The following is a 55,799-nucleotide window of genomic DNA, read 5'->3' on the forward strand; positions in this document are numbered from 1 at the left end:
CTCGTCGTCGGTAGGCGTATCCGGCTGGCCCTCCATGACGTCCATGGAATGGTACTGCGGCAGCCGCTGCAGCCGGGCAGGGGTGCGCGGAGGCGGGGTGCGCAGGGCCTTGGCATGCTTCTTGATGCGCGGGGTGATGCAGCCGACCAGCGAGATGAACAGCAAGATGTAGATGGCGGAGAACCAGGCCGAGGAGTACACCTCGAACATCTGGAAGCGGTCAAGCCACGGGCCGGCCACCGGGTGCTGGTCCAGGTACTGTGCGACGAGTTCGGGGTTGACCGAACGCTGGGGGAAAATCGATCCCGGCACGGCGGCGACCGCCAGCATCAGCAACAGGAACAGCGCCGTCGGCATCGACGTCAGCTGCGTCCAAATCCACCGCAGGGATCCGACAAGGCCAAGGGCCGGGGCGTCGCCCCGGTTCTTCGCCTTCTGCTTGTTCTTCGCCATTAGATTGGCAACCTCACTTCATTGGCAAACCAGTTTTGCAGTTCAGTTACCCAGGTGCCCCACAGGCCGGTAACCATGACAAGACCCAATAGAATCAGGAGTCCACCGCCCAGCCGCATGATCAGCAGCTGGTGGCGGCGGAAGAAGTTCAACGCCTGCATGCCGCGCTGCAGACCCAGCGCGATCAGGATGAACGGCAGCCCCAGGCCCAGGCAGTAGAACGCGGTCAGCAGCGTTCCGCGCCCGACGTTCGCATCCACGCCGGTGGACATGATCAGCACGGCGCTCAAGGTCGGGCCGATGCACGGAGCCCAGCCCAACCCGAAGGTCAGGCCCAGCACCGGTGCGCCCCACAGGCCTGCCGGCGGCTTCCGATGGATCTTGCGGTCGCGTTGCATGAAGGAGAATCCGCCCATGAACACGACGCCCATGAACATCACCACCAGACCCAGGACCTGGGTGACCCAGCCGCCGTTGAAGCGAAGCCATGCGGTCGCTTGGCTGAACAGCACTCCCACGGCAATGAACACCACCGAGAAGCCCAAGACGAACAGCAGCACGCCTGCCAGCACACGTCCGCGGCGGTGGTCCTTTAGATCGGCGCCGGTCAGTCCGGTGACATAGCCCAGGTACCCGGGCACCAGCGGAAGCACGCAGGGCGAAAGGAAGGAGACCAGTCCGGCCAGCAGCGCTACCGGCGCAGCCAGCAGCAGCGAACCGTCCAGAACGATGTCCGCGAATGGATTAGAGGTCAATGCTCAGCTCACAACTCTTCGGTCAGAGCGGTGCCGATCAGCGATTTCAGGGTGCTCGGCTCGACGGCCCCGATGACGCGGGCACGGACCCGGCCCTTGCGGTCCAGGATCAGCGTGGACGGGACGGCCTGCAATGGGACGTATTTGGTCATGGCCAGCTGGATGTCGCCGCTGGTGTCCTGGACTGATTCGTACGGGATCTCGAAGGTGCGTTCAAAAGCCTTGGCAGCTTCCGCTTCGTCTCGGACGTTGACGCCGAGGAAATTGACCTTGCCCTTGAATTCCTCGGCCAGTTCCTTCAGGTGAGGTGCTTCGATACGGCATGGTGCGCACGCGGCGTACCAGAAGTTCAAGACCACCGGCTGGCCCTGCCAGTCAGCGGTAGCCACCGCAGTTCCCTGATAGGTCTTGGCTTCGATTTTCACTGGATCCGTGCGCAGGTCAGGGGTGTATTCCTGCACTGCCCCGTCGCCTGCGATGTAGTTCTTGCCGTCGCCGCTGTTGGCCTGAGCGGTGAGATTATCCTCCTTGGCCGAACACGCCGCCAACGGCACCACAGCCGCCGCCACTATCAACGTACGCAACATGGTGCGCCGAGACAGCGGACGAGAATTCTGCACGGGATCAATCATTTTGCTTCAGGCTCCAGGGATGTTTGCCGCGCCCGCAAGAAGCTCGGGGCTCGGTTCGGTGTAACGCACGGAGAGGATGTCATCTCCATCGAATTCAAAGCTGGTAATTGAGGTCAGCGTGCACTCGCGCTTGCGCGGATCGTGCCACAGCGGCTTGCCTTCGGCGGCGCGCCGGGTGACCCAGATGGGAAGCTGGTGGCTGACAATCACGATTTCGACACCGTCGCCGTGCTCTTCGAGCGCGGCCTTGCGGTGGAAGTCCATGGCCTCGCGCATGCGGGCGACCTGCTCGACGTAGGGTTCGCCCCAGGACGGCTTGAGGGGGTTGACCAGCAGCGGCCAGTAGCGAGGGCTCTTCAGATGTTGCGCGACCTTGGACAGTCCCTGCAGTTGGTTGTCTGCCTCGATGACCCGGTCATCGGTGAGAATCGGCAGCTCCAGCGCCTGCGCCGTGGGGGCTGCGGTCTGCTGGGCCCGGACTAGTGGCGAGGCGACGATCCGGACGATGTTTCCACCGGAGGCCTGGTGCTTGGCGAAGTAGTCGCCGGCCCCATCGGCCATCTTGAATCCCAGCTCTGACAGGCCGAAACCGGGGATTCGTCCATAAAGAACGCGATCCGGGTTGAAAACTTCCCCGTGGCGCAGCAAATGAACAGTCGAGATTGGCATGTTTCCAGTGTCTCAAAGAATCAACCTAAAAGATGAATAATGTGCTCACCGTCAACGATTCACAGGGCTTGCATGGGAATCGCAAATGGAAAACCATCCTTTCGGATGGGGTGTATCACAAAGCTCGGCGACTAGTCTTGAGAGTACGAGAATGCACACGGAATCAGGCATGTGGAACCTTCGTGATTTCCTGCCGGTTCAACCTTTGAGGACACAGATGAGCAACTACGATCCGAACCAGCCGGGCCAGCCCTACGACCCCAATTCCGGGTCCAACGCTTCGAACCCGAATCCCTATGGACAAAACCCCTACGGCCAGAACCAGCCAGGCGGGAATCCCTATGGCCAGAACCCGTACGGGCAGCCGCAATCCCCTGAGCCGTCGTTCGACCCCTACGGCCAGCAACAGGGAGGCTACACGCCGGTCCAGCCTCCGGCGCAGCGTCCCAAGACCCTGCAGTGGGCCTTCTTGCTGATCCTGCTCTCGGGAATCGTCAATGCCATTGCCACCTGGTTCATGTTCAATTCGAACATGTTCGCCAACATGATCACCTCGCAGTGGTCGCTGTTGCAGGAGCAGATGCAGAACGACCTGCAGGCGAATCCGCAGTTGGCCGATGACCCGTTCCTCGAGCAGATGCTCAGCAGCCCCGAAGCATTCATGGCCGAGTTCAACTCCGTGATGTCCGGCTTCATGATCACCTCCGCTGTCGTCAGCATTGCCCTGTACTTCCTGGTGGGCTTCTTCGTGGGCCGCGGCGTGAGCGCCATGCGCATCATCGCCACCGTGCTGGCAGTGCTTTCGCTGCTGGGACTGTCGATGTCCATTGCCACGGTGTCCATGTTCGGTGATGCCCAGGCAGGCTTGCTGAACGCGCTGATCGTGCTGGCAGTCGGTCTCGGCGTAGCCGGCGTGGTCTTCTCCTGGTTGCGTCCATCCTCGGAATACATCGTTGCCCGACGCATGTCGCGTCGGGCCGGCTACCGCTAAAAGCGGCAGCGCAGACAACGCAGAGGCGGCCTGAACCCGGAAGGGTTCAGGCCGCCTCTGCGTTTGCCCAAAAAATTGTTATGGCTGAACGGCCAGATACGCCAAGATCTGAAGCTCGGTGGACAGGTCCACCCGGCGCAGGTTCATGCCGCGCGGAACAACCAGTGGTTTGGGCGCAAAGGACAGCACGGAATTCACGCCCAGCTCCCCCAGCTCATAGATTAGGTCCTGGGCGGCATCGCCGGGGACCGCCAGCACCGCGATATTGATCTCTTCGCGGCGTACCACCTCGGCCAGGTCGTTGCGCGACTCGACATGCAGGTTCCCGACGTCCGTGCCTACCAGGTCGGGCGAGACGTCGAGGATAGCCCTGACCTTGAAGCCGCGGGTGGTGAAGCCTGCATAGCCGCTGAGCGCTCGGCCCAGGTTGCCGGCGCCGAGGATCAGCACGCGCCAGTCCCGGTTCAGGCCCAGCGTGTTGTTGATGTGCTCCGAGAGCTCACGTACGACATAGCCCACGCCGCGGGTGCCGTAGGAACCCAACCACGACAAGTCCTTGCGCAGGATCGCTGGATTAACGCCGGATTCCTTGGCCAGCACCCCGGAGCTGGTGCGTTCCATTCCCCGTGATTCAAGGGCATTCAGCGCCCGTAGGTACTGGGTCAGGCGTGCAACCGTGGCTTCAGGAAGCACCTTTGCCTCAAGCTCGGACATGCCGCGTCCCCCCATCGGTTTGATTCCCCAAGGCACGCTGGTAGCGCGCGGTCGTGTTCATTAGCTGCTGAGCAGACGTTCAAGCCGGACCGGGTCGATGGTCCAGAAATCCCTGACCTGCCCGTCGATCATCAGCACCGGGACTTCTTCATGATGTCGCTCGAGCAGCTTCGGGTCGCCGTCGATGTCCAGCTCGGTGAACTGCATCTCCAGTCGGTTGGTGACCTCGCTGACGGTCGCCCGTGCGGCCTCGCAAAGGTGGCATCCTTGGCGTACCAGCAACTGAATTTCATGCATTGTCTTCACTCCTTCATATTCTCATGAGCCCCGACGGGTCTTAAACTTCGCAATGAAATAAACTGGAGCAAATGCCTTCCATCGATTCAGCCTCCGCGCCCGAGCCCGAGCAGCGTCCCGAAATCGTCGCCGCATTTTTCGACGTCGACAACACCCTGGTTCGCGGCGCCTCGCTCTATCTCTTGGCCCGCAAATTGCATGAACACCGGTTCTTCCGCATGCGCGAGATCCTGTGGTTCGCGCTCAAGCAGCTGCGCTTCGCGGCCCGCGGCGAGCACCTGGGTGATATCCACCAGATCCGCGACCGCGCCCTGCTCATGGCGAAGGGCATCAAGGTTTCCGAAATCGAGGAGATCGGCAACGAGATCTTCGACGAGTACATCGAGCCCAAGCTGTGGCGCGGAACCGTGGCCATCGCCCACCAGCATCTGACGGTGGGCCGCGAAGTCTGGCTCGTCACGGCCACTCCCCTTGAAGTGGCCAACGTCATCTCCGACCGGTTGAAGCTGTCCGGCGCGCTGGGCACCGTGGTGGAGAGCGTGGACGGGGTCTATACCGGAGCGCTGGCAAGCCCCATTCTCCACGCCGCGGAGAAGGCGCAGGCAGTCCGCGCCCTGGCCAAGGAACGCGGGATCAAGCTGTCCAAGTCCTGGGCCTACTCGGACTCCTACAACGACGTCCCGCTGCTCGAAGCGGTGGGGCATCCGGTCTGCATCAATCCAGATGCCCGGCTGCGCGCCTATGCCAAGCGCCGCGGCTGGCAGGTCTACGACTTCCGCACAGGACAGCGCGCCGCCAAGTTCAGCCTGAAAGCCGCTGGCGTCATCGGATTCATCTGGGCCGCCAAGCGGTCTCTCAAGGACCGCAGCGGCCGCTAGCAGGGCCCCTGCGGCTTTCTGCGGGTAAAGCAATCGCCACCGTCCAGGACAGAATCCTGATGCGGTGGCGATGAATGCCAAGCGGCAAGCTGCTCGAAGTAAATTTACTTCTTATTGCGGCGCTGGTGGCGGGTCTTACGAAGCAATTTGCGGTGCTTCTTCTTCGACATACGCTTGCGGCGCTTCTTGATAACAGAGCCCATATTGGTTCCTCACAAACTAATTAAAATGCGCCAACCTCGATGCTCCCCCTGCGCCGAAGCACACGGCAAGGTTGACCGGACGTTAAACGTTCCTTAATAGATTACCCGCTTTTCGGCCATGCTCTGACCACCGCTTGGCTTATCGACCGAGGGAACCCGTGCCGCGTTGCGGATCGATTGCCGCAGACTGCAGATAGGTTTCTACGGCGTTTTCCGGAACGCGATAGGAGCGACCAAACTGAACCGCAGGCAGATCGCCCGCATGGATCAGACGATAAACCGTCATTTTGGAAACGCGCATCATGTCGGCCACCTCGGCCACCGTCATGAAACGGGCTCCTGCAAAATTCTGTTTATCCTGCATGCGGGATATTCTCCTGACGCTGATCTCTTTGTTCGTCGCGTGACTAGCACACGTGAACTTACACGACTTTGGATCAACACCGGCGATCGGATTCACGTTTGCTTTGTACCAGTCTAGTCGCACTTTCATAACTTTCGCATCACGAAACACACACGTGTCACGGACAATCCGACTTTTTACCGGGCAACGACAGCAGCCCAGAGTATCTGAAGTGTTTTCCACTTCACATACTCTGGGCTACAGGTACTCCGGCTGCTACTAGGCGCTAGATAAGGCCCTGGGCCAGCATTGCGTCAGCGACCTTGACGAAGCCCGCAATGTTGGCGCCGGCCACGTAGTTGCCCGGCATGCCGTACTCGTCCGCAGTGGCTGCGCAACGGTCGTGGATGCCAACCATGATTTCGCTCAGGCGGCGTTCGGTGTGGTTGAAGGACCACGAGTCGCGGCTGGCGTTCTGCTGCATTTCCAACGCAGAGGTGGCCACGCCGCCGGCGTTGGCGGCCTTGCCGGGGCCGAAGAGCACCCCAGCGTCCTGGAAGACCGAGGTCGCTTCCGCGGTGGTCGGCATGTTGGCGCCTTCGGCGACGGCGATGGTGCCTGCGGCAACCATCTTCTTGGCCGAGGCCGCGCCCAATTCGTTCTGGGTGGCGCATGGCAGGGCCACGGTACCCGGCACGTCCCAGACGTTGCCGCTTTCGACGTACTTGACCTTCTTGCTGCCGCGGCGTTCGGCGTACTCGGAGATGCGGCCGCGCTCGACTTCCTTGATCTGGCGCAGCAGGTCCAGGTCGATGCCGCCCTCGTCCACGATGAATCCGCCCGAGTCGGAGGCGGTAACGACATTGGCGCCCAGGGACTGAGCCTTTTCGATGGCGTGCAGGGCCACGTTGCCGGAGCCGGAGACGATGACGCGCTGGCCGTCGAAGGACAGGCCGCGGGTCTTGAGCATTTCCTCGGTGAAGATGACGGCGCCGTAGCCGGTAGCCTCCGGACGGACCAGCGAGCCGCCCCAGGACAGGCCCTTGCCGGTGAGGACGCCGGACTCGTAGCGGTTGGTGATGCGCTTGTACTGGCCGAACAGGTAGCCGATTTCGCGGCCACCGACGCCGATGTCGCCTGCAGGCACGTCGGTGTATTCGCCGATGTGGCGGTACAGCTCGGTCATGAAGGACTGGCAGAAGCGCATGACTTCGCCGTCGGACTTGCCGCGCGGGTCGAAGTCAGAGCCGCCCTTGCCGCCGCCGATTGGCATGCCGGTCAGGGAGTTCTTGAAGATCTGCTCGAAACCAAGGAACTTGACGATGCCCAGATAGACGGATGGGTGGAAGCGCAGGCCGCCCTTGTAAGGGCCCAGCGCAGAGTTGAATTCAACGCGGAAGCCGCGGTTGATCTGGACCTTGCCGTCGTCGTCGACCCAGGGAACGCGGAAAATGATCTGGCGTTCAGGTTCACACAGACGCTGCAGAATGGCGGCTTCGGCGTATTCAGGGTGCTTCAGCGATACCGCTTCAAGGCTTTCAAAAACCTCGGTGACTGCCTGGTGGAACTCTGCTTCGCCGGGATTGCGGCGGAAGACTTCGTCGCGAATCGTCGCTAAGTGCTTATCCAAGTTTCTCTCCTCATCACTTGGGGCAGGCACGGGCCGTGACGGGGCCACAAAATACCCGGCGTCACTGCCCCAGACACGAGAATGCCATGCAAGGCGATCTGAACGAAAATTTCACGTTACAAAACAGGAATGTCCGCGTAACGTAAATTTTTGGCCATTTTGTCGACCCAGCGCGCGATCCACTGGTCAAATGTCTACCGGCGGCGCCCGAAACGCGGTAGCTTGTCGAAAAATTCCTGGGCTCGGCCCGTGACTTGTTCAAGCCCGCGGCCTACACTTCGACCCAAATGCTGCGCAGCGGGCGCGGTGCCGGCGAGGTCGTCCTGGACCTCGTTGCGCGCCACCTCTTCCAGCTGCGCCGGGGAATCCGGAACCGGCAGGATATCGGCGCACCAGCCAAGCAGCACCTCGACCGCTTCGGTATCGATGCTGTAGATGCGCCGCTGCCCGGCCGCCGTCATGCTGACCAGGTTGGCCTCGCGCAGCACCTTCAGGTGCTTGGAAACCGTCGGCTGGGAAATTTCCAGCTCGGTTACCAGCGAACCCACTGCCTTGGGTTCGGATTTCAATGCTTCAATGATCCTGCGCCGCGTCGGCTCAGCCAACGCAGAAAAAACTTCGTCTATAGCCACAGACATAACCCTAGCGGCATATGACCGATCTGCAACGTAGGCATATGTCTGCGAATGGCAACAGCCTTGCAGGATTTGCCGCGTCCCGCCCCGCAGCGCTGGACGAAACGCCGGCCGCTAATCGAACCAGGGGTCCAGCCCGAACAGCGGGAACACTTCCTTGCGGGTGGCGATGATGGAGCGGTCCACCGGGTCAGCCGGGTCGTAGCCCACTTCCCAGTTGCGCCACCACAGCTGGGCGTCGTCTCCCATGAGATAAGGCATCGCCCGGCCGTAGGTTTCCAGCACGTAGCGGCGGAATTCCTCCGGAACGTAGGTGCGCAGCGGAACCGGCTTGCCGGCGACGATTGCCGTCAGGTGCGTCCAGGTGCGCGGCACGACGGCGGTGACGTTGTAGCCGCCCCCACCGGTCGCCAACCAGCGGCCTTCGCACAGTTCGTCGGCAAGCTGGGAGATGTCCATGGCCACCTGGCGCTGGGCATCCACCGAAAGCTTCAGGTTGGTCATGTCGTCATCGCGGTGCGCGTCGCATCCGTGCTGGGAGACGATCACCTCCGGCTTGAAGGCGCGCACCAGCTGCGGCACGACCGCATGGAAGGCGCGCATCCACCCGGCATCCGAGGTCATGGCCGGCACCGCGATGTTCACGGCACTGCCCTCGGCCTTGGGCCCGCCGATCTCGTTGGCGAAGCCGGTGCCCGGGAACAGGCTCAGGCCCGATTCGTGGATGGAGATGGTCAACACGCGCTCGTCGTCCCAGAAGATCGATTCGGTGCCGTCGCCGTGATGCGCATCCACGTCGATGTACACCACGCGCTGCGCCCCGCGCTCGAGCATGCGGTGGATGGCTGCGGCGGCATCGTTGTAGATGCAGAAGCCGCTGGCCTTGCTGCGCGCGGCGTGGTGCATGCCGCCGGCGAAGTTGACGGCGCGCACGGTGGTTTCGTCCATGATCGCGTCTGCCGCGATGACCGAGCCGCCCACGATGCGGGCCGCAGCCTCGTGCATCCCGGCGAATACCGGATCGTCCTCGGTGCCCAGCCCGAAATCCTCGGCGACAATGCTCGGATCAAGGCTGACCTTGCGTACCTGGTCGATAAATGACTGGTCATGCACCGTGGCGATCACGGAGTCTTCCGCCACCGCCGGGGGCTCGATGCTGATATTCGGCGCACCCAGGACATTGAGCTGTTCGCTGAGCCGATAGGTCAGTTCCAGTCGGGCCGGATGCATCGGGTGCCAGTCGCTAAATTTGTATTTCAGGTACTTCTCGTCCCACATCACCATCGTTGGTCGTGGGGCATGCTGGGGCTCTAACACAATTTCAGGCTACCTGATCGTGATGCAACTCATGCATTTGTGGCGTCCTGATTGCTCCGGAGCCTGAGGACATGGCCGTCGGACGGGCGAAGTCGCCGTCAACCGCGTAAATTACATGGAGTAGGGTTTCCAGACATTGATCTCCTAGGGAAAGACCGAGCCTATTCCAATGAGCAGCTTGAGCGGTCCGGGCGCCGGAAGGCAGCCCGGCGAATCGCGCAGCGAGGCGCGCCGCAGGTGGCTGGCGTTGCGCACGTTGATCGCCAACTTCACCATCCGCTCTCCCGCCCGTCTGGCCTTGAGCTCCTTCCTGATCGTCATCACCCTGTTCACCTCGCTGCTGGCCGCGCCGTTCGCTTCCGCGACCGGCAAGCCCACGCCACTGCACGATGCGCTGTTCACCGCCGTGTCCTCGGTCTGCGTGACCGGGCTGACCACGGTCTCGACCGCAGAGCACTGGTCCTTCGCTGGACAGCTGGTGATGATCGTGGGCACCTTCGTCGGTGGCTTGGGCATCCTGACTCTCGCCTCGATCATGTCCCTGGCGGTCTCCCGCAAGCTCGGCGTGCGTGCGAAGCTAATGGCGCAGAACTCCATGAACACCTCTGGAGCTTCCGCGCTGGGCGAGGTCGGCTCGCTGCTGCGCATCGTGATCCTGACGGCCATCAGCCTGCAGGCGCTGATCGCGCTGCTGCTGATCCCGCGCTTCTACATCCTCGGCGAGAGCCTGCTCTCCTCCATCTGGCACGGCGTGTTCTATGCGGTCTCCGCGTTCAACAACGCAGGCTTCACGCCCCACTCCGACGGGCTGGTGCCCTACGAGACCGACCTGTGGATCCTCGGGCCGCTGATGGCCGGCGTGTTCGTCGGTTCGCTGGGCTTCCCGGTGATCATGGTGCTGCTGGCCAACCGCTTCAATACCAAGAAGTGGAACCTGCACACCAAGCTGACGCTACTGGTGACCACCATCCTGCTAGTTTCCGGCGCGCTGCTGTGGCTGCTGGCCGAATGGAACAATCCCAAGACCATCGGCACGCTGAGCATGTCGGACAAGCTGATCCATGCCTTGTTCTCCTCCGTCATGATGCGTTCGGGCGGCATGAACCTGGTGGACCAGAACGACATCCACGAAGTCACCATGCTGATCACCGACGCGATGATGTTCGCCGGCGGCGGCTCGGCCTCCACGGCCGGCGGCATCAAGGTCACCACCATCGCCGTGATGTTCCTGGCTATCATGGCCGAGGTGCGCGGCGACAGCGAGACCCGCGCCTTCGGCCGCCGCATCCCGGAGGAAACCATGCGCGTGGCCATCTCGGTGGTCGCCCTGGGCGCCTCGCTGGTCGCGCTAGCCACGGGCCTGCTGGTGACCATCGATGAAGAGGTGGGCATTTCGCGGGCGCTGTTCGAGTCCATCTCCGCCTTCGCCACGGTGGGGTTGAGCACCGGCGTCTCCCAGGAGATGCCTCCGGCCGGCAAGTACGTGCTCAGCGCCCTCATGTTCGCAGGCCGCATCGGCAGCATCACCCTGGCCAGCGCCCTGACCATGAGACATCGCGATACGCTGTACAAGCTCCCGGAAGAAAGGCCGATCATTGGCTGACAAGAACATTGACCACAACGCCCCGGTACTGGTGATCGGGCTGGGCCGCTTCGGCGCGTCCGTCGCCGAAACCCTGGTCAAGCAGGGGCGCGAGGTCCTGGCCATTGAACGCAGCCCGGAACTGGTCCAGCAGTGGGCCAGCACGCTGACCCACGTGGTCGCCGCGGACGCGACCAACATCGACGCGCTGCGCCAGCTCGGCGCGCAGGAATTCTCCTCCGCGGTGGTCGGCGTGGGCACCTCCATCGAATCCTCCGTGCTGATCACGGTGAACCTGGTGGACCTGGGCATCGAGCACCTGTGGGTCAAGGCCATCACCCCGTCCCACGGCAAGATCCTCACCCGCATCGGCGCGAACCACGTGATCTACCCCGAGGCGGATGCCGGGGTGCGCGCCGCGCACCTGGTGGGCGGTCGCATGCTCGACTTCATCGAATTCGACGACGGCTTCGCGATCGTGAAGATGTACCCGCCGAAGGAGACCCAGGGCTTCACCCTCGGCGAGTCCCAGGTTCGCTCCAAATACGGCGTCACCATTGTCGGGGTGAAGTCCCCGGGCGAGGACTTCACCTACGCGGTGCCCGACACCATGGTCACCCGGCGCGACATGCTGATCGTCTCCGGGCACGTGGATTTGCTCGAACGCTTCGCGGCGCGTCCGTAGCCCTGCCGGCTCTCAGCGCACCGGTTGCGCGGGCTCCGGCGGTATCCACCCCATCGCAGCATCAGCGCCGCGGGTGAGCAGGGCCGGGGGCGTAAGTCTCATCAGGGCATTGCGCATCGGCTGGCGCCAGCCGCCGCCAAGGTGCGCGCCGAACCGGGCCGACAGCCCGGCGGCCCTGGATAGCGCGCTGCACCGCGGCCGGCGGGCTTGGTCGAAGCCTTCAAGCGCCGCGCTGAGCGAACCGCCGGCGGCTACTGGATGGCCCACGAGCAGCCCCACGCACAGGCCGTCCTCCAACGCCGTTGCCACACCCTGGCCCATGGTCGGCAGGAAGCCGTGCGCGGCGTCGCCGATCATGACCACCCGGCCCAGCGCATAGCGCGGCACCCCGCCCGGCAGATGGTAGACATCATGGCGCAAGAGCGCTCCCGGGTCCGTGGCGGCAAGAAGCCGTTGCACGGGGTCCGCCCAACCTGCGAAACGCTCGCGGGCGGCGGCGAGCTCGTCCTCGATCACGGTGAGCTCGGGCAACGAGACGTATCCGTACCAATAGGTCTGCTCGGCGTCTACCGGCATGAAGCCGAACTCTGCTTCCGCACCCCAATACTGGCGCAGCGTGCGGCCGTTCGAAATACCGGGAATCACCGCCCGCCAGCTGGAGAATCCGCTGTAGGCCAAGGTGCTGGATGGAAAAAGCTTTTCACGGATCGTGCTGCGCATGCCGTCGGCTGCCACCACCAAGTCCGCCTCGTGCCCGGCCACCTGCGTCAGCGCCCCCTCGGGGTCGCCGGGCGACACCTGGGCCACTTGAACACCGGTCAGGATTGAAACACCCTGGGCCTCCGCCCGGTGGTGAAGTGCTTGGTGCAGGCGACGCCGGTGCACGCCGGTCACCGCTACCGCTTCACGAACCACCGGGTCCTCGGGAATCGCGAGGATAGGTGTGCCCTTGGCCGTCCAGGTACCTTCGGCAACGGTCGGGAAGCCGAGCGCCCGGGCCTGCTCTGGCTCGAAGCCCAGACCCAGGAAAGCGGCCACCGCATTGCGGGACATCGCCACGCCTGCGCCGACTTCGCCAAGCTCCCCGCGGCGTTCCAGGACCGTGACCTGCCATCCCTGTCCGGCCAGGGAAATCGCCGCCGCAAGTCCTGCAATTCCGCCGCCCACGACGACTGCGCTATGGGCCATGATGCCTCCTCGGCGTCTTCTTCCTTGACTGGAAGCTACTGCCTGCCAGACGCCTTCAGGAAGGACCTTCCAAGGCGATGGCCGCCTGCTTCCGCCGGGCGCAGGCAGGGTGCCAAGCGGCTAGCCCAGTTCCCGGCTCAGCTGCGCGGCGCGTTCGGAGGCCGCGCGGGCGCCGGCCTCGATGACGGCACGGATGCCTCCCTCGTCGAAGGCGGCGATGGCCCGCTCGGTGGTGCCGTTCGGGCTGGTGACTGCCTTGCGCAGTGCCGCCGGGTCGGCATCCGGATTGGACAGCATCTTGCCGGCGCCTGCCACGGTGGCCCGGGCGATGCTGGTGGACAGCTCGGCGTCCAGCCCCAGGGCGATGCCGGCCTTGGCCATGGCTTCGGCCAAGTAGAAGGCGTAGGCAGGGCCGGAGCCGGAAATCGCTGAGAGCGCGTTCTGCTGCTCCTCGTCGATCACGTGCACGTCCCCCGAGCCGGAGAGCAGGTCGGTCACGGACTGGACCTGCGCGTGGCTGACGGTGCTTGCCGGGGAGATTCCCACTACGCCGGCGCCCACCATCAGCGGGGTATTCGGCATGGAGCGGATGACCGGCTGGCCTGCGGGCAGCTTGTCCTGCATGGAGGCCAGGGTGATGGCTGCAGCGACCGAAACCACCACGGTGCCCGGCTTCAGGGCCGGGGCGATCTCCTCGCACAGGGCGGTGATGCCCACCGGCTTCACACCCAGGAAGACCACGTCGGCGTCCGCGGCGGCGCTCCGGTTCGCCTCCTCGTCCTGGGAATTGACCAGCACGGCAATGCCCAGTTCGCGCAGCTCGTCCACGCGGTTCTCGCTGCGCACGGTGGCCGTGACCAGTTTCGGGTCGTGGCCCGAGGCCAGGATGCCGCGCAGGATGGCGCCGTTCATGGAACCGGCGCCAAGGAAGGACAGTTTCAGATTGCTGGTTGCTTCGCTCATATGGCTATTTTGCCACTGGCTTGGGATCTTTGCTGACGTTGAAGTGATCCCGGGCGAATTGCAAGGTGTTGCCCAGCCATTCTTCCTTCTGGCCGGCGTTCTTGGCCTTGCGCGTGGAGACTTCCACGGCGATCACGCCTTCCCAGTCGCTCTCATGCAGGTACTGCAGGGATTCCGAGACCCGCTGGGTTCCCAGGCCGGGGACCAGATGCTCGTCCTTGCCGTTGTCCAGGCCGTCGCACAAGTGCACGTGGGCCAGCCGGGCGCCCAGGTCCTCCATGGCCTGGCGCGAGTCCATGTTGGCGATGGCCGCGTGGGAGAAGTCCCAGGTGACGTGTTGGTAGGGCTGCGGAACGGGGTTCCAGTGCGGCAGGTACATCTTGGCCTCGCGGCCGCGGGCCCGCCATGGGTACATGTTCTCGACCGCGATCTTCATGCCGGTGCTCTCGGTGATGCGGTGCACGCCTTCGGCGAATTCCTCCGCGTAGCTGCCCTGCCAGCGGAACGGCGGGTGCGCCACCACGACGCTGGCCCCCACGGCCTGCGCGAGGATGACCGAACGCTCGATCTTGGCCCAGGCCGATCCCCACACCTGCTGGGTCAGCAGCAGGGTCGGCGCGTGGATCGCCATGATGGGCAGCTGGTACTTGTCCATCAGCGCCCGCAGCGCGGTGGCCGACTGGCTGGCCGCGTTGCCGGTGATCAGCACCTCCAAGCCGTCATAACCGACGTCTTTCGCGATGGCAAAGGCATCGTGGACCGTCAGCGGATAGACCGAGGCACTTGAAAGCGTCACCGGGACCTTCGCTGGTGAATGTGCTTCCATGGTCATGCCCTCCTAACCGAACCGGCTGACGCCGGTCGCTTATATCCGAGGATACCTAGTGTTGCGTCGCCGCCGTCTGTGGGATGGCGGAACCCAAGGCAACTTCCCCTACCCCCACGCTACTACTGAGCGGTGTCGTAGAGTCGAACATCACGTGATCAAAACGCCGGAGCATCAAACCTTCGCGCAGGGCCCACGGGCAGATGCGCACGGTCTTGAGCTTCAACGCGCTCATGGCCTCGTGCGCCACGATCGCGCCGGCCAGCAGCTGCGGCGCGCGGATCTCGGACACACCAGGCAGCTCGGAACGTTCGGCCCAGCTCATGGCGGTCAGGCGATTGGTCCAGATCTTCAGCGCGTCGCGGTGCAGCACCCGCTTGACGTAGGGTCCCTCGGTGCTCGGCGCGGCACCGGTGATGCGGGCCAGCGACCGGAAGGTCTTGGAGGTGGCGGTGGCCAGGGTGGGCTTGCCGTACTGGCGCAGCTCGGTGGTCGGGTCGGTGAGCACGTCGCGCACGTAGTTGCGCAGCTCCCGGACTTCCTTAATGCCGGGCAGGTCGTTGGGCAGCCATTCGCGGGTCAGCCGTCCGGCGCCCAGCGGCACCGAGAAGGCCACCTGCGGGAACTCGTCGGTGCCCAGGGCCAGCTCCAGGGAGCCGCCGCCCATGTCCAGGTTGAGGATGGATTCCGAGGACCAGCCGAACCAGCGGCGCACCGCGTAGAACGTCATCCCGGCTTCTTCCTCGCCGGACAGTTCCATCAGGGTGACCCCGGTGTCGTTCTTGACCCGTTCCAGCACCGCGTGGCCGTTGGAGGACTCGCGGATGGCGGAGGTGCAGAAGGCCATGAAGTCTTCCACCTGGTGGCTGCGGGCGAACTCGGCGGCCTCCGAGATGAACGAGATCAGCTCGTTCTGCCCTTCTTCGGTGATCGCGCCGTATTCGTTGAGGTAGCGCACCAGCGACAGCGGACGCTTGTGCGAGGCATAGGGCACCGGACGGGCGCCGGGGTACGCATCGACCAGCAGCAGGTGCACGGTATTGGACCCGATATCCAGTACGCCTAGTCTCATGGTGCGCTCCTCAACAGGGTGGTGCTCGGTCTACTTCTCGGTGCTCTTCGCGGCGGGCTTCTTGGCCGGAGCCTTCTTGGCTGCCGGCTTCTTGGCCGGAGCCTTCTTGGCAGGCGCCTTCTTCGCCGCGGTGCGCTTCACCGGGCCGCGGGCGCGCTTATCCGCCAGCAGCTCGATGGCCTGCTCGCGGGTCAGCTCCTCCAGAGACGTGCCGCGCGGAACGGTGATGTTGGTGACGCCGTCGGTGATGTACGGGCCGAAGCGGCCGTCCTTCACCACGATGTTCTTCTCGCTGGTCGGGTCCACGCCGAATTCCGCCAGTGGCGGCACCGCGGCGCGGCGGCCGCGCTGCTTGGGCTGCGCATAGATGGCCAGGGCCTCGTCCAGGGTGATGGTGAAGATCTGCTCCTCGCTCTCGATGGAGCGCGAGTCGCTGCCCTTCTTCAGGTACGGGCCGAAGCGGCCGTTCTGCACGGTGATCTCTTCGCCCTCGGCGTCGGTGCCCAGCACGCGCGGCAGGCTCAGCAGCTTCAGCGCGTCCTCCAACGTCACGGTCTCAACGGACATGGACTTGAACAGGCTGCCGGTGCGCGGCTTGACCTTGGCCGGCTTCTTCGGGGGCTTGGGCTTGCCGTTCTTGTAGTATTCGACCGGCAGGGCCGCGATTTCCGCTTCGGTCAGCTCCGGGATGACCTCGGTGACGTAGGCGCCGTAGCGTCCGTCCTTGGCCACGATCTTGCGGCCGGTTTCCGGGTCCACACCCAGTTCCTTCTCCGAGACCTTGGAATTGGCGAACAGCTCCTCGGCCTTTTCCGCGGTCAGTTCGTCCGGCGCCAGGTCTTCGGGCACGTTGGCGCGCTGCGGCTCGGTGCCTTCCTCGGCGCCCTCGGGCAGGGCGCGTTCAAGGTACGGTCCGAACTTGCCCACGCGCAGCGTGATGTCGTCGGTGATCTTGATGGAGTTGATGGCTCGGGCATCGATGTCGCCCAGGTTCTCCACCACGTGCTTCAGGCCCTCGGAGTTGTCCTTGCCGAAGTAGAACAGGTTCAGCCAGTCGGTGCGGGCGCGCTGGCCCTTGGCGATCTCGTCCAGGTCGTCTTCCAGGCGGGCGGTGAAGTCGTAGTCAACGTACTGGGCGAAGTGCTCTTCGAGCAGGCGGATCACGGAGAACGCGATCCAGCTCGGGACCAGGGCGCCGCCGCGCTTGGTGACGTAGCCGCGGTCCATGATGGTGGAGATGGTCGGCGCGTAGGTCGACGGGCGGCCGATCTCGCGCTTTTCCAGCTCGGCCACGATCGAGGCCTCGGTGTAGCGGGCCGGCGGGGTGGTTTCGTGGCCCAGCGCGGTCAGCTCGTCGCCGGCCAGCTGCTGGCCGGTAGCCAGCTGCGGCAGGCGGGCTTCGGCGTTCTCGGACTCCGCGTTCTCCGAGCGCTCCTGGTCCTTGCCCTCTTCGTAGGCGGACAGGAAGCCGCGGAAGGTGATCACGGTGCCGGAGGCGGAGAATTCGGCCACCCGGGAGTCGCTGGCGGTGCCGGCGAGCTTGATGGTGGCGGTGAAACCCTTGGCGTCGGCCATCTGGGAGGCGACGGTGCGCTTCCAGATCAGCTCGTAGAGGGTGTATTCGTCCTTGGACAGCGAGGAGCGCACGTCGGTCGGGCGGCGGAACATGTCGCCGGCCGGGCGGATGGCTTCGTGGGCTTCCTGGGCGGCGTCGGACTTGGCCTTGTAGACACGCGGTTTGTCCGGCACGGATTCCGCGCCGTAGAGCTCGGTGGCCTGCTTGCGCGCCGCGGTGACTGCCTCGTTGGACAGGAACACCGAGTCGGTACGCATGTAGGTGATGTAGCCGTTTTCATACAGGCGCTGGGCGATCTGCATGGTCAGCTTGGAGCTCCAGCGCAGCTTGCGGCTGGCTTCCTGCTGCAGCGTGGAGGTGGTGAACGGGGCCGCCGGACGGCGGGTGTACGGCTTGTCCTCGACCGAGGTGACGGCGAAGTCGGTGTTGGCCAGGTTCGCCACCAGGGACTCGGCCGAGGCCTGGTCCAGATGCGCCAGCTTGGTGCGGGCGGTCTTGAGCTGGCCGCGGTCGTCGAAGTCGCGGCCGGAGGCAACGCGGGCGCCGTCCACTGCCGAGAGCTTGGCGGCGAAGGATTCGCCGTTGGAGGTGGCGAAGGTGCCCTTGATGTCCCAGTAGCCGGCGGAGATGAACGCCATGCGCTCGCGCTCGCGCTCCACGACCAGACGGGTGGCCACGGACTGCACACGGCCGGCGGACAGGCCGCGGGCGACCTTGCGCCAGAGCACCGGGGAGATCTCGTAGCCGTAGAGGCGGTCCAGCACGCGGCGGGTTTCCTGCGCGTCGACCAGGTCGGTGTCCAGCTCGCGCATGTTCTCCAGTGCGCGGGCGATGCCTTCCTTGGTGATTTCGGTGAACGCCAGGCGGCGTACCGGAACCTTGGGCTTCAGGACCTGCAGCAGGTGCCACGCGATGGCTTCGCCTTCGCGGTCCGCATCGGTTGCGAGGTAGAGTTCGTCGGCTTCCTTGAGCTTTGCCTTCAGCTCGGAGACGCGCTTCTTCTTGTCCGGGTAGACGACATAATACGGCTCGAAGTCGTTGTCCAGGTCCACGGCGAACTTGCCGACCGAGGTCTTTTTCAGCTCGGTTGGAAGCTCCGAGGGCTGCGGAAGATCACGGATGTGGCCCACCGAGGCGTCCACATCGAAGCCCTCACCCAAATACTTGGCGATCGACTTCACCTTGGCAGGAGACTCGACGATGACGAGTTTCTTACCGGTCTTTTCCTTGGCCTTGGCGGGCACGGCTCTCCTTCAGACAACGCGGCATGCCGGAGCCCCTTGCGGGGTGCCCCTCATGCCGCCAGCGCAGCTTTGACTCATTGAGCCTGCAGTGCCAGGCCCAATTCCCGATGATATTACACCGAAAATCAAAAGATCCTGCGCCAGACATATTTCTAGGACTTGGCCTCCCCGACGCTCGGGTACTCGGGAAGCAACGAGATTAAGTAGAACATACGCTGTGAGTCGATGCTGCGTTCCTCGGCTGTGGCCATGGCTTCATACTCGTAGACCAGGTCCAGCAGGCGGCGGTTGAATTGAAGCTGTTTTTCCTCGGAAAGGAAGACCAATCCGCTTGTCAGCATGGGCGGCCTGTCCGGAGACGGGGCGATGCCCGCCTTCGCTTCCGCCTCGCGGCGCTGCACCTCGTCATTCAAGCGCGTCCTGAATGCGTTCAACTGCACATTCAGGTAGGCGGTCTTGGCGTTGGCCGAGTCGATCTGGGTGTTCAGCTCCAGGCGCTCGCCCGCGGCGCGCCAGCGGCGCTCCCGGGCGTCGCCCTCGCTGGCGGCACGGATGACGTAGCCGTATTTCTCCAGCGCGCGCAGGTGGTAGCTCATGGCGCTGGGTGTCAGATCGCACAGCGACGCCAGCTCCGTGGCGGTGCGCGTGGTCTGTGAAGCGAAAAGTTCGTCAAGCACGATCAGACGTGCATCGTGAGCCAGGGCCCGGATCGCCTGCGGATCGGTTATGGAGACGACGTGCGGCACGGTGCCGTTGCCGTCCTGCGTCGCCAAAGCGTGCTCCTGGTGTGTGTTCCCTGTCATACCGAAAAACTTTAGCGCTTGTTTCACATTTTTCGAAGCAAGCCATGTCGCAATAGTCGTGACACCGCTTCATAAAGCCGTTCGGTGAAGTCTTCCTCCCCTTCCCCGATCAACGAATCAAGGGCATTGACCAGCTGCGCGACCGACAAATCGCCGTCGCAGGCCGAGGCGAAACCCGCCTGCGCAGTGTCCAGCAGCTCGGTGCGGCGCAGCCCCGCACCCTGGCGCAGCAGGATCACTCCGGGATGCTCGGCCCCCGGACGCTGGTGGCGTTCTTCGGTGACGTCATCGGCCACGAGCAGGTGCCAGTCGCGGAAAGCCTCGCCGGCCGCGGCCAGTTCGTCGGCCATCGCGATGTCGCGCTGCAACGTCCCGGCCACCGGCTGCTCGATGGGATGGGTGATCTGCTCGAAGCGGCGGAGGGTTGCCGCGCCGGTAGCGGCCTTGCGGAAATACACCAGCCCGAAGCCGATGGCCCCGACCCCGCGTGATTCGAAATCATCCAGGTAGGCGTTGTAGGCGGCGGCGTACGAGGAGCTGTCCTCGGTCTGCGAGGCGTCGCGCAGCCAGGTTTCGGCGTAGACGCTCGGGGTGGTCTGCTCGCGCTCGATGACCCACACGTCAAGGTCCTCGGGGAACCAGCTCTTGACCCGGCGGTCCCATGGCTCATTCGAATCGTCATCCAGACGATGAATCTCCCAGTTCGAGAGCATCTGCATCGATGCGCCCGGGTTCAGGTAGTCCCCCGCCTGGGCGATCAGCGTGCTGACCAGACGGTCCCCTGACATGCCGCCGTCACGGTAGGTGAAGCGGTCCTTTTCACGCTCGGTGGCGCGGCGCGGGGTGATCACGAACGGCGGGTTGGAGGCGATCAAGTCGAACTTCTGACCGGCGACCGGCTCGAAGAGGCTTCCGCGCAGCAGGCTGACACGGTCCTGGAGATTGCGCGGATCCAGCTTCAGCACCTTGTGGTTCAGCAGCAGGTTGAACCGGGTGAATGCCAGCGCCCTAGCCGACAGATCGGTGGCGGTGACGTGGTTGGCGTGGCCCAGCAGGTGGAAGAGCTGGATGCCGCAGCCGGTCCCCAGATCCAGCGCGCGGTCGACCTTTTCGCGCAGGGTGATCTGGGCCAGGGTCAGCGAGGCCTGCCCGATGCCCAGCACGTGATCGGTGCGCAGCACCCCGGGGCGCTGGTGCGCACCGAGGTCATGGGCAACCCACAACTCGCCGTCGGCGTCCGAGGAATGCAAGGTCAGCGCAACGGTGGCCCGGTACCCCGAGGCCCACGGCTCGATCAGGCCGAGCTTCAGCAGCCCGTCGACCTTCAGGCTCGGGAACGCCTTGTTCAGCGCCGCGGCCTCCTCGGTCCGGCCCAGCTGGAAGATCCGGAAGGCGCACGCCAGTTCCGTGTCGGCGGCGTCGCGCTCGATCACGCGCAGGGCCGGCAGGATCTGGTCGCGGGCCAGCGCTGCGGAGGCTTCTTCGCCCAGCATCTGCGAAACCTCGTCGTAGCTGAACCCGATAGCGGTCAGGTCTTCGGCGAGTCGTTCGAGCAGCTGCAGATCTGAACTCTGCGGGGCGTCTTCAAGGGCTGAAAATTCGGCGGCATTCACGCCAACCAGTCTACCGAGTGCGCACAGAGGATCCGATGAGCATTTCCCCGCCCGGCTTGCCTAAAATATAGGTCATGACCAACGTCACCATTACCTACCTGCAATTGCTCGCCCCCGAGGAAATCAAGCCTTCCTCACGTCCCGCGCCCCAAGATGTGCGCATCGAGCTGGTGCAGGACATCTCGCCCGAGTATTCAAAGTTTCTCTACCGCAGCGTGGGCAGCGACCTGAACTGGGCCGACCGGCTGAATTCGACCCGCGAAGAATGGGACGCCGTCCTGCGCCAGGACGGTTCGGAAACCTGGGTGCTGTACCGCCGCGGCGCGCCGCAAGGCTACGTGGAGCTGGTAACCGAAGTGGTCGACGGACGCAGCGAAGTCGAGGTCTTCTATTTCGGGCTCTTCCCGCAGGCCATTGGACAGGGCTTGGGCGGCCTGCTGCTGACCGAGGTGCTGCGCCAGGCTTGGGCCGTGGATTCGCGCACCCCCGGGCTGCCTCCGGTCAGCCGCGTCTGGCTGCACACCTGCTCGCTGGACGGTCCGGCCGCGCTGCCGAACTACGAGGCCCGCGGCTTGAAGGTCTACAAGCAAGAAACCGAGGAAACCGACGTCAAGGACGCCTCGATCGGACTGTGGCCGGAAACCAGCGTCCACGCGGGCTAGCTTCAAAGAAGCCTGTCCCCTTCCGGGCACGAAAAAAGGGCGGCAGGCCACCGGTTTTCCGGTGGCCTGCCGCCATTTAATACGATGGGTCCTAGACGGCTGCCATGCTGCAGTCCGGGCAGGTGCGCAGCTTCTCATCCTGGGCGCAGTCCTCGCAGAACAAGCGCAGGTTCCGGCAGGAAGGATTCGAACAGTTCTCGAACTTATTCGTCGGACCCTGGCAGCCCACGCATTCGCCGATGGTCACCGCATCCTCGGTGAACTCGGTGTGCATGCGCTTGTCGAAGACATACAGCGAACCTTCCCAGAGACCTGCGTCGCCGTACTTCTCGCCGTAGCGGACGATGCCGCCCTGCATCTGGTAGACCTCTTGGAAGCCGCGCTTGACCATGAGTGCGGAGAGCACCTCGCAGCGGATGCCGCCGGTGCAGTAGGTGACCACCGGCTGGTCCTTCAGGTGGTCGTACTTGCCCGAATCCAGTTCCGCGACGAAGTCCCGGGTGGTGTCCACGTCGGGGACGATGGCGTCCTTGAACTTGCCGATCTGGGCTTCGAAGGCGTTGCGGCCGTCGAAGAAGTGCACCTTGGAACCCGACTGCTCCTTGGCCTCCACCAATTCGTGCAGCTCCTCGGGACGCAGGTGCGTTCCGCCGCCCACGACCCCGTTCTCGTCGACCTCGAGTTCGCCCGGGGCTCCGAAGGTGACGATCTCGTCGCGGACCTTCACCGAGATGCGCGGGAAGTCCGCCGCGGAGCCCTCGGACCACTTAATGTCCATCTTCTTGAAGGCAGGCAATTCACGGGTCGCTTTCACGTACTTCTTGACGGCTGAAAGTTCGCCGCCGACGGTTCCGTTAATACCGTCCTTGGAGATGATGATGCGTCCGCGCAGTCCCCAGCGTTCCAGCAGCGAGCGCTGCCACAGGCGGACAGCCTCCGGATCGGGGAGCGGAGTAAATGCGTAATACAAGACGATGCGTTCAATGGCCACACCCCAAGTTTAGTGGTTGAACGGCATGAAACGCCGGGTGAACGAGCAAAATCACATTCTCCGGCGCGCTATTCCGGGGGCCGGGAGGATTCTTTCGTTTCAACTAGGCAACGATTGGCGCAATGTCAGCTAATTCCTAGGAAAGACAAGGTAGGGTCAAGACATGGCATCAAACGCAAGCGATGAACTGATTGGCACCTGGGTCGCCGGCTGGGCGGGAGCCCGCGGTTACGAGACCCGTAATGAGGGACGCGTCCATGCAGCGTTGCGTCACGACACCACCGAAGACTGGGAATACGTGATCTACGGCCCTTCGAAGGAAGAGCTCGCCGCTGTCGCCGAAACCCTGAAGAAGCACCCGAACCGCCGTTTGACCGCATTCGACGATTCCGTCGAGCAGCTGCTGGCCACCGCGTCCGAGGTTGGCCTGCAGGTCGCCGCCGACGATGAAGTATTGATGGTCACGGAGCTGGCAGTGCACGACGTCGAGGTCCCGCTGCCTGCCGAAGGCTTCATATTCCAGATCGAGCGCGACGGCACCCATGCATACGTCTCCCTGCACCCCGAGGACAACCAGGAAATCGTCGCCGCGTCCGGCCACGTTTCCGCAGTCGAAGGCTACGCCATTTTCGACCGCATCATCACCGGACCGGACTTCCGACGCAAGGGTCTTGGCACCCTGGTGATGCGTGCACTGGCCTCGCTGGCCCAGGAGCACGACGTGGACGAGGGCCTGCTGATCGCTTCGGTGGACGGCCAGAAGCTCTACGCCTCCCTGGGATGGACTTCCCTGGGCAAGGTCGTCAACTTCAAAGCCTAAAGTACAATTCTTTGCTCTCGCCGTTGCAGCCGTTCCCGGCTGCGACGGCGTTAGTCTTTTAACACCGCGGACTCCACCGCGGCGCATCCCACCGTTCCGGCGTCGAAAGGCTGTGTTTCGTGAAGTCTGTGCGCGCCCTGCTTGATCCCTACGATCGGAGCAACGATCCGGAAGCCGTGATGCACCGGCGCAGCGTCCCGGCCAAGGACCAGATCACCGCACCGTGGCCCGGCTGGCTGGCCGAGGAAGTTAAAGCGACGTTCCAAGGGCTGGGCATCAATGAACCATGGCTGCACCAGGTGCAGGCCGCGGACCTGATCCATGCAGGGAAGCACACGATCATCTCCACCGGAACCGCTTCGGGCAAATCCCTGGCCTACCTCATGCCGTCCATCGATGCGCTTTTCCGCACCAAGGACACTGCCGCCAACGACGCCAGCGCACAGGCCTCCGTGCTGTATATCTGCCCTACCAAGGCCCTGGCCGCCGACCAGCTCTCGTCTGTTGAAGCGCTCAAGGTCCCCGGAGTCCGAGCGGCAGCCTATGACGGCGACACCGACCAGGGCACGCGCGCCTGGGTGCGGCAGCACGGGAACTTCGTTTTCACCAACCCCGACATGCTGCACCGCGGCATCCTGCCGAACCATCCGGCCTGGTCCCGTTTCTTCAAGCGGCTGAAGTACGTGGTCATCGACGAGGCCCACTCCTACCGCGGGGTCTTCGGGGCCCATGTGGCGAACCTGATGCGGCGGCTGCGCCGGATCTGCGCGCACTACGGCAATCATCCGGTGTTCATCGGTGCCTCGGCCACCAGCTCCGATCCCGAGGAATCCTTCGGCCGGCTCATCGGAGCCGAGGTGTCGGCGGTGACGCGCGATTTCTCGGCCTCCGGCGAACTGGTGATCGGGCTGTGGGAACCGCCCCTGTCCGAGCGCACCGGGGAAAACGGCGCCCCACTGCGCCGCACCGCCATCGCCGAGAGCGCGTCGATTCTCACCGACCTGATGGCGGACCACGTGCGAACCATCGTCTTCATCAAATCCCGGCGAGGGGCTGAGACCATCGCCACCCTCACGCGCAAGCATTTGGAGAATTTCGCGCCCGAGCTGTCCGTCAGGCTGGCCGCCTACCGGTCGGGCTATCTGCCAAGAGAGCGGCGCGAGGTTGAACGCAAGCTGCGTTCCGGCGAGCTGCTCGGCGTCACCTCCACCTCAGCGCTGGAATTGGGAATCGATATCTCGGGGCTGGATGCCGTGGTGGTCGCTGGCTGGCCCGGAACCCGCGCATCCTTCTTCCAGCAGATCGGCCGGGCGGGGCGCTCCGGCCAGGACGCCTTGGCGCTGTTCGTGGCCGCCGAGGACCCGCTGGACACCTACCTGGTCAGCCACCCGGAGGCGATCTTCGACCTCGGCGTGGAAGCTACCGTCTTCGACCCGCAGAACAAGTATGTCCTCAGCGGGCATCTGTGCGCGGCAGCCCAGGAGAATCCGCTGCGCCCCGAGGAGCTGGAGATCTTCGGCCCGCACACCGAGGCGCTGCTTGAGTCCCTGGTGCAGCGCGGGTATCTGCGGCGGCGGCCTGCCGGATGGTTCTGGACCCATCCCCAGCATGCGGCCGGGATGTTCTCCATCCGGGCCGATGGGGGCGGGCCGGTGGACATCATCGATGCCGAGACCGGCGCGCTGCTGGGGACCATGGACTCGCCGCAGAGCCACTACCAGGCCCACCCGGGCGCCATCTACGTGCACCAGGGCGCCAGCTACCACGTGGAAGAACTGGACGAGCAGAACCACGTGGTGATCGTGACACGGGTGAACCCCGACTACTACACCACCGCCCGCGACCTGACCACGGTGGCCATCGAGGCCCAGGAGCGCACCAGCACGCACCGCGAGCTGGAGATCTACTTCGGCGATGTCATCGTGACCACCCAGGTGGTCTCGTACCAGCGCAAGTCCATCGCCTCCAACGAGGTACTCTCCGAGGAGCCGCTGGACCTCGAAGCGCGGGACCTGCACACCAAGTCCGTCTGGTTCACCTTGACCGAGCAGCGGCTGCTGCGCGCGGGGCTGACCGTGGACCAGTTCCCCGGCGCGCTGCACGCGGCCGAGCATGCGATGATCGGGTTGCTGCCGCTGGTGGCCACCAGCGACCGCTGGGATATCGGCGGGGTGTCCACCGCGCTGCACATGGACACCGGCCATCCAACGATTTTCGTGTATGACGCGCAGCCGGGAGGGGCCGGATTCGCCGAGCGCGGCTTCGAGAAGTTCTCCACCTGGGTGCGGGCCACCCGGGATGCCATCGAAGCGTGCGAGTGCCGAAGCGGCTGCCCCAGCTGCGTGCAGTCTCCCAAATGCGGCAATCGGAACAATCCGCTGGACAAGGCCGGGGCGGTGCTGCTGCTCAGTGCCGTGCTGGAGGATGTCCAGCCGCGGCACCATTTCTAACTGGTTCAGCTAGTGCTGGGTCAGCGGCGGAGCGCCCGCCCGGGCTTGGGCGGAGGCCGCCGGGAACTCGATTCCCAGCGCGGAAAACGTGATCGCCACCGAGACCTGCACGCGGACTGTGGTTCCGTCCGCCTCGATGACGCAGGATTCCAGCCGTGCCTCGTTGGCCGAGGCCAGCAGCCCGGCGGCGGGGCACGGATCCCCCGCGCGCAGTCCCCGGGCCGTATCAGCCGCAGCCAAGGCGGCGAGGTCCGCCGCTGAGGCGGCCTGCATCGCCGCTCGGGTCACCGCGGACCAGGCGAGAATGCCCGCGGCGAGCAGCAGTGCGGCGATCACCAGTGCCGTGGCCGCGACGGTGCTGCTCCCCCGTTGCGAGCTGAATTCCGCGCAGCTCATTTTTCGTTCGCCACGCGTGCGGTGCCTCGGACCTCGACCGCTCCCACCACCGGCAGGTCTACCGATTTGGCCACCGTGACCGTGGCGTATCCTCCCCCGTTGCCGACCGTGTAGCGGGCCGAGGTCCCGGCCAACTGAATGCCCCGCGCCCGGGCCGCGCCGGTGTCATCGCCACGGGCCAGCTCCCTGGCCATCGCCCCGGCCGCCTGCTGGACCTGGATCTGCCGCATCCCCAGGACCCCGAGGCACAGCAGCAGCGACAGCATGAGCGCGATGGCCGGCAGCAGCACGGCGAATTCCGCCGTGCTGCTGCCGCGGTCATCCATGCGGTCCATGGTTACAGGCTCAAGGCCTTGCTGATGAGGCCCATCAGCATGCCCCGCACGTCGCCGCTGGACAGGATGCTGATCAGCAGGCCGGCGAAGGCCACGGCCGCGAGGGTGACCATGGCGAATTCCGCGGTGGTAGAGCCTTGTTCCTCGTCGAGCCGTTCGCGCAGCCTGTTCAGGGTGGTAGTCATGTCCGTTCCTTTCGCTCGGGTGGCATCGTTTCCTTCCCGGGTGGGGAGGCGATGGTGTTTTCAGGCTCGCACTGCTTCCGCTACCGCGGTTGGGATTGGCTGCAAGGTGGGCATAACCCGCCGGGGTCAGCCGAAGTGCGGGAACAACGCGATGATCAGCGGCACCACGCCCAGGGCGATGAAGGCAGGAAGGGCGCAGGCTCCCAGCGGCAGCACCAGTTTGGTGGCGAACTGCGCACCGCAGCGGGCGACGTGCTGGACGCGTTGCCGGCGTTGCAGCTGGGCGGTATTCCTCAGCAGCGCGGACGCCGGCGCTCCGGTAGCCTGGGCAAAGCCAAGGGACCGTTGCAGCGGGGCGAGCCACGCCGGGGCGGGTTCCCAGGCTTTGTCCCACTCCATGTTCATTTCCAGGCATCGGGCCACGGTCCGCAATGCCGAGCACTGCGGAATGCAGCGCCCCATCGATTCAAGCAGCGTGGTCATGGGCAGCCCGGAATCCATGAGGCTGGCCCCGAGGTCCAAGACCAGGTCAATGGGTTCACTTCCTTGCACCGAAGACTTGTCCCGGACCCGGGCGGCCGGCGGATTGACCCCCCGTTCGCGGGTCCACGCAGGCCTGCGGGGATTCCACAGCAGGACTGCGGACACCAGGCAGAGCAACGCCACCGCAGTCATTGCAGGGCCTGCGCAGTTGTTGCCCCGAGCAGCCGCCGGCACCAGATCCTGTTCAGCGCCCACAGCCCTGCTCCCACGGCGAGGCTCAGCTGCGCGGGCCATGAGGTCAGCAAGGTGGTTCCGACGTCGATGCCGAGGATGAACCCCGCACCGAGCCCCACCACCGGCAACCAGGTCAACAGCCGTGTGGTCGCCCTGGGACCTGCCATGGCGGCGTCGAACGACTGCCGGGCGAGCAATTCCGCTTCCAGGTCCTCGGCCAGCTGGTCCAGCACCCCGGCCAGCGGGGCGCCGGTCTGCGATGAAAGATCCAGGCACCAGGAAAGCCTTTGGACCGGCCCACCGTCCTCGTGTTCCCCGGTGTGCTCCATTGCTTCGGCCTGCTCGCCACGGAACGCGGCCTGGGCTTTCAGCCGGCGCAAGGCGGCCAGTACCGGGCTTTGTTCGGTACGTACCTGCAATAGGGCTTCGATGGCCTGCGGGAACATCAAGCCGCTGCGCATCAGCGCGGCCAGCTCGCGAATGATCTGGGCGTCCAGGGCCAGTGCCTGCTGCTGTGCGCCGGCTCGTGGGGCAGGAAATTTTCCGCTGCCCAGGATGCTGATTTGCCTTGTCCCGCCGGACAACTGCCGCCCAGGGTGCCACAGCCACCACCCGGCGAGCAGCAATAGGAGTACCGCAGTCATCACTCCCCCTGCCGTGCACGGTTGGCATGCCACTGGGCGACCTCGGCAGAGGCCTGCGCACCGAGTTTCTCGTGCAGCAGTCTCAGGCTACCGGCATCCGGGCAGTTCGGTGTTCCCGTGTCGATCAGCATGCGCACGTCCAAGCAGTCGTTCGAATCGGTGGACAGGCTTCCCAACGCCACCGGCGAGCGCACCCCGGAGGGCTGCCGACGCATATGGATGATCAGGTCAAAGGCGCTGGCTGCCTGCAGCGAGGTGGCTTGCAGGCCCCACCCGGCCAGGGCGCCCAATGCGGCCAGGCGGGCCGGGACGGATTCTGGGTTATTGGCGTGCAGAGTGCCGGCTGCTCCCTGGTGGCCGGTGTTCATGGCCGCAAGGAAATCCCGGATCTCCGCCCCGCGGCACTCGCCTACGACCAGCCGGTCGGGTCTCATGCGCAGTGCTTGGGCGACCAGGTCCTTGAGCTCTATCTGGCCTGCGGATTCAACGTTCGCGGTGCGTGTCTGCAGGCTCACTACGTGGCGGTGGTCGACGTTGAGCTCATGGGAGTCCTCGATGATCACCAGTCGTTGCTTGCCGCTGGCCTGTGCCAGCATGGCCTGGAGCAGGGTCGTTTTACCGCTGCCGGTGCCGCCGGTCACCAGGAAATTCAACTGGCGTCCCATCACTTCGCGCAGCACCGTGTGCCAGAATTCCGGTGCTTGGGCGAGGACGGTCTCCAGGGAGAGCAGCTGTTCGGTTTTCACGCGGATGGAAATCAGCGGTCCTTCGGTGGCAATGGGCGGGAGCACCGCGTGCACCCGGTAGTTCTTGACGCTCATGTCCATGAAAGGGCTGGAAGCGTCCAATCGCCGTCCTGCCAGGGTCGCCAGATGCACGGCCAGTGAGCGCACCTGTTCAGGTGAAGAAAAGCGGAACCCCGTGAGTTCCAGTCCGCGGGGCGAATCGGTCCACACCTGGCCTTGGCCGTCCACAAGCACATCCGTGATCCCGGGTCCCTGGGCGAAACGCTCAAGGATCGACAGACCGGCGACTTCGTCCTGCAAGGCCTTCAGCGATTCGGTCGCGCCGCGCGAGCCGAGGGCGGCTCCCGACTCGTGGACGGCGCTCGCCAGGGAGATGGCGTCGAGTTCTCCCCCGCTGGCCAGGGCGCGGTCCCGGACCGATTGCAGGATGCGCGAATCCAGTTCGTGCGTGCCGGCGAATTTCTGCGCTGATGGCGAATGGCGCCCGGGGCTCATGGTGCGCCCCGCGATCCCGCGTCCTCTGCCACCGGGAGCAGGCGCAGGTCCGCCAGCTGCTGCCTGAGTCTTCGGGATCTCAGGGCATCGAGCAGGTCGCCGCGGTCGACGGCCCGTTCTATCGAGGGCGTATGGGACAGCTTGCCCAGCAGGGAGCGGCTCTCCATTGCCGCCGTCGGCATTCCGTGATCCGCGCGCAGCACGTAGTCCCCGCGCGGCGGAATGCTCGAGGCATCGCACACCGTGATCTGCCGGTCGGTGAAATGGCCTATCGCCTCCGACCCCGGATGCGGTGTTCGCCCGGTATCCAGTACCAGCAGGTCGAATCCCTGCCGCGCAGCCGTCAACAGCCTGGCTGTCAATGCTCCGTCCACCGCTGCACGAGGTGGAGTTCCAGACCAGGTGAGCACCGCAGTCCCCCGCACCGTCGGAAGCGTCTCGACCAACTGGTGCGAGGCCAGCGCCCCGCCCGAGCCCGCCAATTCGTCCCATCCGATGCCGGTGGGAGGCCTGGCGCAAATCCGCGGCCACAACCCGCAGGAGTGGGGATCCAGGTCCACCACGAGGCTGTGCAGACCGCTCAGCGTTCCGGCGTGGGCGAGCAACACCGCAAGGGTGCTGGTGCCCACCCCTCCGGCCCGTGAGCCCAAGGCCACGGTATGCCCATGCCCCGATCTCATGTACCACAGCCCCAGGTACTCGCCCAGCCATTGGCTCGCGCCGGGAAGGATCGCAACCCTCGACAGGGGCAGCCGGCTGGCCGCTTCCCACAGGGTCTGCGCTTGCTCGTCGTGCCCCACCAGCACATCGCACCGGGCGGAGCCGGCCAAGGCCTCGCCTAGCGCATCCGCGCCCCACAGCACCGGCCCCTCGGCGTCATGGATCATCGGCGAGGAGCTGGAACACCGGGAAATCCGGACCGCGGCGCCCAGGGAAATCAACGCGCACTGCGCCACCAGGTTTTCGTCGTCGCTCACCAGCACGCAGGCAGGTCCCCCGGGCTCGGCCCGTTGGACTTCCCGGGGCTGGACGCGGAGCGGCGGCGCCTCCCGGAGCGCGGAGTCCAAGGACAGCGGGACGAACCGAGAATCGACTCCGGGCCCGGGGTTGTGCGGGCGAAAGGGTAACCAGTTCATGGGTCGAAGTTGCCATCCCCCGGTTCCGGTCGGTTTCCGGCGCCCGCGAACTGGGGATATCGCCCCTGGCCACGGCACAATGGAAGCATGCCCCGTGGACAATCTGGCGTTCTGGCCTTTCTCGCAGCGGATCCCGAGGGATTCGCCCTGCTGCAGCTACGCGATGCCGCCAGCGGCGAACCGCTCACCCCGGCCCGGACTGCCTCACGGGAAGAGCTCTGCCAGGTCGTCGGCGAGATCGAGCAGTCGCGCTCCCCGCGCTGGGTGATGCTGCGCACCTCCCCGTGGCTGGAGCTGCTGACCTCCGTAGATGTCCACCTCGCCAAGGCGCATGTGCTCTCGCTGGCCCAGCGCATCCTGCACCGCAGCCCGCTGGCCGCGGTGCGGCTTCCGGATATTGATCTGGAGAACCCGCCCTCGTCCCGGGACACGGGAGACCAAGGCGCGTTGTTCTCCGCCCCGGTCAGCGGGGAGTCACTGCAGGAACTGGTGAACATGTTCGCCGCCCAGCTGCAGGCCATGCCCTCGGACCCCGCGGCCTTCAAGCGGCTGCAGCTGCTGATCCATGCCGAATCCGTGGGTGCGCTGATCGCCGCGGAGATGGAGAGCGCGGGGCTGTCCTGGGACGAGCACGGGCACCGGCAACTGCTGCGCCGGATGCTCGGCGAGCGCGTCCCGGACTCCGTGCGCCCGCCGAAGCTCGCCGCCCTGGCCCAGCAGCTGGGTCAGAACCTGCAGTCCCCGGGGCTGAACCCCGACTCCCCGCAGGAGCTGCTGCGCGCCCTGCACCGGGCGGGATTCGCGGTGCAGTCGGTCAGGGCCTGGGAACTGGAGCAGATCACGCACCCCGCCATCACCCAGGTGCTCGAATACAAGAAGCTGTCGCGGCTTGCCAGCACCCACGGGGATGCCTGGCTGGACGCGTGGGTCGCCCACGGACGATTCCATCCCCACTATGTCCTGGGCACCGTCGCCTCCGGACGTTGGGCAGCCTCGGGTGGCGGGGCGCTGCAGCTGCCGCATTCCATCCGCCAGGTCGTGCGGACCCCGGAAGGCCGGACCTTCGTGGTGGCAGACGGGCGCCAACTGGAACCGCGGATCCTCGCCGCCATGTCCCGGGACCTCAATCTCCAGCAGGCGGGTCTGCAGGACGACCTCTACCAGTGGCTCATCGACGCAGGGTTGGTCAAGGACCGCAACGAAGCCAAGCTGGGCATGCTGTCGGTCATCTACGGCGGCACTTCCGGGGGCGCGCAGGCCGTGGGGGCCGCGTTGAAGAAGAACTTCCCCGCAGCCATGGATTTCGTCGATTCGGCAGCCCGCGCCGGCGAACGCGGCGACGGGGTGAGCAGCTACCTGGGCCGCGGGTGCCCGCCGGCGGATGAACGCTGGATGCAGGCGCAGCGCGGCACCCGCGACGAAGCCTCCCAGCGCGCCGCCGACTTGGCGGCCCGTTCCCGCGGCCGGTTCACCCGCAATTTCGTGGTGCAGTCGACCGCCGCCGAATGGGCCTTGATCTGGATGGGCCACGCCCGCCATCTGATCCACCAGGCCGGCTGGAGCCAAGAGTGCCGCCAGGTCTTCTTCGTCCACGACGAAATCGTCTTCGAATGCCCCACCGGGCTGGCTCCGCAGCTGGCCGAGATCATCAGGCATGCGGCGGCGCTCGCCGGGCGCACGCTGTTCGGGGAGCAGTCGGTGAGCTTCCCGGTCAGCGTGGCGATCACCCAGAACTACGCCGAGGCGAAATAGCAGGAAGCAGGTTTGGCAGGCCTGCCTAGAGCATGCGGATTTCGCGCTTGGGCGACCACGGCCTGGTCCAGCCCAGCTCGTTGAACAGCTTGTCCGCCACCATCGCGGTGAAGCCCCAGATCACCCGGCCTTCGTATTCGAAGGCGGGAGCACTGAACTTGCGCCCTCCGCGCTGCACCACGCCCAGCACCCGGTTGCGCGGGTCCAGCAGGTGGGCGACGGGTGCGCGGAAGACTCCCGCGCTCTCGCCGGGATCGACGGGGAACACCGCGGATTCGGTGTGCCACCATCCAAGCACCGGGGTGACGATGAAGTTGGAGACCGGCAGCTCGGTCGCTGCCAGCTGACCCAGCACCTCGATGCCCGAGGTCTGCACGCCGGTTTCCTCCCAGGCTTCGCGCAGCGCGGCGTCGGTTTCCGAGGCGTCCTCGGGATCGATCCCGCCGCCGGGGAATGAAATCTGCCCGGCATGGGAGCGCAGGGTCTCGGCGCGCTCGACGAACAGGAGGTCCAAGTCGGCGGGATCCGCGTTCTGGGTCAGTCCCCGGCCGTCGGCCGAGCCGAATAGCATCAGGATCGCGGCGCGGCGCACGCTGTTGGCGTCAAGCTGCTTGAATGCCCAGGAATCCGGGAGTTTTTGCCTCGCACCCACCGTGTGCGAATGCTCGGCGACAACCTGCTTCAAGTCCTTCAGTGCGCTCATGCGTCCAATCCAAATCCCTCGGCCCGCAGTTCACGGCGGGTGGCTCCGGCGAGCATCTTGTCCAGCAGCTCTTCACGCCCCGGAGCGAGTTCGTACTTAAGCAACGCTTTTGCCTTGGCCGGTATTTCCTCGCCGATGCCGTAGGAAGGGCACAGCTTGGCCAGCACGCAGGCTCCGCACGCGGGTTTGCGGGAGTGGCAGACCCGGCGGCCGTGGAACACCACACGGTGGCTGAGCATGGTCCAGTCGCGCTTCTCGAACAGCTTGCCGACGGCGTGCTCGACCTTCACCGGGTCGGTCTCATCGGTCCACCCGAAGCGGTTGGCCAGGCGTCCGAAGTGCGTGTCCACGGTAATGCCCGGAACGCCGAAGGCATTGCCCAGCACCACATTGGCGGTCTTGCGCCCCACGCCCGGCAGCTTGACCAGCTCGTCGAGCTTGGGCGGGACCTCGCCGTCGAAGCGCTCGACCAGGGCGGCTGAGAGCCCGAGCAGCGATTCGGTTTTGGCGCGGAAGAAGCCGGTGGCCCGGATCAGTTCCTCCAGTTCGCCGCGGTCGGCCTGGCTCATGGCGTGGGCGTCCGGGAAGCGGGCGAACAACGCGGGGGTGATCGCGTTGACGCGGACATCGGTGGTCTGTGCGGAGAGCACCGTCGCGACGAGCAGTTCGAAGGGATTCTCGAAATCCAGTTCCGGCACCGCATAGGGGTAGGCCTCTGCCAGCAGACGGTTCATCTTGCGTGCCCGGCGCTTGAGCCCCAGCTCCGTTTCAATTTTCACATTCACAGCCACGCTTCGATACTGCCACGGACCGCAGCGGTTTTCACTAATCCAATCCCGGTTCTGCGGCGCATTCGCGCAACGGCTGGCATGCAGTTCAGCGCGCGCCTCGACCGCTTGGCGCAGAATTCACCCACTCCCGCGCCAATCCGTGACACAAACCACACGTAAGGGCCTCGGAGCGTGTAACTTTGATCACAGAGTTAAACGTGTCTAACTGGAAGGACCAACCTACCGTGAGCGAGTCCAAGACCTTGGATAACCTGTCGAACGAAACCCGGTCATTCGCACCGAGCAAGGAATTCAGCGACAACGCCGTTGCCACCCAGGCCCGCTATGACGCGGCGGCGGCCGACCGGTTGGGCTACTGGGCCGACCAGGCGCGGCAGGTCCTCACCTGGGACACGGACTTCACCGAAACCCTGGACTGGTCCGAAGCGCCGGTCGCCAAGTGGTTTGTCGGCGGCAAGGTCAACGCGGCCTACAACGCGCTGGACCGCCACGTCGAGAACGGCCTGGGCGACCGCGTGGCCATCTACTTCGAGGGCGAGCCGGGCGACACCCGCACCTACACCTACGCACAGCTGACCGACGAGGTCAAGAAGGCCGCGAACGCCTTCGAGTCCCTGGGCATCGAAAAGGGCGACCGCGTGGCCGTCTACCTGCCGATGATCCCGGAAGCGGTCATCACCATGCTGGCCTGCGCCCGCATCGGCGCCATCCACTCGGTGGTCTTCGGCGGCTTCTCCGCCGACGCGCTGCGCAGCCGCATCGACGACGCGGACGCCAAGCTCGTGGTCACCGCCGACGGCACCTGGCGCCGCGGCAAGCCGAGCCCGCTGAAGCCAGCGGTCGACGAGGCGCTGTCCGCCCCTGGCCACACCGTGCAGAACGTTGTGGTCGTCAAGCGCAACGGCGAGCCCACCGAGTTCGGCCCGCTGGATTCGTGGTGGCACGATGTGGTGGATTCTGCCAGCACCGAGCACACCGCCGTGGGCCACGATTCCGAGCACCCGCTGTTCGTGCTGTACACCTCCGGCACCACCGGCAAGCCCAAGGGCATCGTGCACACCACCGGCGGCTTCCTCACCCAGACCGCCGTCACCCACCGCGACACCTTCGACCTGCATCCGGAGTCGGACGTCTACTGGTGCACCGCCGACATCGGCTGGGTCACCGGCCACTCCTACGTCACCTACGCGCCGCTGGTCAACGGCGGCACCCAGGTCATCTACGAAGGCACCCCGGACACCCCGCACCAGGGCCGCTGGTGGGAGATCGTGCAGAAGTACGGCGTGAGCATCCTGTACACCGCCCCGACCGCCATCCGCACCTTCATGAAGTGGGGACGGCAGATCCCGGACGGCTACGACCTGTCCTCCCTGCGTGTGCTCGGCTCCGTGGGCGAACCGATTAACCCGGAAGCCTGGATGTGGTACCGCGAGGTCATCGGCTCCAACAACGGCGCCAACGGCGAGAAGAAGGACAACCCGACCCCGATCGTCGACACCTGGTGGCAGACCGAAACCGGCGCCCACATGATCGCGCCATTGCCGGGCGTCACCAAGACCAAGCCGGGCTCCGCTCAGGTCGCCGTGCCGGGCATCAGCATCGACGTGGTCGACGAGGCCGGCAACTCGGTCGCCGACGGCGAGGGCGGCTTCCTGGTCATCCGCGACCCGTGGCCTGCGATGCTGCGCGGCATCTGGGGCGACATGGACCGCTACAAGGACACCTACTGGTCCCGCTTCGAGAACATGTACTTCGCCGGCGACGGCGCGAAGAAGGACGACGATGGGGATATCTGGCTGCTGGGCCGCGTGGACGACGTCATGAACGTCTCGGGGCACCGCCTGTCCACCACCGAGATCGAGTCCTCCCTGGTCGCCCACCCGTACGTGGCCGAGGCCGCCGTGGTCGGTGCGAAGGACGAGACCACCGGCGAGGCAGTTGTCGCGTTCGTGATCCTGCAGGCCGAACCGGCCGAGGGCGAGGATGTCGTGGCGACCCTGCGCAACCACGTAGGCAAGGACATCGGGCCGATCGCCAAGCCGAAGCACGTGCTGGTGGTCCCCGAGCTGCCGAAGACCCGCTCGGGCAAGATCATGCGCCGCCTGCTCAAGGACGTGGCCGAGGGCCGCGAGGTCGGCGACGCCACCACGCTGGCAGACAACACCGTCATGTCACAGATCGCGCAGTCGATGAAGAAGTAGCCGCCACGCAGCGCACCAGGCCGCCGTCCGGTCGTGCTTCCCAGTAGGAGGAGCTCATCCGGGCGGCGGCCTGTGTCGTGCCCGGCGTCAGCAGGCTCTAGCGCGCGGACTCTAGGCGTCCAGCGACACCGACCGAGGACGTGGAGCTGTGGCCCTCGACCACCACGTGGACCGTCTCCAGGTCAGTGAACTTCTGGTGCGTCGCGTCGATGACTTCCTCGGCGATGAATTCGAGGTCTCCGGGTGCGTCGGTGAAGATCTGCGGGTCCAAGGCCACTGCCTGCTCCATGGTGATGCGCAGCTGCCCGGGCGCGGTCGAGTCGAATGATTCAACATAGTAATACGGCCAGGTCATGGCATCGGGGCACCCTGCCCCCGCGGACTCCAGCCGCGACGCGGCCACCCGATTGGCCCACTGCTGCCGCGCTCCCCCGGACTCGGCGGGATTCCAGGCGACGCAGTTCTTGTCCCAGGTCGCTTCCGAGCGCCCCATGTCCAGAGCGATCTGGCGTGCGTTCTCGACCTGCGCCGGAGTGGTCGCCTTGGCGGTGGGGAGTTCCAGGGGCACGATGGGGCCCTGGACGATCGGGGTGCCGGCGTTGGCTTCGGCGGTGAGCTCCGCATCATTTGTCAGGAAGTCAGGGTCGACGTGGTTCACCGCCAGAATCGCGACAACCCCGGCCAGGAACGCGCCGACCGAAATGTTGCCGACAATGCGCTTGGCGTTCCTGTTCACACGAACCTCCCGGTGATTCCCTGTTTTCCTCCATCGAATATACCCAGTGGAAACAGGTTCCGGTATTCCGAACGGCCAGGTGACGGCAGGGAGGCGACGGGTTCTTCGCCTAGGGATTAGTTCGTCATGGAACGTCGACGGAGTGCGTGGCTGTACTAGATTGACTTCATGACTGAAAACGCCTCACGCACCATCCTGCTGCTCAACGGACCCAATCTGAATCTGCTGGGCACCCGCGAACCCGAGATCTACGGCCGCGAGACGCTGGCCTATGTCGAGGCCCTGGCCCGCAGCACGGCGCAGTCCCTGGGCTTCGAGCTCACCGCGGTGCAGTCAAACCACGAGGGCGTGCTGCTGGACGCCATACACGAGGCGCGCACCACCGCTGCGGGAATCGTGATCAACCCAGGGGCCTTCACCCATACCTCGATTGCGCTGGCTGATGCCATCAGCGGCGTGGAACTGCCTGCCATCGAGGTGCATATCTCGAACGTGCACAAGCGAGAGGCGTTCCGCCACCACTCGTACATCTCCCCCGTGGCCAGCTCCATCATCATCGGCGCCGGGGTCAACGGCTACCGCCTGGCCGTGGAGCAGATGGCCCACCTGCTGGGCAAGTAGCGCGGCAGGGCCCGTGGGCGGTTGCCGCCACGGGCGCTAGTCGCTGATGCAGGCGCCGGTCTTGATCGAGGTGGTCTTATGCCCGCCGGCGTTCAGCGCCTCGCGCATTTCCGCCAGGCTCAGGGCGAAGCCCACCTCGTCGTCGCTGCGCGACTTGGCGAAGATCAGCCCCACGGCGTCGCCGGACTCATCCAGCAGCGGGCCGCCGGAGTTGCCCTGGGCCACCTCGGCGGTGAGCTGGTAGACCGACAGCTGCGAGGGGTCTTCGCCATAGATGTTCGCGATGGACACGGTGGCCTTGGAAGCGACCACGGCGCCGCGCACCTGCTGCGGGCCGCCGGCGGGATACCCGACGAATGCCGCGGAATTCCCGCGGACCATGTCCTCGGTGGCCAGGTCGATCGGCTCGGCGGCAAGCCCCTCCACGTAAAGCAGCGCGATATCCGCCTCCGGGTCGAAGTACACCACCTTGCCGCGGTTCAGCTGGCCCTTGCCGGTTTCCACGGTGGCGGCGCTCAAGCCGGCGACCACGTGGGCGTTGGTCATCACCAGGTCGTCGTCGATGACGAAGCCGGACCCGGTCAGGTTCACGCCGCATTCAACCGCGGTGCCCGAGATCTTGGCCACGGACTTCGCCGAGGCCAGCTGCAGGTCGTTGGGCTTCCAATCGGTGTCCTCGACCGGCGCGACCGGCGGGGCGAAGGGCTCGATCAGCGCGGGAATTGTCTGGGCCATCACTGCGGAACGGGCAGTGGAAATGGCGGAGGTGACGAAGTCCGGGGTCAGGCCGCGGATCGTTTCGATCATCTTGGACTTGGCGATTTCGGCGGACAGACGCGGAATACCCATGCTGGAGGCGGAGAAGGCCAGTGCGCCGATGATGGTGGCGGTAATCAGGATCGAGAGCGCGCCACCGGCCAGCCGGTCCGCGGCACGCAGGAAATCGACGTTCATCCAATGGCGGATCTTGGTGGCGATGAAACGGCCCAGGGCCTGCCCCATGATGATCAGCACCGCGGCGGTGGCGACCATCAGGCCCACCCTCCACCACGGGTTGCTGGCCAGCGTCGAAACCAGCGGAATGGCGAAGAAGGCTGCCACGCCGCCGACGACCAGTCCGAGCATGTCCCCGACCGTCAGGAGGAAGCCGCGGCGGAGCCCGATAATGAAAAAGGTCAGCAGAACAACGCAAATGACCGCGTCCAGCCAGCCGAAAACTTCGAGCACCGAGACTCCACTTCATTCATCTAAACGGTATTAATCCAAGGTACCCTTAGAAGCTGATGGATTTCTGCGAGCATATTCGCGAGTTTTGTTCGAAACTGCGTGATTTTCAACATTTTCTTGGGTAAACCACGTGTGGAAACTGTCACATTGTTACCGAATACGGCACAATGAAGTAAGCGCCTACTACTGTTGACAGGAGATTTAATGGATATCGAGGTACTGCGTCGTGCGCCACTTTTCGCGTCGCTCGGTGATGAAGTATTCGCCACGCTAACCGAAGAACTGACCGAGGTCGATCTGTCCCGTGGTGCATCGGTGTTCCGTGAAGGCGATCAGGGCGACCGCCTCTACTTCATCGTCTCGGGCAAGATTAAGCTTGGCCGCACTTCGTCGGACGGACGCGAAAACCTGATTGCCGTTCTCGGCCCAGGCGAGCTGTTCGGCGAAATGGCTCTTTTCGATCCACACCCGCGCAACGCAACGGCGACCGCTGTGTCGGAAACCCGACTGGCCGGTCTGAGCCACGAGAACATGCGCAAGGCGATCCTGAACTCTCCTGAGGTTTCGATCCAGCTGCTGCAGGCTCTGGCTGCCCGTCTGCGTCGCACCAACGAGTCCCTTGCCGACCTGGTGTTCTCCGACGTTCCTGGCCGTGTGGCCAAGGCCCTGTTGGATCTGGCTGACCGCTTCGGTCGCCCGGCCACCGACGGCATCCTGGTCGCTCACGAGCTGACCCAGGAAGAGCTGGCACAGCTTGTCGGCGCCTCGCGCGAAACCGTGAACAAGGCCCTGGCCGAGTTCGTGCAGCGCGGATGGCTGCGTCTGGAAGCACGCGCCGTCGTGATTCTGGATATCCAGCGTCTGCGCCAGCGTTCGCGCTAAGCCGCACCAGCGAAAACAGCGAGGGCCGAATACCTGTCACAGGTATTCGGCCCTCGCTGTTTTCGCACCGGCTCACAGCCGCCGGCTCAGTGGCCGGCCGTGGCCTGCCACGAGCTGGCCGAGTCGGCCTTCTGCGTTCCGATGACCTCAAGATAGTAGGTGCCGTCGCGCACCAGAAGATCAGGATGCTGCAGGTCGAAGGAGCGCACCCGGGACAGGTAGGCCACCACGCCATTGGCATCGGTCATTCGTTCGAGCATGATTTCCACCGCCGGGTAGGTGATCTGCGACAGGCTCATGCCGACGGTGTTCGGCTGGCCGACCATGTCCCCTAGCGTGCTGCTGTTGCGTTTGGCCACTACCTGGCTGGCAACGCACCAGCGCCCCCATTTGCCCTTGCCGCGCAGCAGCGTCGGCTCCTGCCGCAGCGGGACGGTCGCGGCGAAGTACCAGGTGTCGAAGCGCCTGAATGCGAAGTTCGGGCTGAGCCAATGGGCCACCGGGCGCAGCAGGTCGGTGCGCAGCCCCAACCCGCGGCGTTTGAGGAATTCATCGAAGCCCAAGTCCTGACCCGCAATCGTTTCCCGGGCGGTCATCCATTCCTCGGGATCACTCATTTCCACCACCGACTGCTCGTCGGTGCCGGCCAACAGGATGCCGGTTTCCTCGAAAAGTTCTCGAATGGCGCAGACGATATGCGCCTGCACCAGTTGCTGGTCCAGCACGTCCATGCGCTTGGACCACTGCGACAAGCTCGGGCCGAACCACTTGTAGGTGGCCCTGTCGCTGGCTTCGTGGCTGCCTCCGGGGAATGCCACGTTGCCCAGGGGGGATCCCCCGGGCCGGTAGGTCAGATAGGTCTCCACACCCTGGGAGGTGTCGCGCACCAGGCTCACCGAGGAGGCCTTGCGGGCGGCGCGCGGGGTGCGCGTGCCGAAGGCGAACCAGTTTTCCGCCGCGGAGACTTCATGCGGCGGCACGTCGAAGAGCCGTCGCACCACGCCGTGGCGCGGTCCCGACGGGAATGCCCGCCGGGACCGCGCTACGGAATCGCGTCGTGGACTACTCAAATTCCGCGATGACCTCAACCTCAACCGGAGCATCCAGCGGCAGGACTGCCACGCCGACAGCCGAACGGGCATGCAGGCCTGCGTCGCCGAGCACCTCGCCGAAGAACTCGGAGGCACCGTTGATGACGCCCGGCTGGCCGGTGAACTCAGGTGCCGAGGCCACGAAGCCGACAACCTTCACGATGCGTTTGATGCGATCCAGATCACCGATTTCGGCCTTGATGGCCGCCAACGCGTTCAACGCCGCAGTCTGGGCCATGCCCTTGGCAGTCTCGGCGGAGACCTCTGCGCCGACCTTTCCCACGGCTGAGAGTTCACCATTAATCAGCGGCAACTGGCCTGAGGTGTAAACGTAGTTGCCGGTGGTGACGGCAGGCAGGTAGGCGGCGACCGGCTTGGCGACGGCGGGAAGGGTGAGTCCAAGCTCGGACAGGCGAGCTTCGACACGCGAGGAAGTGGCTTCTTGCATGGGGTTTTACTCCTTTTTTCGAGGTTTGGTTATTACTGCTTCGGGCGCTTGAGGTAAGCCACCGGAGAGGTGCCGTTAGGGCCTGGAACAACGGTTACCAGTTCCCATCCGTCGTCTCCCCACTGGTCGAGAATCTGCTTCGTCGCGTGGATCAGCAGAGGTAATGTGGCGTATTCCCATTTAGTCATACTCGATACGTTAGCGTGTCCTTGTAAACTAGTGGGTATGGCAGCTAAGAAGTCACCCTTTTTTGATACAGCTACCACTCTGGGCAAAATCGTCGCATTCTTCGGAATCAGTGCTCTGTGTGGTGTGCTCGCCGCCGGCATGATTGTGCCCGTGGCAGCTATCGCAAAATCCGGCTTGACCACCGGTAACAACATTGTGAGCGCGCTTCCGAGCTCGTTCGAGGCACTCCCGATTTCGGAGCCTTCGACGATCGTGGATGCCGAGGGCAAGGAAATCGCGAAGTTCTACGAGCAGAACCGCCAGCCGGTGAAACTTGATGACATTTCGCCCTTCATGCGCAAGGCAATCGTCTCGGTGGAGGACGAACGTTTCTACGAGCACAAGGGCATCGACCCGCAGGGCATCGCCCGTGCAGTGGTCGGCAACCTCACGGGTTCCTCGCGCTCGGGTGCTTCGACCCTGACCCAGCAGTACGTGAACAACCTGCTGGTGAACAACCAGGAACTGACAGGTTCCGAGGAAAGCACCATCAGCGGCCAGAAGGACTACGCGGACAAGATCCGCGAGCTGAAGTACGCCGTGTCCATCGAGAAGGAAATGTCCAAGGACGAGATCCTCGAGGGCTACCTGAATCTGGTGCTGTTCTCGGGCCGCGAGTATGGGGTGCAGGCTGCCGCACAGTACTTCTACTCCGTTGACGCCAAGGACCTGAACCTCCAGCAGTCGGCAATGCTCGCCGGCATGGTGCAGCTGCCCAACGTCTACAACCCGATCAACAATCCGGAGCGTTCGCTGGATCGCCGCAACAAGGTGCTGGGCAATATGCTGCGCGCCGGCGCGATCACCAAGGCCGAATACGACAAGGCCGTCAAGAGCGATCTGGAGCTGGATCCGAGCCGCTCCCCTTCGGGCTGCATCGCCGCGGCTGACAACGCCTACTTCTGCGACTACGTCACCAACTTGATCCTCACCGACGACGCCTACGGCGAGACCAAGCAGGACCGCGAAAACCTGCTGTACCGCGGCGGTTTGACCATCAAGACCACGCTGAACAGCAAGCTGAACAAGAAGGCTGCCAAGGACGCACGCAAGGCCATCGATCCGAAGGCCAAGTCGAACAAGGACGTTTTCTCCTCGATCGTTTCGGTTGAGCCGGGAACCGGCAACATCCTGACCATGGCGCAGAACACCACGTACGACCCATCCGGCGGCTTGGGAAACACCGTGATCAACTTCGCCGTGGAACGTTCGCTCGGCGGCGCCGGCGGCTTCCAGGGCGGTTCCACCATGAAGCCTTACACCACGCTCGCGTGGCTCAAGGAAGGCCACAACATGTGGGACACGATCAATGCCCGCAAGCAGACTTTCCCTGTTGGTTACAAGTTCAAGGCATCCTGCCTTCCCGGAGGAACCACCACCGTCGGCGCCCCGTGGGAACCTAAGAACGCTTCGCGTGGCTTCTACCGCTCGATGAAGGTCGACTACGGCCTGTACTGGTCGATCAACTCCGCGACCGTGCAGGAAGCTGCCAAGCTCGACCTGTGCAACATCACCGACTACATCAACGCGCTGGGTGTGAAAGCCCAGGACGCGGGCGAGAACGGCACCCCGGCCGACTTCACCCCGTCCAACCCGTCGTTCATCATCGGTTCCGAGAAGATCACCCCGCTGAGCCAGGCCGCAGCCTTCGCGGCATTCGCCAACAAGGGCGAGTTCTGCGAACCGCGTGCACTGACCTCGGTCACCGACCGCGACGGCAACTCGTACAAGGTCAAGAAGACCACCTGCAGCCAAGCCGTTGAGGAGCAGCACGTCAGCGACCTGAACGGCACCCTTTCGCGGATCGCCAAGACCCGTGTGGCCAAGGGAAGCATCGACGTCCCGATCGCCGGCAAGACCGGTACGAACAACGGCGCGACCTCCACCTGGTTCGTCGGCTACACCAGCGGCATTTCCACCGCTTCGTGGGTCGGCCGACTGAAGGGCCAGGGCGAGGACCGCGAGGAAAACTTGATGCACGGCGCCATGATCAACGACCAGCGTGCACCATCCATGGTTGACTCCTCGACCTATGCCGCACCGCTGTGGCTGGACTTCATGCAGGAAGCCGTTTACGACTACCCGCACGAATCCCTCGGCTCGGCACGCAAGGCCCCGGTTGTGAAGAAGAAGGAGCCTGCCGAGGATTCCACGGAAGACTCGAAGTCTGATTCGAAGGAAGACTCGAAGTCCGATTCCAAGAAGGAATCGAGCTCGGAGTCGAAGTCGGATGAAAAGGAATCCAAGAAGGAATCCAAGTCGGAGTCCAAGGAATCCAAGTCCGATTCCGAGAAGGAATCAAAATCCGATGACTAGCTTGTAGCTGAGAAGGCCGCGTTCAACTTTGGTTGAACGCGGCCCTTCGGTTTAGATTGGCTTATTGAAGGCTTTGTGGAAAGCCGTATTGAAAGGACGATGACGGACAGGTCATGGCGGAACAGAAAAACTTTGCATCGGCATTGGGCCATGCTGCCGGCACCGCGGCCCTGCTGGCCGCCGGAGCGCTGGCTGCAGGCGGAGCCCTCATCGGTTACGGCATGTACGAGACCCAGAAGTTCGGGGTCCGCCGCGAGACCTTGAAGGTGCTCCCCCGAGGCTCCGCCGACATCCGCATCCTGCATCTGTCCGACATCCACATGATTCCTGGACAGCACCTGAAGACCCGATGGATCCGGAACCTTGCCAGGCTGAACCCCGATTACATCATCAACACCGGCGACAACCTCAGCCACCTGGACGGCGTGCCCGACCTGCTGCACGCGCTGGAGCCGCTGATGCATGTGCCCGGCGCCTTCGTTCCAGGCTCCAACTGCTATTTCGCTCCCCGACCGAAGAACCCGCTGCGCTACCTGATCCGGCACACCGGCACCCCGAACCCCTCGGAACGCGACGCGTTGCCCTTCGATAAGATGCACCGGGCTTTCGGAGCGGCCGGATGGATCAACATGTCCAACCAGGCTTACTCGACCGTGCTGAAGGGCATCCGTCTGGACCTGACCGGCGTGGACGACCCGCACATCGCGCGCGACCATTTCGCCGGCTGGACCCGCGGCTCCTCCACCAGCAACGAGGCGCCGCATGTTCGCATCGCCCTGACCCACGCCCCGTACCAGCGGGTCCTGGACCAGTTCACCGCGGCAAACGCCGACGTCATCTTTGCCGGCCACACCCATGGCGGCCAGGTCTGCATCCCGGGCTATGGGGCTCTGGTGTCCAACTGCGACCTGCCGACCTGGCGCGCCCGCGGCCTGACCTACTGGGAGCACGCAGGCAATAGCGTGCCATTGAATGTCTCGGCCGGCCTCGGGCATTCCCGCTTCGCCCCGATACGCATCGCCTGCCCGCCGGAAGCCGTGCTGGTAACGCTGACCGCCCGAGACTAACCTCCTCGAATCCTGATGGCTTCGTGCCTGCCGCATTGTTGCGCGACAGGCGCGAAGCCATTTTTTCGTCCTATGTGAAACATTCACTTCTCAATCCCGTGAATGATTGAATTCTCCCAACTAGTGACTGTAGTCTGTAGCTCTGTCGAAAATCTGGGTGAATGCGGGGAATCGTGGCGCAGGGCAAGAACGGTGGAACCGCCGAGGTCGTTCCGCTGTCAAAAACATTGAAAAGACTCGCACCCTTCGTCAAACCGGTACTGCCCCGGCTCATCGGCGGATTCTTCTGCGCGCTGGGCGCGGGTATCGTGGCGCTGGCCATTCCGCAGGTCCTGGCCAAGCTGGTCAACGACGTCCTCGCGGTCGACGGCGCCTCCGGGCAGGTCTGGTTTGCCGTCGGCATCATCACCCTGCTCGGCTTCGTCGAAGCGCTGCTGATCTTCCTGCGCCGCCAGTTCGTGCTCAACCCCGCCGCAGGCGTTGAAATGAACATGCGTGTGGGGTTCTACCAGCACCTGCAGCGCCTGCCGGTCGCCTTCCATGAACGCTGGGGCTCCGGGCAGCTGCTCTCGCGCAGCATGTCGGACCTGTCGCTGCTGCGCCGCTGGATCGCCTTCGGCGCCATGATGCTGATCGTGGACACCGTCACCGTGATCACCGGCCTGGTGCTGATGTTCACCCACTCCTGGACCCTTGGCCTGCTGTTCCTGCTCGGTTCCATCCCGATCGCCATCAAGGCCTACCGCTTCCGCAACGACTTCCGCGCCGCCAGCAGGCTCAGCCAGGACCAAGCCGGCGACCTGGCCACCGCCGTGGAGGAATCCGTGCACGGCATCCGCGTGATCAAGGCCTTCGGCCGCGGGCGCGACATCTACGAGGGATTCAACGAGCAGGCCAAGTCGCTGCAGGAAACCGAGCTGTCCAAAGCCAGGACGCTGGCCAGCTTCCTGCTCACCGTGGTCGCCATCCCGGAAACCATCCTCGGCATCGGGCTGATCATCGGCATCGCCCAAGTGGCCGCCGGCACGCTGAGCGTGGGCTCGCTGGTCGCCTTCTTTGCCATCGCCGCGGTCATCGCCATTCCGGTGGAAGCCATGGGCATGCTGCTGGGCATGACGCTGAGCACCAAAACGGCTCTGGAACGTCATTTCGAGGTCATGGATTCGGTCAACGACATCACTTCCCCTGAAGCGCCGGTGCGGCCGGCGCAATACACCGGTGCGGTGCAGCTGGAGCACGTCCGCTTCGCCTACCCGGACGACGCGGGCCGCGCCCGTCCGATTCTGGCGGAGATCAACCTCGAGATCCGCCCCGGGGAAACCATGGCGCTGGTGGGCATCACCGGCTCGGGCAAGTCCACGCTGCTGAACCTTGTCCCCCGGCTGCACGACACGACCGCCGGCACGGTGAAAGTGCACGGGGTCGACGTGCGCGACTGGGACCTTGACGAGCTGCGTACCGAGGTCGCGGTGGCCTTCGAGGACACCACGCTGTTCTCCACCACCATCCGGGACAACGTGCTCATGGGCGCGCCCGGCGACCTGACGGCCGAACAGCGCGAAGCGCTGCTGGCCGAAGCGCTGGATGTCGCGCAGGCGCAGTTCGCCTACCAGCTGGCCGACGGGGTGGACACGCTGATCGGCGAGGAGGGCCTGTCCCTTTCCGGCGGGCAGCGCCAGCGCATCGCCCTGGCCCGCGCCATCGCGGCCCGCCCGCGGGTGCTGGTGCTCGACGACCCGCTCTCGGCGCTGGATGTGCGCACCGAGGAAGCTGTCACCGCACGGCTGCGCAGCGTCCTGTCCGGAACCACCACGCTGGTGGTGGCGCACCGTCCCTCCACCGTGATGCTGGCCGACCGCGTGGCGCTGCTGCGCGACGGGCGCATCGACGCGGTGGGAAGCCACGCGAACCTGCTGAGCACCAACGAACACTACCGCTATGTCATCGCCAGCCTGGACGAGAACGAGCCCGAGATCCGATCGGAGGTCGTCCGATGAGCAGGCCCCTGGGCGTCGCCAACGAAGACACCGTCAAGCTCACCGGCGCCGAGCGCAAGGACGTGCGCCGGCGTTCCTTCCGCCTGCTCGCCACGCTGGCGCTGCCGCAGAAGAAGCTATTCATCCTGACCATCGTGCTGGTGCTGTTCACCAATGCGGCCCGCGTGCTGCTGCCGGTGCTCATCGCGCTGGCCATCGACTGGACGCTGCCGCAGGTGCGCCAGGGCAACTGGGCCTCGCTGGGGGTCACCGGCGGGGCCTATATCCTCTGCGCCATCCTAGCCGGCGTGCTGCTGTCCTGGTACATCAAGTGCGCCGCGAGGATCTCCCAGGCCATGCTGCTGGACCTGCGCCAGAAGGTCTTCCGCCACACCCAGCGCCTGAGCCTGGAATTCCACGAGAGCTACACCTCCGGGCGCATCATCTCCCGCCAGACCTCCGACCTGGAGACCCTGCGCGAGCTGCTGGACCAGGGTGTCTCCGAGCTGGCCTCCTCCTGCGTGTTCATCATCTTCACGCTGATCTCCATCTTCGCGCTGGACTGGCGCTCGGGCGTGGTGGTCTGCATCGCGGCGGTGCCGGTGGCCGTCCTGTTCCACTGGTACCAGAGCCGCTCCGAGGTGCTCTACCGCGAATCCCGCGTGGTCTCCGCCAAGGTGATCTCCACCTTCGTGGAAACCATGACCGGCATCCGCGCGGTCAAGGCCTTCCGCCGCGAACGCGCCAACGACGCGAACTACGCGGATATCGCCGGGGCGTACCGGGACAACAACGTGCGTTCCTTCAACCTCTTCGGCGTGCTGCAGCCGGGGCTGGTGCTGATCGGCAACCTGACGGTTGCCGCGCTGCTTGCCTATGGAGGATTCCGCATCATCGACGGAACCTTGGCCGTGGGCGTCTTGGTCGCGATCCTGTTGGCCGCCAAGCGCGTCTTCCAGCCCATGGACGAGATCGCCATGTTCTACTCCTCGCTGCAGTCCGCCACCGCGGCTCTGGAGAAGGTCTCCGGCCTGCTCGAAGAGGAGCCCACGGTCCGCGAGCCGCGCTCCCCTCGCAGCATCGAACGCGTCCGCGGCGAACTGGTCTTCCGGGACGCGGTGTTCGGCTACGGCGACGGGCCGGTGGTCATGGACCGCTTCGACCTGGCGATCGAAGCCGGGCAGACCGTGGCAGTGGTCGGCCAGACCGGTGCCGGCAAGTCGACGCTGGCCAAGCTGATCGCCCGCTTCTACGACTTACGCTCCGGTAGCCTGGAGCTGGATTCGGTGCCGATCAGCGAGCTGTCCAACGAGGAGCTGCGCCGGCATGTGGTGATGGTGACCCAGGAGGCGTTCTTGTTCTCCGGCACCGTGGCTGAGAACATCGCGCTGGGGCGTCCGGGCGCTTCGCTGGAGGAAATCCACGACGCGGCGCGGGCCGTGGGAGCGCACGAGTTCATCCTGGACCTGCCCGACGGCTACGACACCGACGTGAACAAGCGCGGCGGCCGCGTCTCGGCCGGACAGCGGCAGCTGCTCTCCTTCGCCCGGGCGTTCCTGGCCGACCCGGCGGTGCTGATCCTCGACGAGGCCACCAGCTCGCTGGACATCCCCTCCGAACGCGCGGTGCAGCATGGTCTGCAGACCTTGCTGGGCAACCGCACGGCGCTGATCATCGCCCACCGGCTGTCCACCGTGCAGATCGCCGACCGGGTGCTGGTGGTGCACGACGGAAAGATCGTGGAGGACGGCAGCCCGGAGGAACTGATCACCGCCGAGGGCCGCTTCGCGGCCCTGCACAAGGCCTGGCTGGACTCGCTGGTATAGCAGGACGCAACGACGGCCTGCTGGAATGGGAGAACCCCGCACACCGAAGTGTGCGGGGTTCTCCCGTAAGGCGTCTGGGCAAACTAGGCGGTGAAGGTGCGCCCGGTCAGCCGCTCGTACGCCTCGATGTAGCGCGCGCGGGTCTTCTCGATGATTTCAGCGGGAAGCGCCGGAGGCTGCTGGCCCGAGGTCTTGTCCCAGCCCGAAGCCTGCGAGGTCAGCCAGTCGCGGACGAACTGCTTGTCGAAGCTTGCCTGGGCCTGGCCCGGCGCGTAGGACTGCGCGTCCCAGAAGCGCGAGGAATCCGGGGTCAGCACCTCGTCGCCCAAGGTGATCTGGCCGGTGGCCGGATCCGCGCCGAACTCTACCTTGGTGTCGGCCAGGATGATGCCGCGCTCGCGCGCGATCTTCTCGGCCTGCTCGTAGAGCGCCACGGTCTTCTCGCGCAGCGCCTCGGCCACCTGGGTGCCTACGCGGTCCACGGTCTGCTCGAACGAGATGTTCTCGTCATGCTCACCCACTTCGGCCTTGGCCGAGGGGGTGAACAGCGCCGGCTCAAGGCGCGAGCCATCCACCAGGCCTGCCGGTAGCGGCAGCTCGCAGACGGTCGAGGACACCTTGTACTCGGCCAGGCCGGAACCGGTCAGGTAGCCGCGGGCGATGCACTCGATCGGGTACATCTCCAGCTTCTTGCAGACCATTGCGCGCCCCGCCACCTCGGCCGGGACCTCGGTGGAGATCACGTGGTTGGCGAAGTCGCCCAGCTGCTCGAACCACCACAGGCTCAGCTGCGTGAGCACCTTGCCCTTGTCCGGGATTTCGCTGGTCAGCACGAAATCGTAGGCGCTGATGCGGTCGGAGGCCACCACCAGCACGCGGTCGGTGTCCTGGAAGCTGACGCCCGCCGGAACGTAGAGGTCGCGCACCTTGCCCGAGTAGAAGTGGTCCCAACCCTCAAGGGCGAGCACGTCGGTCTGGAATCCTGCCATGAATCTGTAGTCCTCTACTTGCTTTCGTTTGCCACGACGATCTCGCCGCGTTCTGCCTTCAGTGCGATGTCGCTGCGCGACTGGGCACCGGGCCAGCTGATTTCCGCCACGCCGGCATACGCCGCAGCACGGGCCGCCGACAGGTCTTCGCCCAGGCCGACCACCGCCAGCACGCGGCCGCCGGCCACGGTGATGTTGCCCTGCTCGTCGCTGGCGGTGCCTGCGTGCATGACATGCACGTTGTCGATGGCGTTGGCCGCGTCCAGGCCGGCGATTACCGCACCCTTGACCGGGGTGTCCGGGTAGTTCTCCGCGGCGATGACCACGTCCACCGCGGTCTGCTTGGACCACACCAGCTGCTCGGTGTCATCCAGCTTGCCTCGGGCCGCGGCCAGCAGTACGCCGCCCAGCGGGGTCTTCAGGCGGGCCAGCACTGCCTGGGTCTCCGGGTCGCCGAAGCGGGCGTTGAACTCGATGACGCGGATGCCGCGCTTGGTGATGGCCAGGCCGCAGTAGAGCACGCCGGTGAACGGGGTGCCGCGCTTTTCCATCTCGCGCAGGGTCGGGTAGGCCACGCGTTCCATGACCTCGTCCACGAAGCCTTCCGGCAGCCATTCGAGCGGCGAGTACGCGCCCATGCCACCGGTGTTCGGACCTTCGTCATTGTCGAAGATGCGCTTGAAGTCCTGGGCCGGAGACAGCGGCACCGCGTGCAGCCCGTCGCAGATGACGAACAGGGACACTTCCGGGCCGTCCAGGAATTCCTCGATGACCACGGTGCCTCCGGCCGCGAAGCAGGCCTCGGCGTGGGCCAGCGCTTCGGCGCGGTCGGAGGTGACTACCACGCCCTTGCCGGCCGCCAGCCCGTCGTCCTTGACGACGTAGGGCGCGCCGAACTCGTCCAGCGCGCGGGCGGCTTCATCGGTGTACGTGGCGACGTGCGCCATGGCGGTCGGCACCTGGGCGGCGGCCATGACGTCCTTGGCGAAGGCCTTGGAAGCTTCCAGCTGCGCCGCGGCCTTGGTCGGACCGAAGACCGGGATGCCCGCGGCGATCAGCGCGTCGGCCACACCGGCTGCCAGCGGGGCTTCCGGGCCGACTACCACCAGGTCGCTGGCCAGTTCGCGGGCCAGGGCGAGCACTGCTGCCGGATCCTGGGCGTCGATCGCGTGGGTGGTGACGTCCTGCGCCATGCCGGCGTTGCCGGGCGCGCAATGGACCTCGTTGACGTAGGGGTCTGCACTCAGTGCTCGGACAATTGCATGTTCGCGGCCGCCTGGGCCAATAACCAGTACCTTCACATGCCAAAGTTTACCGGAGATCCCCGCTCCCCCAGGCGTGTGTGACCGCGCGATGCCACACATCCCCAGTGGCGGGTCCGGGGCCTAGACTGGCAGGCATGGAACTTGGCCTTGAGTTGTCCGACTGCGCCGAATTGGTGCGCATCACCCGCAATAAAGTGGTTGAATCCCGCCATCTCGGGGTAGCCGTGGTGCTGGACCCCTCCGGGCAGGTGGCGGCCGTGCTGGGCAAGCCGCAGGCACGGATCTTCCCGCGCTCCGCGCTCAAGCCCTTCCAGGCCATCGGCTCGCTGCGCGCCGGTGCGCAACTCTCATCCCAGGGTACCGCTTTAGCCTGCGCCAGCCACCTGGGCACCTTCCGGCACCAGCGCATCGCCGAGCAGACGCTGGAAGCCGCGGGGCTGGGCACAACCGACCTGCAGTGCCCCAGTTCCTGGCCGGGCGACTCCGCGACCCGGGATGCAATGAATCGCCAAGGCCTGGGGCCTGGCAGGCTGGCATTCAACTGCTCGGGCAAGCATGCTGCCTTCCTGAATGCCGCGGTTCACGCCGGCGAACCAACCGGCTCATATCTCTCCCCCGGCCACCCGGTACAGCGCGCGGCGCTGGCTGCCATGGAGGAATTCTGCGGGCCGATCAGCTTCGTCGGGGTCGACGGCTGCGGCGCTCCGGCCCCGCAAATGTCGCTGTTGTCCCTGGCCCGGGGATTCGGCCGGCTCGTTTCTTCCACGGACCCCCAGGCCGAGCAGGTGGTGCAGTCAATCCGCGAGAATCCGTGGGCCATCCGCGGCGAAGGGTCGGCCAACACCCTGGTGATCGAGCGCACCGGCATCATCGCCAAGCTCGGCGCCGAGGGCGTGCTGGCCATGGGAACCCCGGGCGGATACAGCGTGGCGCTGAAAATGCTCGACGGTTCCTCGCGCGGCACCGACCTGCTGGCACTGGACCTGCTGGCCTCCGCCGGAGCACTGGGCAAGGAGGAGCACCGGCAGCTTCGCGCAGCGCTGGCGCCGGCCGCCTCGACACCCGGGGCGCGCGCGGCTGGACTAGAGTTGGCGGGTAGGGATTTCTCCGGAAACTGAATCATGACGCTTCACCGTCATCAAGCGAAGGGGCCTGGCACATGGCCATCAAACGGCGCATCAACGACACCGACGGGCGCTCCGCGCTCAGGGAATGGGTTAATTCGTTGCAAGCCGAAGCCTCCTTGCCCCGCCCGGTGCTGGCCACCGCGGTGCGTTTCACCCTAGAGGAGCTCGCCTCGCGGGCCGAGGGCAACTCGGTGGAAGTCAGGGTGCCACCCTTCGGTGTGACCCAGTGCATACCCGGGCCCCGGCACATCCGCGGGACCCCTCCGAATGTGGTCGAAATGCCAGCCGATCTATGGCTTCGCCTGGCAACAGGGAAGCTCGTCTGGGCGCAGGCCCTGCAAAGTGGGCAATTGCACGCCTCTGGACTTAGGGCAGACTTGTCGGCACATCTTCCCCTGATTGAGTACCCTTAAAGGTATGGAGCAACACCCCGCCACCCCGTCGTCTGCCGATCAGCCCATCGAAGTCCAGGTTCACGCATCACCGAAGTTCTGGCCTTTCGTCTTGACGTTCCTCGTCATAGGCGCGTTGGTTGGACTGATTGTCGGCCTGGTTGGGGAGCCGTCCGAGGAATATTCACGTGCATCGGCCTCCGGGTTCTTTGCCATGTTCTGCGGCGGCTTGGGCGTCGGTATCGGCGCCGTGGTCTACGTGATCGTTGATCGCGTGACCATGCGCAAATCCAGCAATCATCTGGCGGTTCCCCTGGCCGAGGACACCGACTCCAGCGGACCACAAGGCTAGGGCGCCCTTCCCCTTCCCAGGAAGGCAGGCGGCCGCGCACCTGGCCGCCACCCACCACATATTTGGTCGGTGTCGACCTCTGAGAAACATGAGAGAATAATTACATGGCGCGTGGCGATGGATTTCTAAATCACGACCTCCTTCCGGGCGAGAAGGGGCCGCAGGATGAATGCGGCGTCTTCGGCGTCTGGGCTCCGGGTGAAGAAGTCGCGAAGCTGACCTATTACGGTCTTTATGCACTGCAGCACCGAGGCCAGGAATCCGCTGGCATCGCAACCTCTGATGGTGCACGCATCAACGTCTACAAGGACATGGGCCTCGTCTCCCAGGTCTTCGACGAGAACACCCTGAACTCCATGACCGGCCAGCTGGCCATCGGCCACTGCCGCTACTCCACCACCGGCTCCAGCCACTGGGCCAACGCCCAGCCGACCCTGGGCCCGACCACCACTGGCACCGTGGCCCTGGCCCACAACGGCAACCTCACCAACTCGGCAGATCTGGCGGACATGGTCCGCGCCAAGCAGCTCGCCGAAGGCGGCAAGGTCCGCGGCGAGCTCGCCCAGGGCAACACCACCGACACCGCGCTGGTCACCGCGCTGCTGGCCGGTTCCGAAGGCCAGAGCCTGGAAGACACCGCCCTGGAGCTGCTGCCGAAGATCGAAGGCGCCTTCTGCTTCGTCTTCATGGACGAGGACACCCTCTACGCAGCCCGCGACCCGCACGGCATCCGCCCGCTGGTGCTCGGCCGTCTGGACCGCGGCTGGGTTGTCGCCTCCGAGCAGCCCGCCCTGGCCACCGTGGGCGCCTCGTTCATCCGCGAGATCGAGCCGGGCGAAATGATCGCCATCGACGAGAACGGCGTGCGCTCCACCCGCTTCGCCGAAGCCACCCCCAAGGGCTGCGTCTTCGAGTACGTGTACCTGGCCCGCCCGGATGCCACCATCGCCGGCCGTTCGGTCTACGAATCGCGGGTGGAGATGGGCCGCCAGCTGGCCCGCGAGAACTCCGCCGAGGCTGACATCGTGATCCCGGTTCCGGAATCCGGCACCCCGGCGGCCATCGGCTACGCCGAGGAATCCGGCATCCCGTTCACCCACGGCTTCGTGAAGAACGCCTACGTGGGCCGCACCTTCATCCAGCCGTCGCAGACCCTGCGCCAGCTGGGCATCAAGCTCAAGCTCAACGCCCTGGAGACCGTGCTGCGCGGCAAGCGCGTGGTAGTGGTGGACGACTCGATCGTGCGCGGCAACACCCAGCGCGCCGTGGTGCGCATGCTGCGCGAGGCCGGCGCGGCCGAGGTTCATGTGAAGATCTCCTCCCCTCCGGTGAAGTGGCCCTGCTTCTACGGCATCGACTTCGCCACCCGCGCGGAGCTGATCGCCAACGGCGCCGCCGTGGAGGAAATCGGCAAGTCGATTGGCGCGGACTCGCTGGCCTACATCTCCGAGGACGGCATGATCGAGGCCACCCGCCAGCCGCGCGAGCGCCTGTGCACCGCCTGCTTCACCGGCGACTACCCGATCGCCCTGCCGGATGCCACCCGCCGCGGCAAGAACCTGCTGGAAGCCGCCAACCAGGCCGGCTGCGAGCCGGGCCCGGACTCCGAGCTCGAAGTCACCCTCTAGCCCACGCCCACCCACGTAACCCAACTCGTTGCAAGCGCACCTCAGCACAGCTGCGGTGTCCACGACAGATAGGAACCCCCTGCCATGAGCGGCACGCAAGATCAGCCCACGTCCATCACGTACGCCGGCGCAGGTGTAGACGTCGAAGCCGGCGACCGCGCGGTCGAGCTGATGAAGGGCGCGATCAAGGCGACCCACACCTCCGGCGTTGTCGGCGGGGTCGGCGGCTTCGCAGGACTCTTCGACGTCTCCTTCCTGACCGGCTACAAGAATCCGTACCTGGCCACCTCCACCGACGGCGTGGGCACCAAGGTCGCCATCGCCCAGAAGCTGGACATCCACGACACCATCGGCCAGGACCTGGTCGGCATGGTCGTGGACGACATCGTTGTGGTCGGCGCCAAGCCGCTGTTCATGACCGACTACATCGCCACCGGCAAGGTCGTTCCGGAGCGCATCGCCGACATCGTGCGCGGCATCGCCGAGGGCTGCAAGCTGGCAGGCACCGCGCTGGTCGGCGGCGAAACCGCCGAGCACCCGGGGCTGCTGGCCGAGGACGAGTACGACGTGGCAGGCGCCGCCACCGGCGTCATCGAGGCAGACCAGCTGCTGGGCCCGGAACGCGTGAAGGCCGGCGACGTGGTCATCGGCATGGCCTCCTCCGGCATCCACTCCAACGGCTACTCGCTGGTGCGCCGCGTCATCGCCCACGCCAAGTGGGAACTGGACCGCCAGGTCGAAGAATTCGGCCGCACCCTGGGCGAGGAGCTGCTGGTTCCGACCCGCATCTACACCACCGCCTGCCTGGATCTGGTCGGCGCGCTGAACGACGGCGAGAACTTCGGCGTGCACGGCTTCAGCCACGTCACCGGCGGCGGCCTGGCCGCCAACCTGGCGCGTGTGCTGCCCCGCGGCCTGATGGCCCGCGTGGACCGCTCCACCTGGGCGCTGCCAGCAGTTTTCTCCACCATCGCGCAGCTGGGCAACGTGCCGCAGGCCGACCTTGAACGCACCCTGAACCTGGGTGTGGGCATGGTCGCCGTCGTGGATCCTGCCGTGGCCGACCGCGCCGTCGAACTGCTCAACGCCGCGGGCATGGGCGCCTGGGTCATGGGCGAGGTCGAGAACCTGGATCCGTCGGCTTCCGCCGCAGGCCTGGACTTCGTCCAGGGCGCCAAGGGCGTGGACGGCGGCGCAGTGCTGCTGACCGGCAGCTACGCCAAGTAGGGCTAACGCTTCAACCCCCTGCATACCGGCCGGAAGGCCGGCATGCAGGGGGTTTTGCGTTTCCCGACACGCATGATTAACCGGATGGGTTCCGCGTGGCCGGCGTACAGGAATCGATTCAGCGGTAGTCGATGGTCAGCAGCGAGTCCCCCGGCAGCGATCGCAACGTCTGCTCCGCAAGCTGCGAGACTTGGATCCCCGAGGCACGGCGCGGAACAATCTCCGCTTCCGCCGGGCTCCAGCAATTGAGGATGGCGATTCGCGACACGTGCTCGGCGATGCTTGGCAGTACGTGCAGCCAGGCGATC

Annotated in this window: 56 protein-coding genes (2 of these 56 running past the window's edge); 20 read left to right on the forward strand and 36 right to left on the reverse strand. The window is 65.1% G+C overall.

Annotated features, from left to right (window positions below; all coding sequences use genetic code 11):
* The 4 genes in view from resB to ACTX90_RS13025 are tightly spaced (at most 8 nt apart) and all read right to left on the reverse strand, a layout consistent with a single transcriptional unit that may run on beyond the window.
* Positions 1 to 453, reverse strand: the 5' end (the start) of a protein-coding gene (gene resB, locus ACTX90_RS13010; RefSeq protein WP_047119809.1) for a cytochrome c biogenesis protein ResB. 1,176 nt of this gene lie to the left of the window's left edge; only the first 453 of its 1,629 coding nucleotides appear in the window; the start codon lies at positions 451 to 453; its stop codon lies beyond the left edge, outside the window.
* Positions 453 to 1,208: a cytochrome c biogenesis CcdA family protein gene (locus tag ACTX90_RS13015; RefSeq protein ID WP_047119810.1), complete on the reverse strand. Its 756-nt coding sequence runs from the start codon at positions 1,206 to 1,208 to the stop codon at positions 453 to 455. The genes resB and ACTX90_RS13015 overlap by 1 nt, the downstream gene beginning before the upstream one ends.
* A gap of 8 nt (positions 1,209 to 1,216) precedes the next feature.
* Positions 1,217 to 1,840 (reverse strand): TlpA family protein disulfide reductase, encoded by a 624-nt coding sequence (locus ACTX90_RS13020; protein ID WP_183043073.1) that lies wholly within the window; start codon positions 1,838 to 1,840, stop codon positions 1,217 to 1,219.
* Positions 1,841 to 1,846: 6 nt separating this feature from the next.
* Complete coding sequence (locus tag ACTX90_RS13025) at positions 1,847 to 2,509, reverse strand: histidine phosphatase family protein (RefSeq protein ID WP_053798587.1); 663 nt, start codon at positions 2,507 to 2,509, stop codon at positions 1,847 to 1,849.
* A gap of 217 nt (positions 2,510 to 2,726) precedes the next feature.
* Between ACTX90_RS13025 and ACTX90_RS13030 the strand changes: the two genes are divergently transcribed.
* Positions 2,727 to 3,500, forward strand: coding sequence for a proline-rich domain-containing protein (locus tag ACTX90_RS13030; protein ID WP_053798588.1), 774 nt, complete (start codon positions 2,727 to 2,729; stop codon positions 3,498 to 3,500).
* A gap of 78 nt (positions 3,501 to 3,578) precedes the next feature.
* On the opposite strand, the gene ACTX90_RS13035 is transcribed toward ACTX90_RS13030, so the two are convergent.
* Both ACTX90_RS13035 and ACTX90_RS13040 read right to left on the reverse strand, forming a co-directional pair.
* Complete coding sequence (locus ACTX90_RS13035; RefSeq protein WP_082124070.1) at positions 3,579 to 4,214, reverse strand: redox-sensing transcriptional repressor Rex; 636 nt, start codon at positions 4,212 to 4,214, stop codon at positions 3,579 to 3,581.
* 60 nt (positions 4,215 to 4,274) lie between these two features.
* A complete protein-coding gene (locus tag ACTX90_RS13040; protein ID WP_047119814.1) occupies positions 4,275 to 4,511 on the reverse strand; it encodes a glutaredoxin family protein in 237 nt (78 codons plus the stop codon).
* 71 nt (positions 4,512 to 4,582) lie between these two features.
* On the opposite strand from ACTX90_RS13040, the gene ACTX90_RS13045 reads away from it, so the two are divergent.
* On the forward strand, positions 4,583 to 5,389 hold the full coding sequence (locus tag ACTX90_RS13045; RefSeq protein ID WP_047119815.1) for an HAD family hydrolase: 807 nt from the start codon (positions 4,583 to 4,585) through the stop codon (positions 5,387 to 5,389).
* A gap of 104 nt (positions 5,390 to 5,493) precedes the next feature.
* Here the strand turns inward: ACTX90_RS13045 and ACTX90_RS13050 are convergent, their stop codons facing one another.
* The 5 genes from ACTX90_RS13050 to ACTX90_RS13070 all read right to left on the reverse strand — a co-directional run bounded on the left by ACTX90_RS13050 (position 5,494) and on the right by ACTX90_RS13070 (position 9,484).
* On the reverse strand, positions 5,494 to 5,592 hold the full coding sequence (locus ACTX90_RS13050) for a 30S ribosomal protein bS22 (RefSeq protein ID WP_005504750.1): 99 nt from the start codon (positions 5,590 to 5,592) through the stop codon (positions 5,494 to 5,496).
* Between the two features lie 139 nt (positions 5,593 to 5,731).
* Entirely contained in the window at positions 5,732 to 5,956 is a 225-nt protein-coding gene (locus ACTX90_RS13055) for a helix-turn-helix domain-containing protein (protein WP_047119816.1), read from the reverse strand.
* Between the two features lie 265 nt (positions 5,957 to 6,221).
* A complete protein-coding gene (gdhA, locus tag ACTX90_RS13060) occupies positions 6,222 to 7,565 on the reverse strand; it encodes an NADP-specific glutamate dehydrogenase (RefSeq protein WP_047119817.1) in 1,344 nt (447 codons plus the stop codon).
* A gap of 194 nt (positions 7,566 to 7,759) precedes the next feature.
* A complete protein-coding gene (locus ACTX90_RS13065; RefSeq protein ID WP_231735915.1) occupies positions 7,760 to 8,134 on the reverse strand; it encodes an ArsR/SmtB family transcription factor in 375 nt (124 codons plus the stop codon).
* A 180-nt stretch (positions 8,135 to 8,314) separates the two neighbouring features.
* Positions 8,315 to 9,484, reverse strand: coding sequence for an acetoin utilization protein AcuC (locus ACTX90_RS13070; protein WP_047119819.1), 1,170 nt, complete (start codon positions 9,482 to 9,484; stop codon positions 8,315 to 8,317).
* 202 nt (positions 9,485 to 9,686) lie between these two features.
* Here ACTX90_RS13070 and ACTX90_RS13075 point away from each other — a divergent pair, with 202 nt between their 5' ends.
* Positions 9,687 to 11,120, forward strand: a complete 1,434-nt coding sequence (locus tag ACTX90_RS13075) for a TrkH family potassium uptake protein (protein WP_053798592.1) — start codon at positions 9,687 to 9,689, stop codon at positions 11,118 to 11,120.
* Positions 11,113 to 11,784 (forward strand): potassium channel family protein, encoded by a 672-nt coding sequence (locus tag ACTX90_RS13080; RefSeq protein WP_047119821.1) that lies wholly within the window; start codon positions 11,113 to 11,115, stop codon positions 11,782 to 11,784. Before ACTX90_RS13075 ends, ACTX90_RS13080 begins: the two co-directional genes overlap by 8 nt.
* A 12-nt stretch (positions 11,785 to 11,796) precedes the next feature.
* Here ACTX90_RS13080 and ACTX90_RS13085 read toward each other — a convergent pair whose 3' ends face one another.
* The 7 genes from ACTX90_RS13085 to ACTX90_RS13115 form a co-directional block, all read right to left on the reverse strand.
* Positions 11,797 to 12,972: an FAD-dependent oxidoreductase gene (locus ACTX90_RS13085; protein ID WP_443442209.1), complete on the reverse strand. Its 1,176-nt coding sequence runs from the start codon at positions 12,970 to 12,972 to the stop codon at positions 11,797 to 11,799.
* A 120-nt stretch (positions 12,973 to 13,092) separates the two neighbouring features.
* On the reverse strand, positions 13,093 to 13,935 hold the full coding sequence (proC, locus tag ACTX90_RS13090) for a pyrroline-5-carboxylate reductase (RefSeq protein ID WP_047119823.1): 843 nt from the start codon (positions 13,933 to 13,935) through the stop codon (positions 13,093 to 13,095).
* A gap of 4 nt (positions 13,936 to 13,939) precedes the next feature.
* Positions 13,940 to 14,761, reverse strand: coding sequence for a sugar phosphate isomerase/epimerase family protein (locus ACTX90_RS13095; protein ID WP_181728120.1), 822 nt, complete (start codon positions 14,759 to 14,761; stop codon positions 13,940 to 13,942).
* Positions 14,762 to 14,816: 55 nt separating this feature from the next.
* Entirely contained in the window at positions 14,817 to 15,833 is a 1,017-nt protein-coding gene (locus ACTX90_RS13100) for a Ppx/GppA family phosphatase (protein WP_047119825.1), read from the reverse strand.
* A 30-nt stretch (positions 15,834 to 15,863) separates the two neighbouring features.
* Positions 15,864 to 18,653, reverse strand: a complete 2,790-nt coding sequence (gene topA, locus ACTX90_RS13105) for a type I DNA topoisomerase (RefSeq protein ID WP_047119826.1) — start codon at positions 18,651 to 18,653, stop codon at positions 15,864 to 15,866.
* A 152-nt stretch (positions 18,654 to 18,805) separates the two neighbouring features.
* On the reverse strand, positions 18,806 to 19,456 hold the full coding sequence (locus ACTX90_RS13110) for an ArsR/SmtB family transcription factor (RefSeq protein ID WP_052772456.1): 651 nt from the start codon (positions 19,454 to 19,456) through the stop codon (positions 18,806 to 18,808).
* A gap of 23 nt (positions 19,457 to 19,479) precedes the next feature.
* Positions 19,480 to 21,069 (reverse strand): DUF7059 domain-containing protein, encoded by a 1,590-nt coding sequence (locus tag ACTX90_RS13115; protein WP_053798596.1) that lies wholly within the window; start codon positions 21,067 to 21,069, stop codon positions 19,480 to 19,482.
* A gap of 74 nt (positions 21,070 to 21,143) precedes the next feature.
* On the opposite strand from ACTX90_RS13115, the gene ACTX90_RS13120 reads away from it, so the two are divergent.
* A complete protein-coding gene (locus ACTX90_RS13120; RefSeq protein WP_053798597.1) occupies positions 21,144 to 21,731 on the forward strand; it encodes a hypothetical protein in 588 nt (195 codons plus the stop codon).
* Between the two features lie 91 nt (positions 21,732 to 21,822).
* On the opposite strand, the gene trhO is transcribed toward ACTX90_RS13120, so the two are convergent.
* Entirely contained in the window at positions 21,823 to 22,722 is a 900-nt protein-coding gene (trhO, locus tag ACTX90_RS13125) for an oxygen-dependent tRNA uridine(34) hydroxylase TrhO (RefSeq protein WP_047119830.1), read from the reverse strand.
* A 163-nt stretch (positions 22,723 to 22,885) separates the two neighbouring features.
* Here trhO and ACTX90_RS13130 point away from each other — a divergent pair, with 163 nt between their 5' ends.
* Positions 22,886 to 23,542, forward strand: coding sequence for a GNAT family N-acetyltransferase (locus tag ACTX90_RS13130; protein WP_047119831.1), 657 nt, complete (start codon positions 22,886 to 22,888; stop codon positions 23,540 to 23,542).
* Positions 23,543 to 23,661: 119 nt separating this feature from the next.
* Positions 23,662 to 25,992 (forward strand): DEAD/DEAH box helicase, encoded by a 2,331-nt coding sequence (sftH, locus tag ACTX90_RS13135; RefSeq protein WP_047119832.1) that lies wholly within the window; start codon positions 23,662 to 23,664, stop codon positions 25,990 to 25,992.
* A 9-nt stretch (positions 25,993 to 26,001) separates the two neighbouring features.
* On the opposite strand, the gene ACTX90_RS13140 is transcribed toward sftH, so the two are convergent.
* From ACTX90_RS13140 to ACTX90_RS13170, 7 genes are all read right to left on the reverse strand, one after another.
* A complete protein-coding gene (locus ACTX90_RS13140; protein ID WP_047119833.1) occupies positions 26,002 to 26,388 on the reverse strand; it encodes an Rv3654c family TadE-like protein in 387 nt (128 codons plus the stop codon).
* Positions 26,385 to 26,723: a TadE family type IV pilus minor pilin gene (locus ACTX90_RS13145; RefSeq protein WP_047119834.1), complete on the reverse strand. Its 339-nt coding sequence runs from the start codon at positions 26,721 to 26,723 to the stop codon at positions 26,385 to 26,387. Before ACTX90_RS13145 ends, ACTX90_RS13140 begins: the two co-directional genes overlap by 4 nt.
* Positions 26,724 to 26,725: 2 nt before the next feature.
* Positions 26,726 to 26,908: a DUF4244 domain-containing protein gene (locus tag ACTX90_RS13150; protein WP_047119835.1), complete on the reverse strand. Its 183-nt coding sequence runs from the start codon at positions 26,906 to 26,908 to the stop codon at positions 26,726 to 26,728.
* A 126-nt stretch (positions 26,909 to 27,034) separates the two neighbouring features.
* Positions 27,035 to 27,646: a type II secretion system F family protein gene (locus ACTX90_RS13155; RefSeq protein WP_443444058.1), complete on the reverse strand. Its 612-nt coding sequence runs from the start codon at positions 27,644 to 27,646 to the stop codon at positions 27,035 to 27,037.
* Entirely contained in the window at positions 27,580 to 28,269 is a 690-nt protein-coding gene (locus tag ACTX90_RS13160; protein ID WP_443442210.1) for a type II secretion system F family protein, read from the reverse strand. Before ACTX90_RS13160 ends, ACTX90_RS13155 begins: the two co-directional genes overlap by 67 nt.
* Positions 28,269 to 29,510 (reverse strand): TadA family conjugal transfer-associated ATPase, encoded by a 1,242-nt coding sequence (locus ACTX90_RS13165; RefSeq protein WP_443442211.1) that lies wholly within the window; start codon positions 29,508 to 29,510, stop codon positions 28,269 to 28,271. The genes ACTX90_RS13160 and ACTX90_RS13165 overlap by 1 nt, the downstream gene beginning before the upstream one ends.
* Positions 29,507 to 30,646: a CpaE-like family protein gene (locus tag ACTX90_RS13170; protein ID WP_424678150.1), complete on the reverse strand. Its 1,140-nt coding sequence runs from the start codon at positions 30,644 to 30,646 to the stop codon at positions 29,507 to 29,509. The genes ACTX90_RS13165 and ACTX90_RS13170 overlap by 4 nt, the downstream gene beginning before the upstream one ends.
* A gap of 87 nt (positions 30,647 to 30,733) precedes the next feature.
* Between ACTX90_RS13170 and ACTX90_RS13175 the strand changes: the two genes are divergently transcribed.
* On the forward strand, positions 30,734 to 32,398 hold the full coding sequence (locus tag ACTX90_RS13175) for a bifunctional 3'-5' exonuclease/DNA polymerase (protein ID WP_424678151.1): 1,665 nt from the start codon (positions 30,734 to 30,736) through the stop codon (positions 32,396 to 32,398).
* Positions 32,399 to 32,423: 25 nt separating this feature from the next.
* Here ACTX90_RS13175 and ACTX90_RS13180 read toward each other — a convergent pair whose 3' ends face one another.
* Together ACTX90_RS13180 and nth are read right to left on the reverse strand one after the other, a co-directional pair.
* On the reverse strand, positions 32,424 to 33,101 hold the full coding sequence (locus ACTX90_RS13180; protein WP_443442212.1) for an NUDIX hydrolase: 678 nt from the start codon (positions 33,099 to 33,101) through the stop codon (positions 32,424 to 32,426).
* Positions 33,098 to 33,835, reverse strand: coding sequence for an endonuclease III (gene nth / locus ACTX90_RS13185; RefSeq protein ID WP_237562450.1), 738 nt, complete (start codon positions 33,833 to 33,835; stop codon positions 33,098 to 33,100). The genes ACTX90_RS13180 and nth overlap by 4 nt, the downstream gene beginning before the upstream one ends.
* 281 nt (positions 33,836 to 34,116) lie before the next feature.
* Between nth and acs the strand changes: the two genes are divergently transcribed.
* On the forward strand, positions 34,117 to 36,093 hold the full coding sequence (gene acs, locus ACTX90_RS13190; RefSeq protein ID WP_113607484.1) for an acetate--CoA ligase: 1,977 nt from the start codon (positions 34,117 to 34,119) through the stop codon (positions 36,091 to 36,093).
* A gap of 97 nt (positions 36,094 to 36,190) precedes the next feature.
* Here the strand turns inward: acs and ACTX90_RS13195 are convergent, their stop codons facing one another.
* A complete protein-coding gene (locus ACTX90_RS13195) occupies positions 36,191 to 36,829 on the reverse strand; it encodes a hypothetical protein (RefSeq protein ID WP_443442213.1) in 639 nt (212 codons plus the stop codon).
* A gap of 168 nt (positions 36,830 to 36,997) precedes the next feature.
* Between ACTX90_RS13195 and aroQ the strand changes: the two genes are divergently transcribed.
* Positions 36,998 to 37,450, forward strand: coding sequence for a type II 3-dehydroquinate dehydratase (aroQ, locus tag ACTX90_RS13200; RefSeq protein ID WP_443442214.1), 453 nt, complete (start codon positions 36,998 to 37,000; stop codon positions 37,448 to 37,450).
* A gap of 36 nt (positions 37,451 to 37,486) precedes the next feature.
* Here aroQ and ACTX90_RS13205 read toward each other — a convergent pair whose 3' ends face one another.
* Positions 37,487 to 38,677 (reverse strand): MarP family serine protease, encoded by a 1,191-nt coding sequence (locus ACTX90_RS13205; protein ID WP_424573392.1) that lies wholly within the window; start codon positions 38,675 to 38,677, stop codon positions 37,487 to 37,489.
* A gap of 204 nt (positions 38,678 to 38,881) precedes the next feature.
* Between ACTX90_RS13205 and ACTX90_RS13210 the strand changes: the two genes are divergently transcribed.
* Positions 38,882 to 39,559 carry a Crp/Fnr family transcriptional regulator gene (locus tag ACTX90_RS13210; protein WP_047119846.1) on the forward strand — a complete coding sequence of 226 codons (678 nt, stop codon included), beginning with the start codon at positions 38,882 to 38,884 and terminating at the stop codon, positions 39,557 to 39,559.
* An 86-nt stretch (positions 39,560 to 39,645) separates the two neighbouring features.
* On the opposite strand, the gene ACTX90_RS13215 is transcribed toward ACTX90_RS13210, so the two are convergent.
* The 3 genes from ACTX90_RS13215 to sp36 all read right to left on the reverse strand — a co-directional run bounded on the left by ACTX90_RS13215 (position 39,646) and on the right by sp36 (position 41,286).
* Positions 39,646 to 40,539, reverse strand: coding sequence for an NUDIX hydrolase (locus ACTX90_RS13215; RefSeq protein ID WP_244910888.1), 894 nt, complete (start codon positions 40,537 to 40,539; stop codon positions 39,646 to 39,648).
* A gap of 82 nt (positions 40,540 to 40,621) precedes the next feature.
* Positions 40,622 to 41,098, reverse strand: coding sequence for a RidA family protein (locus tag ACTX90_RS13220; RefSeq protein WP_053798610.1), 477 nt, complete (start codon positions 41,096 to 41,098; stop codon positions 40,622 to 40,624).
* Positions 41,099 to 41,130: 32 nt separating this feature from the next.
* The gene (gene sp36 / locus ACTX90_RS13225; protein ID WP_113607488.1) at positions 41,131 to 41,286 is read right to left on the reverse strand and encodes a Sp36 family protein; all 156 of its coding nucleotides are present in this window, start codon (positions 41,284 to 41,286) and stop codon (positions 41,131 to 41,133) included.
* 151 nt (positions 41,287 to 41,437) lie between these two features.
* On the opposite strand from sp36, the gene ACTX90_RS13230 reads away from it, so the two are divergent.
* The 4 genes from ACTX90_RS13230 (at position 41,438) to ACTX90_RS13245 (ending at position 48,511) form a co-directional block, all read left to right on the forward strand.
* On the forward strand, positions 41,438 to 43,642 hold the full coding sequence (locus ACTX90_RS13230; RefSeq protein WP_231735913.1) for a transglycosylase domain-containing protein: 2,205 nt from the start codon (positions 41,438 to 41,440) through the stop codon (positions 43,640 to 43,642).
* 113 nt (positions 43,643 to 43,755) lie between these two features.
* Positions 43,756 to 44,709: a metallophosphoesterase gene (locus tag ACTX90_RS13235; protein WP_443442215.1), complete on the forward strand. Its 954-nt coding sequence runs from the start codon at positions 43,756 to 43,758 to the stop codon at positions 44,707 to 44,709.
* 161 nt (positions 44,710 to 44,870) lie between these two features.
* Positions 44,871 to 46,706: an ABC transporter ATP-binding protein gene (locus ACTX90_RS13240; RefSeq protein ID WP_443442216.1), complete on the forward strand. Its 1,836-nt coding sequence runs from the start codon at positions 44,871 to 44,873 to the stop codon at positions 46,704 to 46,706.
* The gene (locus tag ACTX90_RS13245) at positions 46,703 to 48,511 is read left to right on the forward strand and encodes an ABC transporter ATP-binding protein (protein ID WP_424573389.1); all 1,809 of its coding nucleotides are present in this window, start codon (positions 46,703 to 46,705) and stop codon (positions 48,509 to 48,511) included. The genes ACTX90_RS13240 and ACTX90_RS13245 overlap by 4 nt, the downstream gene beginning before the upstream one ends.
* Before the next feature lie 83 nt (positions 48,512 to 48,594).
* Here the strand turns inward: ACTX90_RS13245 and ACTX90_RS13250 are convergent, their stop codons facing one another.
* Together ACTX90_RS13250 and purD are read right to left on the reverse strand one after the other, a co-directional pair.
* Positions 48,595 to 49,500, reverse strand: coding sequence for a phosphoribosylaminoimidazolesuccinocarboxamide synthase (locus tag ACTX90_RS13250; RefSeq protein WP_047119853.1), 906 nt, complete (start codon positions 49,498 to 49,500; stop codon positions 48,595 to 48,597).
* 14 nt (positions 49,501 to 49,514) lie between these two features.
* Entirely contained in the window at positions 49,515 to 50,801 is a 1,287-nt protein-coding gene (purD, locus tag ACTX90_RS13255) for a phosphoribosylamine--glycine ligase (protein WP_443442217.1), read from the reverse strand.
* 98 nt (positions 50,802 to 50,899) lie between these two features.
* Here purD and ACTX90_RS13260 point away from each other — a divergent pair, with 98 nt between their 5' ends.
* From ACTX90_RS13260 to purM, 5 genes are all read left to right on the forward strand, one after another.
* Positions 50,900 to 51,883: an asparaginase gene (locus tag ACTX90_RS13260; RefSeq protein WP_443442218.1), complete on the forward strand. Its 984-nt coding sequence runs from the start codon at positions 50,900 to 50,902 to the stop codon at positions 51,881 to 51,883.
* 41 nt (positions 51,884 to 51,924) lie between these two features.
* Positions 51,925 to 52,305, forward strand: coding sequence for a sterol carrier family protein (locus tag ACTX90_RS13265; RefSeq protein ID WP_443442219.1), 381 nt, complete (start codon positions 51,925 to 51,927; stop codon positions 52,303 to 52,305).
* A gap of 4 nt (positions 52,306 to 52,309) precedes the next feature.
* Complete coding sequence (locus ACTX90_RS13270; protein WP_047119856.1) at positions 52,310 to 52,636, forward strand: hypothetical protein; 327 nt, start codon at positions 52,310 to 52,312, stop codon at positions 52,634 to 52,636.
* A gap of 104 nt (positions 52,637 to 52,740) precedes the next feature.
* The gene (purF, locus tag ACTX90_RS13275) at positions 52,741 to 54,264 is read left to right on the forward strand and encodes an amidophosphoribosyltransferase (RefSeq protein WP_047119857.1); all 1,524 of its coding nucleotides are present in this window, start codon (positions 52,741 to 52,743) and stop codon (positions 54,262 to 54,264) included.
* An 84-nt stretch (positions 54,265 to 54,348) separates the two neighbouring features.
* On the forward strand, positions 54,349 to 55,491 hold the full coding sequence (gene purM, locus ACTX90_RS13280; RefSeq protein WP_443442220.1) for a phosphoribosylformylglycinamidine cyclo-ligase: 1,143 nt from the start codon (positions 54,349 to 54,351) through the stop codon (positions 55,489 to 55,491).
* 118 nt (positions 55,492 to 55,609) lie between these two features.
* On the opposite strand, the gene ACTX90_RS13285 is transcribed toward purM, so the two are convergent.
* Positions 55,610 to 55,799 carry the 3' portion of a hypothetical protein gene (locus ACTX90_RS13285; RefSeq protein ID WP_443442221.1) on the reverse strand. Its footprint extends 236 nt past the window's final position, so the window shows 190 of its 426 coding nt (coding positions 237–426); its start codon lies off the right edge, out of view; it ends in the stop codon at positions 55,610 to 55,612.

Origin of the sequence: Glutamicibacter soli, from assembly GCF_052322135.1 — a bacterium.
GTDB classification, from domain to species: domain Bacteria; phylum Actinomycetota; class Actinomycetes; order Actinomycetales; family Micrococcaceae; genus Glutamicibacter; species Glutamicibacter soli.

Excerpts from the sequence above, each read along its gene's own strand:
- ACTX90_RS13050 (WP_005504750.1), bottom strand. The coding sequence starts at position 5,592 with ATGGGCTCTGTTATCAAGAAGCGCCGCAAGCGTATGTCGAAGAAGAAG.
- ACTX90_RS13220 (WP_053798610.1), bottom strand. The coding sequence starts at position 41,098 with ATGCAAGAAGCCACTTCCTCGCGTGTCGAAGCTCGCCTGTCCGAGCTT.
- ACTX90_RS13100 (WP_047119825.1), bottom strand. The coding sequence starts at position 15,833 with ATGAGACTAGGCGTACTGGATATCGGGTCCAATACCGTGCACCTGCTG.
- ACTX90_RS13265 (WP_443442219.1), top strand. The coding sequence starts at position 51,925 with ATGGCCATCAAACGGCGCATCAACGACACCGACGGGCGCTCCGCGCTC.
- purM (WP_443442220.1), top strand. The coding sequence starts at position 54,349 with ATGAGCGGCACGCAAGATCAGCCCACGTCCATCACGTACGCCGGCGCA.
- purF (WP_047119857.1), top strand. The coding sequence starts at position 52,741 with ATGGCGCGTGGCGATGGATTTCTAAATCACGACCTCCTTCCGGGCGAG.
- ACTX90_RS13235 (WP_443442215.1), top strand. The coding sequence starts at position 43,756 with ATGGCGGAACAGAAAAACTTTGCATCGGCATTGGGCCATGCTGCCGGC.
- ACTX90_RS13035 (WP_082124070.1), bottom strand. The coding sequence starts at position 4,214 with ATGTCCGAGCTTGAGGCAAAGGTGCTTCCTGAAGCCACGGTTGCACGC.
- ACTX90_RS13140 (WP_047119833.1), bottom strand. The coding sequence starts at position 26,388 with ATGAGCTGCGCGGAATTCAGCTCGCAACGGGGGAGCAGCACCGTCGCG.
- ACTX90_RS13250 (WP_047119853.1), bottom strand. The coding sequence starts at position 49,500 with ATGGCAGGATTCCAGACCGACGTGCTCGCCCTTGAGGGTTGGGACCAC.
- ACTX90_RS13070 (WP_047119819.1), bottom strand. The coding sequence starts at position 9,484 with ATGGTGATGTGGGACGAGAAGTACCTGAAATACAAATTTAGCGACTGG.
- ACTX90_RS13055 (WP_047119816.1), bottom strand. The coding sequence starts at position 5,956 with ATGCAGGATAAACAGAATTTTGCAGGAGCCCGTTTCATGACGGTGGCC.
- ACTX90_RS13075 (WP_053798592.1), top strand. The coding sequence starts at position 9,687 with ATGAGCAGCTTGAGCGGTCCGGGCGCCGGAAGGCAGCCCGGCGAATCG.
- ACTX90_RS13270 (WP_047119856.1), top strand. The coding sequence starts at position 52,310 with ATGGAGCAACACCCCGCCACCCCGTCGTCTGCCGATCAGCCCATCGAA.
- ACTX90_RS13040 (WP_047119814.1), bottom strand. The coding sequence starts at position 4,511 with ATGCATGAAATTCAGTTGCTGGTACGCCAAGGATGCCACCTTTGCGAG.
- ACTX90_RS13145 (WP_047119834.1), bottom strand. The coding sequence starts at position 26,723 with ATGGACCGCATGGATGACCGCGGCAGCAGCACGGCGGAATTCGCCGTG.
- ACTX90_RS13160 (WP_443442210.1), bottom strand. The coding sequence starts at position 28,269 with ATGACTGCGGTACTCCTATTGCTGCTCGCCGGGTGGTGGCTGTGGCAC.
- ACTX90_RS13025 (WP_053798587.1), bottom strand. The coding sequence starts at position 2,509 with ATGCCAATCTCGACTGTTCATTTGCTGCGCCACGGGGAAGTTTTCAAC.
- ACTX90_RS13095 (WP_181728120.1), bottom strand. The coding sequence starts at position 14,761 with ATGGAAGCACATTCACCAGCGAAGGTCCCGGTGACGCTTTCAAGTGCC.
- ACTX90_RS13120 (WP_053798597.1), top strand. The coding sequence starts at position 21,144 with ATGACCAACGTCACCATTACCTACCTGCAATTGCTCGCCCCCGAGGAA.
- ACTX90_RS13085 (WP_443442209.1), bottom strand. The coding sequence starts at position 12,972 with ATGGCCCATAGCGCAGTCGTCGTGGGCGGCGGAATTGCAGGACTTGCG.
- ACTX90_RS13170 (WP_424678150.1), bottom strand. The coding sequence starts at position 30,646 with ATGAACTGGTTACCCTTTCGCCCGCACAACCCCGGGCCCGGAGTCGAT.
- ACTX90_RS13130 (WP_047119831.1), top strand. The coding sequence starts at position 22,886 with ATGGCATCAAACGCAAGCGATGAACTGATTGGCACCTGGGTCGCCGGC.
- aroQ (WP_443442214.1), top strand. The coding sequence starts at position 36,998 with ATGACTGAAAACGCCTCACGCACCATCCTGCTGCTCAACGGACCCAAT.
- ACTX90_RS13175 (WP_424678151.1), top strand. The coding sequence starts at position 30,734 with ATGCCCCGTGGACAATCTGGCGTTCTGGCCTTTCTCGCAGCGGATCCC.
- ACTX90_RS13210 (WP_047119846.1), top strand. The coding sequence starts at position 38,882 with ATGGATATCGAGGTACTGCGTCGTGCGCCACTTTTCGCGTCGCTCGGT.
- ACTX90_RS13240 (WP_443442216.1), top strand. The coding sequence starts at position 44,871 with ATGCGGGGAATCGTGGCGCAGGGCAAGAACGGTGGAACCGCCGAGGTC.
- nth (WP_237562450.1), bottom strand. The coding sequence starts at position 33,835 with ATGAACCGTCTGCTGGCAGAGGCCTACCCCTATGCGGTGCCGGAACTG.
- ACTX90_RS13260 (WP_443442218.1), top strand. The coding sequence starts at position 50,900 with ATGGAACTTGGCCTTGAGTTGTCCGACTGCGCCGAATTGGTGCGCATC.
- sp36 (WP_113607488.1), bottom strand. The coding sequence starts at position 41,286 with ATGACTAAATGGGAATACGCCACATTACCTCTGCTGATCCACGCGACG.
- ACTX90_RS13180 (WP_443442212.1), bottom strand. The coding sequence starts at position 33,101 with ATGAGCGCACTGAAGGACTTGAAGCAGGTTGTCGCCGAGCATTCGCAC.
- ACTX90_RS13020 (WP_183043073.1), bottom strand. The coding sequence starts at position 1,840 with ATGATTGATCCCGTGCAGAATTCTCGTCCGCTGTCTCGGCGCACCATG.
- ACTX90_RS13045 (WP_047119815.1), top strand. The coding sequence starts at position 4,583 with ATGCCTTCCATCGATTCAGCCTCCGCGCCCGAGCCCGAGCAGCGTCCC.
- ACTX90_RS13110 (WP_052772456.1), bottom strand. The coding sequence starts at position 19,456 with ATGACAGGGAACACACACCAGGAGCACGCTTTGGCGACGCAGGACGGC.
- ACTX90_RS13165 (WP_443442211.1), bottom strand. The coding sequence starts at position 29,510 with ATGAGCCCCGGGCGCCATTCGCCATCAGCGCAGAAATTCGCCGGCACG.
- ACTX90_RS13150 (WP_047119835.1), bottom strand. The coding sequence starts at position 26,908 with ATGACTACCACCCTGAACAGGCTGCGCGAACGGCTCGACGAGGAACAA.
- proC (WP_047119823.1), bottom strand. The coding sequence starts at position 13,935 with ATGAGCGAAGCAACCAGCAATCTGAAACTGTCCTTCCTTGGCGCCGGT.
- ACTX90_RS13030 (WP_053798588.1), top strand. The coding sequence starts at position 2,727 with ATGAGCAACTACGATCCGAACCAGCCGGGCCAGCCCTACGACCCCAAT.
- ACTX90_RS13245 (WP_424573389.1), top strand. The coding sequence starts at position 46,703 with ATGAGCAGGCCCCTGGGCGTCGCCAACGAAGACACCGTCAAGCTCACC.